The sequence below is a fragment of the Kluyvera sp. genome (assembly GCF_965301105.1).
In genome coordinates this window covers 1-41,229 of sequence record NZ_CBDKZX010000036.1, presented here as the reverse complement: position 1 = coordinate 41,229, position 41,229 = coordinate 1, and the positions used below count along the sequence as shown (strand labels likewise).

Annotated in this window: 41 protein-coding genes and 1 pseudogene; 8 read left to right on the top strand and 34 right to left on the bottom strand. The window is 56.8% G+C overall.

Features of this window, described 5'->3' with window-relative positions; translation table 11 throughout:
- From menB to ACW14G_RS13590, 5 genes are all read right to left on the bottom strand, one after another.
- Window positions 1-701, bottom strand: a 701-nt coding sequence (gene menB, locus ACW14G_RS13610; protein ID WP_455648621.1) for a 1,4-dihydroxy-2-naphthoyl-CoA synthase, incomplete at its 3' end; no start/stop codon positions are given.
- Window positions 702-709: 8 nt separating this feature from the next.
- Window positions 710-1,477: a 2-succinyl-6-hydroxy-2,4-cyclohexadiene-1-carboxylate synthase gene (gene menH, locus ACW14G_RS13605; RefSeq protein ID WP_249022985.1), complete on the bottom strand. Its 768-nt coding sequence runs from the start codon at window positions 1,475-1,477 to the stop codon at window positions 710-712.
- Entirely contained in the window at window positions 1,474-3,144 is a 1,671-nt protein-coding gene (gene menD / locus ACW14G_RS13600; RefSeq protein ID WP_455648620.1) for a 2-succinyl-5-enolpyruvyl-6-hydroxy-3-cyclohexene-1-carboxylic-acid synthase, read from the bottom strand. Before menD ends, menH begins: the two co-directional genes overlap by 4 nt.
- 79 nt (window positions 3,145-3,223) lie before the next feature.
- Complete coding sequence (gene menF / locus ACW14G_RS13595; RefSeq protein WP_249022983.1) at window positions 3,224-4,516, bottom strand: isochorismate synthase MenF; 1,293 nt, start codon at window positions 4,514-4,516, stop codon at window positions 3,224-3,226.
- 147 nt (window positions 4,517-4,663) lie between these two features.
- The gene (locus ACW14G_RS13590) at window positions 4,664-5,125 is read right to left on the bottom strand and encodes a GNAT family N-acetyltransferase (protein ID WP_223803030.1); all 462 of its coding nucleotides are present in this window, start codon (window positions 5,123-5,125) and stop codon (window positions 4,664-4,666) included.
- A gap of 45 nt (window positions 5,126-5,170) precedes the next feature.
- Between ACW14G_RS13590 and rnz the strand changes: the two genes are divergently transcribed.
- The 3 genes from rnz (at window position 5,171) to tcuC (ending at window position 8,736) form a co-directional block, all read left to right on the top strand.
- Window positions 5,171-6,091 carry a ribonuclease Z gene (gene rnz / locus ACW14G_RS13585; protein WP_419058220.1) on the top strand — a complete coding sequence of 307 codons (921 nt, stop codon included), beginning with the start codon at window positions 5,171-5,173 and terminating at the stop codon, window positions 6,089-6,091.
- A gap of 64 nt (window positions 6,092-6,155) precedes the next feature.
- The gene (locus ACW14G_RS13580; RefSeq protein ID WP_064544072.1) at window positions 6,156-7,151 is read left to right on the top strand and encodes a chemotaxis protein; all 996 of its coding nucleotides are present in this window, start codon (window positions 6,156-6,158) and stop codon (window positions 7,149-7,151) included.
- Between the two features lie 289 nt (window positions 7,152-7,440).
- On the top strand, window positions 7,441-8,736 hold the full coding sequence (tcuC, locus tag ACW14G_RS13575; protein ID WP_249022981.1) for an MFS transporter: 1,296 nt from the start codon (window positions 7,441-7,443) through the stop codon (window positions 8,734-8,736).
- 13 nt (window positions 8,737-8,749) lie between these two features.
- Here tcuC and ACW14G_RS13570 read toward each other — a convergent pair whose 3' ends face one another.
- From ACW14G_RS13570 to ACW14G_RS13555, 4 genes are all read right to left on the bottom strand, one after another.
- Window positions 8,750-9,664 carry a LysR family transcriptional regulator gene (locus ACW14G_RS13570; RefSeq protein ID WP_163449052.1) on the bottom strand — a complete coding sequence of 305 codons (915 nt, stop codon included), beginning with the start codon at window positions 9,662-9,664 and terminating at the stop codon, window positions 8,750-8,752.
- A gap of 174 nt (window positions 9,665-9,838) precedes the next feature.
- Window positions 9,839-10,330, bottom strand: a complete 492-nt coding sequence (locus tag ACW14G_RS13565; RefSeq protein ID WP_249022980.1) for a hypothetical protein — start codon at window positions 10,328-10,330, stop codon at window positions 9,839-9,841.
- Between the two features lie 10 nt (window positions 10,331-10,340).
- Window positions 10,341-11,783: an alpha/beta hydrolase gene (locus ACW14G_RS13560; protein WP_249022979.1), complete on the bottom strand. Its 1,443-nt coding sequence runs from the start codon at window positions 11,781-11,783 to the stop codon at window positions 10,341-10,343.
- 547 nt (window positions 11,784-12,330) lie between these two features.
- Window positions 12,331-12,864 carry a GNAT family N-acetyltransferase gene (locus ACW14G_RS13555; protein ID WP_249023302.1) on the bottom strand — a complete coding sequence of 178 codons (534 nt, stop codon included), beginning with the start codon at window positions 12,862-12,864 and terminating at the stop codon, window positions 12,331-12,333.
- 373 nt (window positions 12,865-13,237) lie between these two features.
- On the opposite strand from ACW14G_RS13555, the gene ACW14G_RS13550 reads away from it, so the two are divergent.
- Window positions 13,238-14,119: a hypothetical protein gene (locus ACW14G_RS13550; protein WP_249022978.1), complete on the top strand. Its 882-nt coding sequence runs from the start codon at window positions 13,238-13,240 to the stop codon at window positions 14,117-14,119.
- Window positions 14,120-14,198: 79 nt separating this feature from the next.
- Window positions 14,199-14,639 (top strand): GNAT family N-acetyltransferase, encoded by a 441-nt coding sequence (locus ACW14G_RS13545; RefSeq protein WP_249023301.1) that lies wholly within the window; start codon window positions 14,199-14,201, stop codon window positions 14,637-14,639.
- A 197-nt stretch (window positions 14,640-14,836) separates the two neighbouring features.
- On the opposite strand, the gene ACW14G_RS13540 is transcribed toward ACW14G_RS13545, so the two are convergent.
- The 20 genes and pseudogenes from ACW14G_RS13540 to ACW14G_RS13445 form a co-directional block, all read right to left on the bottom strand.
- A complete protein-coding gene (locus tag ACW14G_RS13540; RefSeq protein WP_163449055.1) occupies window positions 14,837-15,202 on the bottom strand; it encodes a VOC family protein in 366 nt (121 codons plus the stop codon).
- Window positions 15,203-15,386: 184 nt separating this feature from the next.
- Window positions 15,387-15,869, bottom strand: a complete 483-nt coding sequence (locus ACW14G_RS13535) for a glutathione peroxidase (protein ID WP_163449056.1) — start codon at window positions 15,867-15,869, stop codon at window positions 15,387-15,389.
- Window positions 15,870-15,973: 104 nt separating this feature from the next.
- The gene (locus ACW14G_RS13530) at window positions 15,974-17,218 is read right to left on the bottom strand and encodes an MDR family MFS transporter (protein ID WP_249022977.1); all 1,245 of its coding nucleotides are present in this window, start codon (window positions 17,216-17,218) and stop codon (window positions 15,974-15,976) included.
- Window positions 17,219-17,232: 14 nt separating this feature from the next.
- Window positions 17,233-17,994 carry a siderophore ABC transporter ATP-binding protein EitC gene (gene eitC / locus ACW14G_RS13525; RefSeq protein WP_249022976.1) on the bottom strand — a complete coding sequence of 254 codons (762 nt, stop codon included), beginning with the start codon at window positions 17,992-17,994 and terminating at the stop codon, window positions 17,233-17,235.
- Window positions 17,994-19,031: a FecCD family ABC transporter permease gene (locus ACW14G_RS13520; RefSeq protein WP_249022975.1), complete on the bottom strand. Its 1,038-nt coding sequence runs from the start codon at window positions 19,029-19,031 to the stop codon at window positions 17,994-17,996. The genes eitC and ACW14G_RS13520 overlap by 1 nt, the downstream gene beginning before the upstream one ends.
- On the bottom strand, window positions 19,031-20,029 hold the full coding sequence (gene eitA / locus ACW14G_RS13515; RefSeq protein ID WP_163449060.1) for a siderophore ABC transporter substrate-binding protein EitA: 999 nt from the start codon (window positions 20,027-20,029) through the stop codon (window positions 19,031-19,033). The genes ACW14G_RS13520 and eitA overlap by 1 nt, the downstream gene beginning before the upstream one ends.
- A 166-nt stretch (window positions 20,030-20,195) precedes the next feature.
- The gene (locus tag ACW14G_RS13510) at window positions 20,196-20,540 is read right to left on the bottom strand and encodes a DUF1294 domain-containing protein (RefSeq protein ID WP_167575363.1); all 345 of its coding nucleotides are present in this window, start codon (window positions 20,538-20,540) and stop codon (window positions 20,196-20,198) included.
- A gap of 91 nt (window positions 20,541-20,631) precedes the next feature.
- The gene (locus ACW14G_RS13505) at window positions 20,632-21,591 is read right to left on the bottom strand and encodes a YbgA family protein (RefSeq protein WP_249022974.1); all 960 of its coding nucleotides are present in this window, start codon (window positions 21,589-21,591) and stop codon (window positions 20,632-20,634) included.
- A 13-nt stretch (window positions 21,592-21,604) separates the two neighbouring features.
- Window positions 21,605-22,135, bottom strand: coding sequence for a DUF3833 domain-containing protein (locus tag ACW14G_RS13500; RefSeq protein WP_249022973.1), 531 nt, complete (start codon window positions 22,133-22,135; stop codon window positions 21,605-21,607).
- Window positions 22,132-22,659, bottom strand: coding sequence for a hypothetical protein (locus ACW14G_RS13495; protein ID WP_223803040.1), 528 nt, complete (start codon window positions 22,657-22,659; stop codon window positions 22,132-22,134). Before ACW14G_RS13495 ends, ACW14G_RS13500 begins: the two co-directional genes overlap by 4 nt.
- Window positions 22,656-23,141, bottom strand: a complete 486-nt coding sequence (locus ACW14G_RS13490) for a DUF2878 domain-containing protein (RefSeq protein WP_249022972.1) — start codon at window positions 23,139-23,141, stop codon at window positions 22,656-22,658. The genes ACW14G_RS13495 and ACW14G_RS13490 overlap by 4 nt, the downstream gene beginning before the upstream one ends.
- On the bottom strand, window positions 23,138-24,358 hold the full coding sequence (locus ACW14G_RS13485) for an SAM-dependent methyltransferase (protein WP_163449065.1): 1,221 nt from the start codon (window positions 24,356-24,358) through the stop codon (window positions 23,138-23,140). Before ACW14G_RS13485 ends, ACW14G_RS13490 begins: the two co-directional genes overlap by 4 nt.
- Window positions 24,355-25,076, bottom strand: a pseudogene (locus tag ACW14G_RS13480) (DUF1365 domain-containing protein). Before ACW14G_RS13480 ends, ACW14G_RS13485 begins: the two are co-directional and overlap by 4 nt.
- Window positions 25,073-26,323, bottom strand: a complete 1,251-nt coding sequence (locus ACW14G_RS13475) for an NAD(P)/FAD-dependent oxidoreductase (protein WP_163449067.1) — start codon at window positions 26,321-26,323, stop codon at window positions 25,073-25,075. The pseudogene ACW14G_RS13480 and the gene ACW14G_RS13475 overlap by 4 nt, the downstream one beginning before the upstream one ends.
- Complete coding sequence (locus tag ACW14G_RS13470; protein WP_163449068.1) at window positions 26,320-27,039, bottom strand: SDR family NAD(P)-dependent oxidoreductase; 720 nt, start codon at window positions 27,037-27,039, stop codon at window positions 26,320-26,322. Before ACW14G_RS13470 ends, ACW14G_RS13475 begins: the two co-directional genes overlap by 4 nt.
- Complete coding sequence (locus ACW14G_RS13465) at window positions 27,036-27,470, bottom strand: nuclear transport factor 2 family protein (protein ID WP_163449069.1); 435 nt, start codon at window positions 27,468-27,470, stop codon at window positions 27,036-27,038. Before ACW14G_RS13465 ends, ACW14G_RS13470 begins: the two co-directional genes overlap by 4 nt.
- A 216-nt stretch (window positions 27,471-27,686) precedes the next feature.
- A complete protein-coding gene (locus ACW14G_RS13460) occupies window positions 27,687-28,415 on the bottom strand; it encodes a MerR family transcriptional regulator (protein ID WP_163449070.1) in 729 nt (242 codons plus the stop codon).
- A gap of 193 nt (window positions 28,416-28,608) precedes the next feature.
- Window positions 28,609-30,396 (bottom strand): aryl-sulfate sulfotransferase, encoded by a 1,788-nt coding sequence (locus ACW14G_RS13455; RefSeq protein WP_249022971.1) that lies wholly within the window; start codon window positions 30,394-30,396, stop codon window positions 28,609-28,611.
- A 24-nt stretch (window positions 30,397-30,420) separates the two neighbouring features.
- The gene (locus ACW14G_RS13450; protein WP_167575355.1) at window positions 30,421-31,164 is read right to left on the bottom strand and encodes an ABC transporter ATP-binding protein; all 744 of its coding nucleotides are present in this window, start codon (window positions 31,162-31,164) and stop codon (window positions 30,421-30,423) included.
- The gene (locus ACW14G_RS13445; protein ID WP_249022970.1) at window positions 31,161-32,729 is read right to left on the bottom strand and encodes an ABC transporter permease; all 1,569 of its coding nucleotides are present in this window, start codon (window positions 32,727-32,729) and stop codon (window positions 31,161-31,163) included. Before ACW14G_RS13445 ends, ACW14G_RS13450 begins: the two co-directional genes overlap by 4 nt.
- 223 nt (window positions 32,730-32,952) lie before the next feature.
- On the opposite strand from ACW14G_RS13445, the gene ACW14G_RS13440 reads away from it, so the two are divergent.
- On the top strand, window positions 32,953-34,020 hold the full coding sequence (locus ACW14G_RS13440) for an ABC transporter substrate-binding protein (RefSeq protein ID WP_223803046.1): 1,068 nt from the start codon (window positions 32,953-32,955) through the stop codon (window positions 34,018-34,020).
- Here ACW14G_RS13440 and ACW14G_RS13435 read toward each other — a convergent pair.
- The 3 genes from ACW14G_RS13435 to ACW14G_RS13425 all read right to left on the bottom strand — a co-directional run bounded on the left by ACW14G_RS13435 (window position 34,017) and on the right by ACW14G_RS13425 (window position 38,035).
- Entirely contained in the window at window positions 34,017-34,955 is a 939-nt protein-coding gene (locus ACW14G_RS13435) for a LysR family transcriptional regulator (RefSeq protein ID WP_163449075.1), read from the bottom strand. The two genes, ACW14G_RS13440 and ACW14G_RS13435, sit on opposite strands and share 4 nt — an antisense overlap.
- A 68-nt stretch (window positions 34,956-35,023) precedes the next feature.
- Window positions 35,024-36,808, bottom strand: coding sequence for a diguanylate cyclase (locus tag ACW14G_RS13430; RefSeq protein ID WP_163449076.1), 1,785 nt, complete (start codon window positions 36,806-36,808; stop codon window positions 35,024-35,026).
- A 117-nt stretch (window positions 36,809-36,925) separates the two neighbouring features.
- The gene (locus tag ACW14G_RS13425) at window positions 36,926-38,035 is read right to left on the bottom strand and encodes an AI-2E family transporter (RefSeq protein WP_064543904.1); all 1,110 of its coding nucleotides are present in this window, start codon (window positions 38,033-38,035) and stop codon (window positions 36,926-36,928) included.
- A gap of 310 nt (window positions 38,036-38,345) precedes the next feature.
- Between ACW14G_RS13425 and ACW14G_RS13420 the strand changes: the two genes are divergently transcribed.
- Both ACW14G_RS13420 and ACW14G_RS13415 read left to right on the top strand, forming a co-directional pair.
- A complete protein-coding gene (locus ACW14G_RS13420; RefSeq protein ID WP_249022969.1) occupies window positions 38,346-39,317 on the top strand; it encodes a DUF1852 domain-containing protein in 972 nt (323 codons plus the stop codon).
- A gap of 27 nt (window positions 39,318-39,344) precedes the next feature.
- A complete protein-coding gene (locus tag ACW14G_RS13415) occupies window positions 39,345-40,376 on the top strand; it encodes a methionine synthase (RefSeq protein WP_163449078.1) in 1,032 nt (343 codons plus the stop codon).
- 47 nt (window positions 40,377-40,423) lie between these two features.
- Here the strand turns inward: ACW14G_RS13415 and ACW14G_RS13410 are convergent, their stop codons facing one another.
- Both ACW14G_RS13410 and ACW14G_RS13405 read right to left on the bottom strand, forming a co-directional pair.
- Window positions 40,424-40,819, bottom strand: coding sequence for a VOC family protein (locus tag ACW14G_RS13410; RefSeq protein WP_249022968.1), 396 nt, complete (start codon window positions 40,817-40,819; stop codon window positions 40,424-40,426).
- Window positions 40,820-40,917: 98 nt separating this feature from the next.
- On the bottom strand, window positions 40,918-41,229 hold a 312-nt coding region (locus ACW14G_RS13405), incomplete at its 5' end, for a proton-conducting transporter transmembrane domain-containing protein (RefSeq protein ID WP_455648619.1).

The window sequence follows — 41,229 nt, the reverse complement described above, 5'->3', positions numbered from 1 at the left end:
GCTTTCAGGCAGCGCAGCGCCATCGGGCTGTTTTGCAGCATTTCGCGGCACCAGCGCACGGTCTCTTTTTCCAGATCCGCCAGCGGAACCACGGTGTTCACCAGGCCCATATCCAGCGCCGCTTTGGCATCGTACTGACGGCACAGGAACCAGATTTCACGCGCTTTTTTCTGACCCACGATGCGCGCCATGTAAGACGCGCCCCAGCCGCCGTCGAAGGAGCCGACTTTCGGGCCGGTCTGGCCGAAGATGGCGTTTTCCGCCGCAATGGTCAGGTCGCACATCATGTGCAGCACGTGGCCGCCGCCGATGGAGTAGCCAGCCACCATCGCCACCACCGGTTTCGGGCAGGTGCGAATCTGACGCTGGAAGTCGAGAACGTTCAGGTGATGTACGCCGCTGTCGTCCTGGTAGCCGCCGTAGTCACCGCGTACTTTCTGGTCGCCGCCGGCGCAGAAGGCTTTATCACCTTCGCCGGTTAAAATGATCACGCCGACATTGTCGTCATAGCGCGCGTCCGCCAGCGCCTGGATCATTTCTTTGACCGTCAGCGGACGAAACGCGTTGCGTACCTGCGGGCGATTGATGGTGATTTTAGCGATGCCGTCAGCCGATTTTTCATAACGAATGTCGGTAAAGCCTTCGGAACAGTCGTGCCACTCGGCAGGGGCGTACAGCATAGCTTCATCAGGATAAATCATAGCGATTCCTATAAGTTAGCAGGCAAAATCTGCGCCAGACACGCGACGACGCCTGCGGGATTTTCCCGGTGCGCGTTGTGTCCGGCATCACGAATAATATGGCAAGGCAGAACCAGCGTTTCGGCAATCGCCTGAAACTTGCGGTCGTGCTCGCCACAGAGATACCAGAAAGGGAAAGTACGGGCTTGCAGCGCCGGACGCAGATCGTCCTGCACCGCGAGAGAGGTGGCCAGCAGCATCGCCGCCAGCCCAACGCCGTGGTTCTGCTGGCGTAGCGCCACCAACGCATCGCGCTGTTCGGCGGTCAGGCTGGCGAACACCGGCTGCTGATACCAGTCGGCAAAGACCTCAGCCAGCGGCTGCTGGGCAAAACGCTGCGCCCACTGTCGGTCGTTGCGCCAGCGCTGCGCGCGTTCGGCGTCGTCCATCAGGCCGGGATGACCGCCTTCGACGATAACGCCTGCCACGCCGTCTGCCCGCGAGCCACAGGCGTAGTGCATCGCCACCCGGCCGCCCAGCGAGTATCCCACCAGCCAGTAATTAAGTATGTTGTAACTAAGCAACGTCGCCGTGAGCAACGCATCCACGTCGGCGAAGCCGTCTACCTGCACGTTCGCCGAGCTACCATGCCCAGGAAGATCAATATACAGCCGGTTAGCGCGCGTAAAGCGTTCGCCCACCGGCCGCCATTCCCGATGGTCGCCGGAAAATCCGTGCAGGAACACCAGCCACGGCTGCGTTGGGTCGCCCCGCTCGGCGACGGCGTGGAGAATCATAGATGACTCACCTGCGCCAGCAGTTGTTGCAGCGTTTGCGCGCCGTCGGTGTCGTTAACCACCAGTTCAATCACCGTGGTTGCCGGCGCACGCCAGGCGGCAGCGAGCGCGGACTCCAGCGCTGCCCAATCCTGCGGCTGATGGTAGTTCAGGCCAAACATTTTCGCCGCATGTTCAAAGTGCACGTTCTGCGGCATGGCGTAGAAACGCTCGCGCTCTTCCACCGGCGTCGGCAGCAGCGAAAATATCTGCCCGCCGTTATTGTTGACCACAATCAGCACCAGCGGCGCGGAGACCTGGCGCAGCAGCGCCAGCGCGTTAAGGTCGTAGAGCGCCGAAAGATCGCCGACGATTGCCAGCGTTGGCCGCGCGCTGCCGCGCTGTACGCCAGCCGCCGTCGAAATCAGCCCGTCAATCCCGCTGGCGCCGCGATTGCTGTAGACCGGGTAGCCCGCAGGCAGCTGGCCTAAAGCATCAATCAGGCGCACCACGAGACTGTTACCGACAAACAGCTGCCCTTGATCCGGCAGATAGTGGCGAATACGGTGCGCCAGCTGCGCCTCGCCGAAACGCTCGCTCTGGGCAGCCACCGCCTGCCAGGCCTGCGCGGAGAGCGCCGGAATAACCGTGGCCCACGGCGCGCGTTTTTCAGCAGGATGCTTCTCCAGCCACTGCTCGATATTGCTGACCAGTCGACGCCCGCGATGGTGTGCCGGGTCCAGGCGGCCGGGGAGCGAGTCTACCAGCCAGTATTCGTCCGGCTCGCAGGCAAGCTGCCATTGCTGCACCCGTTTGCCGGTCAGGCTGCTGCCGATTTGCACCACAAGCTGCGCCTGTTGCAGCTCGCTGACCGCCGCCGGATTGCCCAGCCACAGATCGGCGCAGGGCAGCGGTTGCCCGGTTTGCGACAGCACGTCGCCAATCAGCGGCCAGCCCAGCGTTTTGGCCCATTCGGCGACGCGTTTGCCCTCTTCCGCGCTCATGCGCCCCGCCACCACTACGCCACGTTTCTGCCGCCAGAAGAACCAGTCGCGCTGGACCGCGCTCTCCTGATGCAGCGCTTCGCGCAGCCAGGGTTTATCTCCCTGCCACCAGTCGCCCAGCGCCTGCTGCCAGACCAGCCCGGTGTCATCCATATCGCCGTACAGCGGTTCCGCGAACGGGCAATTAATGTGAACGCCGCCAGAATGCAGCGCACCCAGCGCATCATCCACCACCGATACCAGCCAGCGAGCTGGAATATCCTGGCTCGGGCGCGGTAGCGATACGGTCTGCGAAGGGTGCGAAGCAAACATTCCCGGCTGGCGAATCGCCTGATTCGCGCCGCAGTCAATCAGCTCCGGCGGACGGTCGGCGGTGAGGAGAATAATTTTTTCACCGGTCAGCCCGGCTTCAATCAGCGCAGGATAGAGGTTCGCCACCGCGGTACCGGAGGTGACGATAACGGCCACCGGCTGGCGGCTCACTTTCGCCAGGCCCAGCGCCAGATGACCAAGGCCGCGTTCATCAAAATGGGTATGATGAATAAAGGCGCGGTTTTCCGCCGCCGCAAGAGTGAGCGGCGTTGAACGCGACCCGGGGGCAATGCAAACGTGGCGCACGCCATGACGGGTTAAAGCTTCCAGAATCACCGCCGCCCAGCGTCGGTTAAATGCGCTTACTGACATGAATTTGTCCGGTATCAAATATTGCGACTCAGTATAAAGACTACGACAGCGTAGGATTTTGATATGAGTCGATAATGTTCTATTCAGAGAATAGCAATGAGCGCAGCCCCGCCGCTTTATTTTCGATTTCCTGCCACTCCTGCTCGGGGTCGGAGCCTTCGACAATCCCGGCCCCCGCATACAGCCGCACGGTCTTGTCCTCCACCCTGGCTGAACGCAGCGCGACGCAAAACTCACTCTGCTGCCGCGAAAGATAGCCCGCGGACCCCGCGTACTCTTCACGGGTAAACGGTTCAAAATGGTCAATAAACGCCAACGCCGCCGCTCTGGGTAACCCGGCGACCGCCGCCGTCGGCTGAAGCTGGAGCAGGCACAGCGTGTCGTCCGGTTGCGTGAGTTCTGCCTGAATGCGGCGGCGCAGATGCTGCACCTTACGCAGGCGGACGATTTCCGCAGGCAGCACATCCAGCGCGTGCGTGACGTCCTGCAACCGCTGACAGATATCATCAACCACCAGACCGTTTTCCCGCTGGTTCTTATCGTCGTGCATCAGCCAATCGCCCAACCGCTGCGCGATGACCGGATCGTCATGCGCGGCCACCGTTCCGGCAAGCGCCTCGGTCAGCAGCTGCACGCCACGTCGCCGCCATAAACGTTCCGGCGATGACCCCAGAAACGCCCGGCGAGCGTCAAAGGCCATGTAGAAATGATAGCAAGAGAAATTGACCCGGCGACTGGCGGCCATCAGCGCACCGGCGTCCGGCGCATGGCTGAAAGTGAGGTCCGTCGCGCGCGCCAGCACCACTTTCGTGAACTCACCGTCGCGGATCGCCTGGGTCGCCTGCTGAATCAGCCGACACCAGCCCTCTTTGCCTAGACGATGGGTTTCGCTCTCCTGATGCAGCGAGAGTTCAGCAGAGGAATGATGGGCGCTGAGCGCCGCCAGACAGGCCCGCGCCCGCTCGGCGTCCTGTGCCAGCGAAGTCTCGCTCCACAGATTCAACCGCAGGGTGGCCCGGCCTGCTTCACGTCGCCATTCCAGACGCGGCAAAAACAGCGTGCCGCGTGTCGGTTCAAAGGCATTAACGCCACACACGCGGATGTCATCACGCGGCAGCGTAGCAAGAAAGGCATTCGCCTGCGCCAACGAGGAGAACGTGCACACGGTGTCCAGCGCGGCAATCTCTTCCTTGCCGCTGCGCTGCTGCCAGTAAAATTGTGGCCAGACCGCCTGACCGTTCAGCCAGGCGAGCGGGTCAAAGGCATCATTCAGAGGGAAAGCTGCTTCAAGGATTCGCATGCCGGGCAACGCGGGAAAATCGTCTGCCAGAAGCGCTGACAGGCGCTGCAACGCCGCTAAAATCGAACGCACGCCAACCTCCCTATCATAAAAACCACATAGTATAAGGGGTACTACCCGTAAATTGCAGTACCCACGATTAGGGAGTAAATAAGCGCGAAGGCAATATCGCACTGAAAATCAACGGACTTTGTCTTTTACTATAGCCAGAATTCGCGGTTATGCGCGCACCGCTTCGCGCGCCATACCCACGTGCGGAATGCCGTCCTCGTCATAAACGTCAGTGACGGTAATAAAGCCATATTGGGCATAAAAATCGCGCAGATGCGCCTGTGCGCCGAGGTAGAGCGCCCGCTGCGGCCAGCGCTGCTGGCACGCGTCGACGGCCCGCGTCATAAGCTGATGGCCTAAACGTTCGCCGCGCACATCGGCGCTGACGATGACCCGGCCAATCACCACCGGCTCAATCTCTTCCTCGCTCACCAGAATACGCGCGTAAGCCACCAGCCGGTCATCCTTCCAGCCCAGCAGATGACGGTTCTCGCCCAGCAGATCGTCACCGTCCACATCGAGGTACGGACAGGTTTGCTCCACCACAAACACTTCGCAGCGCAATTTCAGCAGCGCGTACAGCGCCGGGACGGTGAGTTCAGAATGGTGCAAATCTTGCCAGCGAATCATGGTAGGCTCCTTAGACCTTATTTTTACCGCCAGGGGCGCGGCACTATGCAATTGACTTTTTTAGGCACATCCGCGGGCGTGCCAACCCGTACCCGCAACGTAACAGCAATGCTGCTGAACCTGCAACATCCGACCCAACCCGGGCTGTGGCTTTTTGACTGCGGTGAAGGCACTCAGCACCAGTTGCTGCATACGCCGTTTAACCCAGGCAAGATTGAGCGTATTTTTATCAGCCACCTGCACGGCGACCATCTGTTTGGCCTGCCGGGGCTGATTTGCAGCCGCTCAATGGCCGGTAGCGCTCAGCCACTGACGCTGTACGGCCCAACGGGGCTGAAAGCGTTTGTTGAAACGACGCTGCGCCTGAGTGGTTCATGGACCGACTTCCCGCTGACGATAGTGGAGATCAGCGCCGGCGAGATCTTTGATGACGGGCTGCGCAAAGTGACCGCCTACCCGCTAAATCATCCGGTAGAGTGCTATGGTTTTCGCGTTGAAGAACACGACAAACCCGGTGCGCTGGACGCAAAACGGCTGATTGCCGACGGCGTCCCCTTCGGCCCGCTGTTCCAGAAGCTCAAAGCAGGCGAGCGCATTACGCTGGCGGATGGGCGTATCATCGACGGCGCTGACTATCTCGCCCCGGCGACCCCCGGCAAAAAAATCGCCATTTTTGGCGATACCGCCCCCTGCGAAGCGGCGTTGGCGCTGGCCCGTGACGTTGATCTGATGGTCCACGAGGCCACGCTGGAAGCGGCGATGGCGGAGAAAGCCAATAGCCGCGGTCACTCCTCAAGCGAGCAGACCGCTAAACTGGCGCTGGCGGCCAACGCCAGGCGGCTGATTATCACTCACGTGAGTTCGCGCTACGATGCCGAAGGCTGTCGCCGTCTGCTGGCCGAGTGCCAGAGCCACTTTGCGAACTGCGAGCTGGCGGAGGATTTCGCCACCTTCACGCCAGAATAACGTTTTGCCTCAGCGTGCCGATAACTCAGCTAATAAGTTCACGCTGTATCATACTGAGGGCACCATGGATAACTTCCAGAAAGAGATCGACGACAGGGCTAACCTGACCCTGTCCAACCGTTTTGAGCTGCTGCTGTTCCGCCTGGGCAAAGCCTCGCAGAGCGAGGCTTCAGAGCTGTACGGCATCAACGTCTTTAAGCTGCGCGAAATTGTCCCGATGCCGAGCTTCACCCGTCCCGCGGGTATCAAGCCGCCGCTGATGGGGATGGTGAATATTCGCGATCAGATCATCCCGGTTATCGATCTCGCCGCCGTCACGGGGTGCACCCCGAGCAACGGACTGAATATTCTGCTGATTACCGAATACGCCCGCAGCGTGCAGGCGTTCGCCGTGGAATCGGTTGAGAACATCACCCGCCTCGACTGGACGCAGATCCACACCGCCGAGAAAGCGGTCAATGGTAAGTACATCACCAGCATCGCCTGCCTCGACGACCATCAGGAGAGCAACAACCTGGCCATGGTTATCGACGTGGAGCAAATTCTGTATGACATCACCCCGTCAAACCACGATCTGCACGCCAAAGCGCTCAATCCGCGTAAGTTCAACATTAAGCCGGGGGCAACGGCCATAGTCGCTGAAGACTCGAAAGTGGCGCGCGCGATGCTGGAAAAAGGGCTCAAGGCCATGGATATTCCCGCGCAGCTGCACGTCACCGGCAAAGAAGCGTGGGAGAAAATTGAGCTGATTGCCCAGCAGGCTGCGCAGGAAGGGGTACCGGTGAGCGACAAAATCGCCCTGGTGCTGACCGACCTCGAGATGCCGGAGATGGACGGTTTTACCCTCACCCGCAAGATCAAAACTGACCCGCGTCTGCGAAATATCCCGGTGGTGATCCACTCTTCGCTATCGGGCAACGCTAACGAAGATCACATCCGCAAGGTTAACGCCGATGGCTACGTCGCCAAGTTTGAGATTAACGAGCTGGCCTCGGTGATTGAGCAAGTGCTCAATAAATATGGCAATAAGAGCGACGCCGCGCTGCATTCAGTAAGGTGATCCTCCCTGTGGCTACGCGCTCTGTCGCGTAGCCAGCCCTCACCGGGCTATCTGCCGAAATGATCCCGGTCACAAAACGCAGTCATCATTTTTGGCATGCGATCAATCCCCTTCGCACAACAGATACTTGTTAAAGCCATGTTGCAACTGACTGCATAAAATTGTTAACGCTGATTAATGCGTAATACGCATCAGTCGATGATTTTAATGCGCTTATCTCCTTCATTGTCCTGATCCAGTCTGCTGAAACAGGCGCACTATAAGCGTCACGAACAGACTGGAGATAAAAATGCATCTACCTGCTACAACAATGACCATTCAGGCAAGGGCTGGCGCAATTTTGCGCGTCACTTCAGGTAACTTTCTGGAGCAGTTCGATTTTTTCCTGTTCGGTTTTTACGCCACCTACATCGCGCATACCTTTTTCCCCGCCAGCAGCGAATTCGCCTCGCTGATGATGACTTTTGCCGTCTTTGGCGCCGGTTTTCTGATGCGGCCAATCGGCGCGATTGTGCTGGGCGCTTACATCGATAAAGTGGGACGCCGTAAAGGGCTGATTGTCACGCTCTCTATCATGGCTGCCGGCACGTTTCTGATCGTCCTAATCCCCTCTTATCAGGCCATCGGCCTGTGGGCGCCGCTGCTGGTACTTTGTGGCCGTCTGTTGCAGGGCTTTTCCGCGGGTGCGGAGCTGGGCGGTGTATCGGTGTATCTGGCAGAGATTGCCACGCCGGGCAATAAGGGCTTTTATACCAGCTGGCAGTCAGGTAGCCAGCAGGTGGCGATTATGGTGGCCGCGGCGATGGGCTTTGCGCTGAATATGGCGCTGGAAGAGAGTACGATCCACGACTGGGCCTGGCGAATTCCGTTCCTGTTCGGCTGCCTGATCGTACCGTTTATCTTTTTGCTGCGCCGCAAGCTGGAAGAGACGCAGGAGTTCCAGACCCGTCGCCATCATCTGGCGATGCGGGAAGTTTTCAAAACCCTGCTGGCCAACTGGCAGGTTGTTGTAGCGGGCATGCTGATGGTCGCTATGACGACAACCGCCTTCTATCTGATTACCGTCTATGCCCCGACTTTCGGTAAAAAAGTGCTGATGCTCAGTGCATCCGACAGTCTTCTGGTCACCCTGCTGGTCGCCATCTCTAACTTTATCTGGCTGCCGATTGGCGGCGCGTTGTCGGATCGTTTTGGCCGCAAAACGGTGCTGGTGACGATGGCGCTGCTGGCGCTCATCACCGCCTACCCCGCACTCAGCATGCTGGCTCACGCCCCGAGCTTCAGCATGATGCTGACAGTGCTGCTGTGGCTTTCTTTTATCTACGGCTTGTATAACGGCGCAATGATCCCCGCGTTAACGGAGATTATGCCGGTAGAAGTACGGGTGGCGGGGTTTTCACTGGCGTATAGCCTGGCGACCGCGGTATTTGGCGGATTCACGCCGGTGATATCAACCGCATTAATTGAATATACCGGCGATAAAGCGTCACCGGGCTACTGGATGAGCTTTGCCGCCGTCTGCGCGTTGTTAGCGACGCTGTATCTGTATCGCCGCCGGGCGCTCTCGCTGCAAACCAGTCATTGAAGCCGCCAGCGCCTTAAGCTCCGTGGCGGTGTCCAACATGATACTGTTCGGTGATGAGCTTTTCTAACTCGGCAGCGACATAGGACTGCATCCGCCCGTTACGTCTGATAAGCCCCACCGTCCGTTTCACCTCCGGGTGAGTCAGCGGACGGTGGGTTAAGACCGAGTGTTCTGCGGCGGGCATCGACATGGCGGGCACCGCAGCGATGCCAATCCCCGCTTCAACCATCCCCAGCATCGTCGTCACATGCCGCGTTTCACAGATGCTGGGCCGCTCTGGCGTCACGTCCCCCAGCATTTGATCGAGCAAATTACGGTTGCCGGAAGTTTTATCGAGGCTGATATAGTCGTATTGATAAAATGCCTGCCACGTCAGGCTTTTTTGACGGGCGATGGGATGATCGCGTCGGCAGGCCGCCACGTAGACGTCCGCCACCAACGGCAAAAACTCGATATCCGGCTGTAAATTGCACGCAAAGCAGATGCCGAAGTCGGCCTGTCCGCTGGCGACCGCGGCAATGACGTTTCCCGCGCTGCTATCGATTATCTTAACCCGCACGCGAGGATAACGCAGTTGGAAGCGACGAATCACATCCGGCATAAAGTAATATGCCGCAGAGGGCACCGTCGCTACCGTCACTAACCCAACGCGATCCTGGCTCGCTTTATTGACGTCGGCCAGCACCGACTCGACGTTCATCAGCAACTGACCGGAACGTTCCGCAAAAGTCTGCCCGTAGAGCGTCAACGTCACGTGGCGGGTGGTTCTGTCGAACAGCTTAACCCCCAGCGCCGACTCCAGCTTTTCAATCCGGCGACTTAATGCCGACTGCGAAAGACAAATTGATTCTGCTGCAAGGCGAAAGTTGCTGTATTCCACCAACGCGCGAAACGCATAGAGATCGTTAAGATCAAAATTGACGGCCATCGCTGCGCGCCCTCTGTTCTGATGATGATCGCGGAGAAACACGGTTAACACATCTTTCGACGACGTCAATCCAGCCTGGGAATTTGAAGCGTGTTGCTGTCGAGTCGGCGTTCATGCACTGCCCCTGTTGTTCACATAAAAGCATCATATCAGCAACAAACGCATCGCGTCCCCCTATTCCAGCCGCCAGGGAAAGAGGTGAATCAGGTTACTGGCCAGCGGGTACAGGCCCAGGCTCTCGGTTCTGGCTTTCACTTCGTCCATAGGCAGACCGGGAATGGGCTCACGCCCTCCCCAGATAAGCAGGCCACGGCGGGCGTAATCCTCCATCACTTCGACGGTTTTACCATTATTCAGCCTGATCAATACCTTGTTGCCTTTGACTGTCTGCAGACAGCGCGCCGCATCGGCAATATGCATCGTTATACCAACGCTATTTTTCTGACCCAGGGCCACGACAATGCCGTTTGCCGCCACGGGCGTGATATTCAATGGCACCGGAGGCTGACAATCGCTACGAATAGACAGACCGTGAGGAATGGTCGGCGGTAAAGGTGTGGGGCTTTCAGAGAGCTCAAGCCGCATGCCGTTTGCAAACTCAACAATCAGCTGGCTGCCCTTTTGCAAAACCAGCTCGCCTTGTTCACTGACAAGAAAAATATTCATACGCGATGCTCTAAGGGGTCATGGTGTGGTCAACACGATTAATCATATAGGGGAAGAATGGGTTAGATGACATTCGCATCAAGAAATCCAGTTCCACGACCAGCGTCGAACGCTCACCGCGTGCGGCGAAAGTGCCCAGGCTAATCCCATATTCATTTCGCGGTTCGGGGTAACATCCATAGAGGGAATCACTCATCGGGAAGGGTAGCGCAATGTGGGACAGCGAATAAATATCGCGCGGATACTCAATGCCCAACGGTTCAACCATGTCATTCACTTCACCCGCAGGAAGAGTGCGCGCTTCGCTATCGGTGGAGGTTGTCGAGGCGGTCGACACGATGGTGACGCCGTATTTTCGCGGTGGCGAGGGCAGCATCCGGGAGAGCGCCGTCGTCGACGAGGCCCGCAGCAATGGCGTCACGCTCGCCGCCGGATTCAGGTCAAACAGCACCACTTCGCTGCCGTTTGCCGGCAGCCTTTCGTATAAGCCGGAAATGACGGCGGCGGTGCTGACCGTCGAATCCACTACCGACTGGAAGGTCAGTATCGGCGGCAGCGCATTCAGCGTGTGATGTCGGGAAGCGGCAAGCAGCTGCGTTTGCAGCGCCTGGGTTAGCCCGTAAGACTGACGCGCGGCATTGACCGGGAACGAGTTGTATTTAAAAGGATTATATTCGGGGACAATGCCAAGCCACGCGGCTTTAGCAAATGCCGGAAACACCGCCGGCCAGCCCGCAACCCCGGCAAAACGGGCAAAAGCGGTAATACCGATCATCGGTGAGATCAGAATCACCTGCTGCGGTTTCGCCAGCATGGGGTCATCCAGCGCATCCAACGCGTATTTCAACGCCAGCGCCCCACCGCTTGAATATCCCACCAGATGCAATGGCAGCTGTTTTGCCGTCAGCGCTTTTGCCTCTCGTACCGCCAGCCGGGTGGCAGCAGCCCAGTCTTGCCAGTCCACATCCGTGAGAGCTCCGGGTACCGTGCCGTGCGCGGGTAAACGAATGCCAATCGCCACGTAGCCGTGCTGCTGATAGTTTATCGCGATGTGCCGCATGCTGTAGGGCGAGTCGGTGAGCCCATGCAGTAACACCACCGCCCCTTTCGGCTGGCCCTGCGGTTTCAGGATAAAGGAGCGATTCCAGTCGACAGCAAAATGGCCAGGATAATTCGCGCTTTTGGCGTAATAGCGATTGAAGGGGATCTGCTCATCAGGGGCTAACTTGTCGGTGACATTGACGCGAACTGCCTCAAAAAGACGGTTTTCCGCATTGATGTAATCCTGCCAGCTGGCTTTATCTATCTCTTTCGCGCGCATCTCGTGCGGCACAAAGGTATGCCAGCGCTGCAATGCAGGCTGGCTCTGGATGTCGTAAACACGCGTACCCAGCACGCCAAGCAGTACGAAAACCACCAGCAAAACAAAGCGTTTAGTCCATTTTATTAGCATGATGGTGATGCAGTTCCTTATGTCAGGCTCGCGGGGAATTATTCTTATTATGAATAATTTATAGCGTCTGTCCTAACTGATTCAGCATTCGAATTTTTGCCCGGCCAGTTGTCGGCGGCTTTAACCAGATAACCTTTGTACTGACTATCTGATGTAAAAGTATGTTACGCCCTTATTCATAATGAGTGCTGGTAACCCGTATTCTTGCTCTGCTGCCCGGTAAATAAATACCCATTCTGGCAGCTCTTTACTTAGTTTCTGCAAAACGCGCAGATCTTTTCGGGCAAGCTCTGGCGTATTAATGACATCTCCGCGGGAAAGCGTACCGACATGCAGCGAGCTAGCCCCCATTACACCACTGAACAGGTAACTTTTTCCGTCTGAATTACGTGTCAGGAAAGTTGTGATAGGGGTGTCAGCGAGGAGTGGACATTCTGTCAGGAATCACAGGATTGCTGTTTCTCCATAACCGGTGATCCATTTGAATCATATGAACACTCCTGATTTTCATTTTTTTGACAATGGCAAAGTTGACACTTAATTGAAACTAAACAGAGGACAGTGGACGGATTAACAGGCGTACATTTCTATTATGGTATTTAACATGATTCTGGTATTGAAAACCAAATCGCTCAGCCAAATAATTTGAACGCTGGTTTTCTTCCGCAATAATACAGCATACCGGGGAGGTAAATGTCTGGTCGGCCCAGCCTAAGATCGCTGCCAATGCCTCATTGGCGTAACCCTTTCCGCGCATTTCTGCGATAATTGTCCATCCGGCTTCTGGATAGGTTAATGCTGGCTCAATATTACGATGCGCATCCTGAAACCCAAATGCGCCAATATAAAGATGGGTCGCTTTCTCAAAAACGGCCCAGTAACCATAGCCTAACGCTTGCCAGTGGCCTATATAACGTAACAAGCGGGCCCATACTGCTTCTGACGTGGGAACTTCCCCGCCATTTATCTTAACCATTTCTGGATCAGCCCAGCATGCCTGAAGAGCAGAAAAATCTTCCAACGTGAAATGTTTTAGAATTAAGCGCTCAGTCTCTAGCTGAGGAGCCTGCTGCAAAATCATCATATCTCCTTGAATAGTCAGGTTACATTGGCTGTTTTTTTTAATATAAATTGCAATCAGACTAAAACATTAACATAAAATTAACAATAAATTCTTCCCACAAAAATCATCTGTACGCATCATTATCGGCAATCAGTCAATAAACATGATGCTCCAAAACAAAACGGTTCGCTTTTGGCACTGAGCAGACAAGCTAACAGAACTGAAGGTTCCTATGAGCGAGGAGCAGACCTGATTGTACAAAGCATGTAGCCAGATTACGGTGAATTCACTGATTGACAAGTGAGTCAAATCTGACGAGCATCCAAGGAAACAAAACTGCGCTAACGTAACCAAATCTGAATAACTGATCGGTTCACGAGGACAACAAATAGTGTCATTTAATAATAAAAACCTGTTTATTACTTTCTTATCCCTCTGCACATTTCAGGCTTATGCAGCACAATGCACTGGGGAAACCTTCGCTAAAAACAAACTGAACAACTTCATCCTTCTGAGCCAGCAGACAAGAACTGAAATTCCCAAATCTGTATCAATGACTATTGATAGTCCTGATGGGTATCTCCGCACATCGGTTCAAAGCAACTTCAGTCAATGCGGTGAGCTAATTGGCGGCCATATGAAAGAGGTCAAAACCTCAACAGGCCAGGAAACCGTTTTCACGGCAACCTCTGAAATTCAGTTGAATAAAACAGAATTTGGCTGGAGCATCCAGGGAGACTCAAACGGGGTCATAACCGATAAGAAAAGCCAGAAAACCACACAGGTATATCAGCAGACTCTTGAGGGAATGTACCAGCTTAACAATAAAGGAATTATCAGCCGCGCGATTAATCGATCAATTATCGCGGCCACAAAACCGGAAGATAAAGACAAAACCACAGTGAGCACAATCGACTACGTCTTCAATTCGTCAGGATTACTGGCAAGCGCAACAAGCAAAGGAAGTATGGCGATAGATAATAATACGATTGTATACAGTTATGATGACCATCATCGCCTGATCAAAACCCAGTCACCCTCAACCATAGAAGAGTATGGCTATGATAACCAGGGCCGCGAGTTGACCCTGAGCAAGACCCAAACCTATTTCACCATCGAAAAAAATCTGACCACCTGCGAGGAGTGGAACACACATGGAGAGTGCACTCATGCCAATATGGATATTACGATCACCCCAACCGATCGGACAGGTAAACAATATGTCGACAAACATAACGCCGTAATGACGGCGAAATATGAATACTGGAACTGACCATTTCACCTACTACTGTAAGTATCCCTACAAAAGAACCACCAACTTTTCACTAAACGATTATGAAGGAGGTTATGGCATGGTCTTAATCAGGACGCCAAAGTTAAAAGATATACCCTCTCTAAGTAAGTTGTTTCTGCAACTGGGATATCAAACAGAGGGAGTACGCTTAGAAAAGCACATTGCGCAGGAGCATACCGGTCTTAGCATATTGGTTGCCGAATCAGAAAAAGAACTTTGCGGGGTTATTGTGATGAATTTTATCACGCCTCTGCATGAAAATAGCTTATGGGCATTAATTTCAGCTCTGGTCATAGATGAATCATTGCGAGGGGCAGGGATCGGGCGGAAGCTCCTCATCGCCGCTGAGCAAATCGCCCTGGAGAAAGGATGTTCTCAAATTGAGCTTTCAAGCAGTGAAAGAAGAGTCAGAGCACACAAGTTTTATGAAGATAATGGTTATCAGGAAGTGAGGAAGCGTTTTGTTAAACACCTCGACGACGTTCCCGTTGTAAATTAACGCCCTCGCAAGGTTTGCATTGTTCGCTCCTGGCGCAAACTGCGAAGCATGGTATCCCGTAGCATCCGCCGTTTCCCGGATGCACAGTTTCTTTACCTGCCGGTATGAGGTAAACAGCCAGACGACGTTTACCCAACATTTATCACAGTCAAAAAATGCCCCTCCCCGTCCCAATCCCTCGGATAGCTGGCCTTTAATCATCCCGGCGCATGGCAGACCGCCTCAATATTATGACCATCAGGGGCAATGACAAATGCCGCATAGTAGTTTTCACCGTAGGAACGTAAGCCTGGCGCTCCGTTATCCTGGGCGCCCGCACGCAAAGCGGCATTGTAAAACTCATCAACTTGCTGCCGGGTTTTGGCGACAAACGCCAGATGCAGAGGAGCCGGTTTGTCATTCGTGTGGAACAGGCAAAGTGAAACATTGTCGGAACTCATTTCAACACCGTAATCCGGTGTGCCTTCATCGATAAGCTTCACGCCAAGCGGCTGAAGCGCGTTGAGGAAGAACGTTTTACTTTTTTCGTAATCACTTACGCCGAATTTCACATGATCGAACATTATTTATTCCTCGGAAAAGATGAACAAATAAAGAGTATAGAAAGAGATTTAAGTTAAATTCATTTAAGAACGCGTCAATGTGATGAGCATCAATTTTAAAGATCGCGATATCGACAGCATCAGTCCTGTTTGTTTTTTTAAGCTCCGCCCGAGCATCCTGAAATAAAATCAAATAACAGGAAACTCAGATATCAAGCGCGGCCTTAATTGCAGCTTCCATTTTCTCCGGGGTCGTCAACGGCGCAAAACGTTTAAGCGGTTTGCCGTCGCGGCCAATCAGAAACTTGGTGAAGTTCCACTTGATTCGCCCACCCAGCACGCCAGGCAACGCATCCTTCAGATAACAAAACACCGGGTGCGCCGCCGCACCGTTGACTTCCACTTTCTCGAACATCGGGAAGCTCACACCGTAGTTGATGTGGCAGGTCTGCGCGATGTCATCTGCATTTCCGGGTTCCTGCTGACCAAACTGGTTGCAGGGAAAACCCAGCACCACCAGCCCCTGGTCGGCATACTTCTTGTAGAGCGCTTCAAGACCTGCGTATTGCGGCGTGAAGCCACAATGGCTGGCAGTATTGACTACCAGAACCAGCTTACCGGCGTAGTCTGCCATCGGGATAAGCTGACCATCCAGACTCGTCGCGGTGAGTTGATAAAAACGATTCATATCGGGATCCTTATGGCAAAACATTGTCGTCATCGAAGCAATTCCGATTTCCCACCACGCAGCCGGTTAACAGCAATACACCTGCGAAGGCCTGGGCAGCTTCCTTAACCAAATCGGGTTTTGGTGAGCAACGGGCGGCAAATCAGCACCATCGCCACGGCGCTGCACAAGGGAAACAGCGCCAGCAAAAGCCAGGGATAGATGGCCTGCGTTGAAGGGGTCAGCGCCTCGTCAAGCAGCCCGCCAAACGCTAAATTCCCCGCCAGCACCGCGACGCCGCCGGCAGTGGCGAGCGCGCCATAGTGCGCGCCAAGCGTCGACTCCTCAGCAAAACGGGGGATCAGATCCTTAGCCGACGGCACCAGCAGCATTTGCCCTAAGGTCAGCAGCGTCACAAAACATATCGACGGAATCAATCGCTGCCAGCCTTCTGCCGGCGGCGTCGAGGCGAACAGCGCCACGCTGGCGAAAGCGGCGGAGAGCAGCAAAAAGCCCACCGGCAGGATCCGGACGGCCCCCACGCGATGAGCAACACGCGCCAGCGGCAGCTGCAACGCCACAATCAGCAGCGAGGCGAGCATAAACAGCGGTCCGAGATCTTTTTCACTGCCGCCCGCGCGCTGGATCTCAACGGGCAGCGCCAGATAGAGTTGGTTATAGCTTAGCAGCCACGAACTGTAGGCGATAATAAACGCCACGAAACGCGGCTGACGAAATGTCGTCCACCACGGCAGGATGTTGATCTTCTGCGTGCGTCGCGGCGCGGCGGGCAAAGCGAAGGAGAGCAGGATCAGCGCAACGATAAAAACCCCTGCCCCCGCCAGCGCAACCTGACGAAAACCAAAGCCCGTCAGTAGCGCGCCCAACGCGGGCCCCAGCACGGCACCAAGCTCACCGCAGACCGCAAACAGCGCGAACCACTCCGCGCGGCTGCGTTTGCCGCTCGCCTCACTTTGTGTTCCCGCTTTGGCCAGCAAGGCTTCAATGGAGGGTGAAAACAGCGCCCCGCCGATCCCCGTCAGGCAGGCTCCCAGAATAATCGGCCACAGCGATTGGCCCAGCGCCAACAGCAGATATCCCACAACCCGGATAACACAGCCAATCAGGATAATCGCACGCGCGCCAAACCGGTCGGAGAGCGCGCCGCCGATAATAAACATCCCCTGCTGTGAGAAAGTACGCAGCCCCAGAATCAGGCCAATCAGCCCACCGGAAAGCAGCATGTCGTCGCGCAGAAATATCGCGAGAAACGGCACTACCGCATAGAAGCCGATATTAAAGACAAACTGGCTACCCAGTAATACCGGCGGCCAGAGCGTCGTAGCGGGGCGCAGGGGAAAACGCAGCATGCAATTATCCGGCCTTAAACAATAAAGTGGATATGTTTTTTACCATGGAAGCGGGAAATCTCAATTTTGGTCTTCACGCGAAAAACATCCCACAGCAGTTCCTCACTGAGAATATCCTGCGGCGTTCCGCTGGCGATAATTTGCCCTTTTTGCATCACAATCAGCGAATCGCAGAACATGGCGGCATGGTTAAGATCGTGAATAGCCACAATGCTGGTCACCGGCAGTTCGCTAATCAGCTGCATTAACTGCATCTGGTGATGAATATCGAGGTGGTTGGTCGGTTCATCAAGCAAAATCTCCGTCGGCGTCTGCGCCAAAGCACGGGCGATATGCACCCGCTGACGCTCCCCGCCGGACAAACTCAGCCACCCCTGCTCACTTTTATCCAGCATATCGACGCGTTGCAGCGCCGCGGTGACGGTTTCGTCATCGTGCGTGCTCCAGTTAGAAAATGGCGTATGATGCGGAATTCGCCCCAGTTTGACCACGTCGCGAACGCGCATATTGGCGTCAGTCATACCGTGCTGCTCAACAAACGCCACCCGGCGAGCAAGCTGCTTTTTCGCCATCTTCGCAATGTCTTTACCATCGAGCGTCACGCAGCCCGCATCCGGGCGACGCAGGCCTGCAAGAATGCGCAGCAGCGACGATTTGCCGCAGCCGTTAGGGCCAAGCAGCCCCACGGTTTCACCGCGCGCAACCTGTAGCGAAACGTCGTTGACGATGACCTTTTTACCGACCTTCCAGGTAATATGTTCAGCGCAGATACTCATCACTTATTCCTTGAACGGTAGATAATGATCGCAAAGAATGGCACGCCGACCAGCGCCGTCACCACGCCTACCGGCAGGCTTTGCGGCGCAATCAGCAGGCGAGAGGCGATATCCGCCAGCACCATTAAAATCGCTCCGGCTAGCGCGCAGGCAATCAGCAGCGTGCGGTGTAGCGGGCCAAAGAAGAAGCGCATCACGTGGGGGACCACCAGCCCCACAAAGCCAATCGAGCCGGCCATGCTGACGATGGTCGCAGTGATTAGCGCGGTGGTGGTAAAGAGGATGAGGCGCACCCAGGGGACCGCGATCCCCAGCGAGGCGGCGGCATCATCGCCAAAGGTAAAGGCATCCAGCGCCCGGGAATAATACAAACAAACGACCAGGCCAATCACCACCACCACCAGCACCAGCTGGAATTCCGGCCAGCGCACGCCGCTAAAACTGCCCAGCAGCCAGAACATCACGTCACGCGCCTGCTGCGCGCTGGCGGAGGTGCTGATGGTGTAGGCAGTAATGGCGTTGAACAGCTGAGAAGCGGCAACGCCCGCCAGAATAGTGCGTTCGTTCCCCCCACGGGCGCCGTTGGTCAGAAAAGCCACGAAGGCAAAAGCGGCAAAGGCCCCGGCAAACGCCCCGGCGGACAGCGATACCGCGCCGGTGCCGATCCCCAGCACGACCACGGAAACCGCCCCCGTCGACGCCCCGGCAGAGACGCCGAGGACATAGGGTTCCGCCAGCGCATTCTTCAGCAGGCTCTGTAACACCGCGCCGCAGATAGCCAGCCCCGCGCCACAGCAAGCCGCCACCAGCGCGCGGCTCAGGCGAAAGTCCCAAATCACGCTTTCATAGATACGATTAAGCGGAACGTCGGTCAGCCCCATCTTATTACCGATGGCGTAAAAGACGTTTTGCAGCGGGATGGCAAGCTCTCCCACGCTGACGCCTACCGCAATCACCAGCAATAACAAGATGATAGATAACAGGCACGAGGTGGTCAGAAACAGCCCCTGACGTGACGCAATAGCGGCAGCCGTCATCAGTTGAGCCCCAGTTTTCTGAGCTGTTCGCCCACCTGTTCAGCGCCGTAAAGAGTGCGGATGGTCGGGTTCATCGCCTGCCCGTCCATCACCACGATATGGCCTTTTTTCACCGCGTCCAGCTGGCTGACTGCCGGATCGGTTTTCAGGAATTTGATTTTTTCTTCTGCGTTATCCAGCGCCCAGCGGTTACGGTCGAGGCTGGAGACCACAATCACATCCGGGTTCGCCGCGATAATGCTTTCCCAGCTTACCGTCGGCCATTCGGTTTCAGACGTAATGGCGTTATGGCCGCCCAGCACGTTGGCAATAAAGCCCGAGGCGCTATTTTTCCCCCCAACGTAGGCATCAGCTGAAGGCGATGCGCTGGAGAACCAGAAAACGAAGGAGAGATCTTTTTTATTCTTGCTGAACTCCGCGCGCAGCGCATTTTCACGCTTTTTGAAATCCGCCACCAGCGCGGTGCCCCGGTCCTGCACATTAAAAATGGTGGCGAAGTCTTCAATCTCTTTATATAGCCAGGTCATGTCCCAGAGCTGCTGACGGCTGCCGTACATATCGCCCGTGCCTTTTTTGGTGGCGCACATGCCGGGTGAAACATAGCTGTTTACGCCGAGAGTCGCGAAGTCTTCTCGTTTAGCCACTTTACTTTCCGGGCCTAATAAGAGGGGGTTTTGTGACGGAACAAAATCAGGGTTTTGCGCCAGAATAGATTCAAGCGTAGGAATCTCCACCGTCAGCAGTTTGATTTTTTCATTCTGCTTTGCCAACTGCGGCAGCACCTTCGTTGGCCAGAAGGCGCTGGCGACCACGTTATTTTGCAGGCCGAGCAGCAGCAAAATCTCAACCGTATTTTGTCCCAGCGCCACAACGCGCTCCGGCGGTTTGCTGAATGTCTCTTGATAGCCGCAGTTTTCAATGGTCAGAGGATAGGTCGTTGCCATAGCCGAGCTGACCGACGCCAACACCAGGCCCAACGCGCAGAGGGTCTTTTTCATTTAAACGCTATCCTTCATCAAAAGGGTTATCGAAAACCGGGTGGTCTTTTTTTAATGTAAATGAAACTCATTACTGAGGCGGAGTTTTATACAATGACCCATTTAGGGTGTCAATGAGAGATAACGCCCGCGGGTTAGCATGACCGCGGGCAGAATGCGTTGAGGGTCAGAAAGCGCGAAACGGCGAGAAATAATAGATGGCGATGGTGGCAGAGATACTGACGATGACGCTGATCATAAAGTAGGTTTTAAAGGGCTGCTTTTGGGTTTTATGGCGAAAAACTTGCTGCCCGATCATCGCGCCAACCCATCCCCCTACCACGCCAAAGAACAGCAACGTCGCTTCAGGCACTCTTCGCCAGTCCTTGCGTGCCGCCATCTTATCGACCCCGTAAATCACCAGCGTCAGCAGGTTCGCCAACAGCAGCCACATCATCACAGGATGCGCGGTAAACAGGCTCGCGATCGCCGCGAGGGCCAGCAGCAAATAACACCAGCGGTTGAGATTCATAGAATTAACGGCAGTCCTGTTTAAACGATTTCGACGCCGCATTATACGCAGTGTCGGCGGCGGGAAGATACCGACGCCGACTCTCCCAACGCTAATTCACCGCCAGACGCAGCGCCAGGTCTTGCGGATAGGGGTCGAAATAATTCTGCGTCAACAGATAGCCATCCGGGTATTCCGCAAGATAGTGTTTCAGTAGCGTCATCGGCGCAAGAATGGGCAGCACCCCCGCACGATAATGAAGAATCACATCCCGCAGCTCCGTACGCTGCCGCGTGTTGAGCTGATTACGAAAGTAGCCCTGAATATGCATCAACACGTTGGTATGGTTTTTACGCGAAGCCGGTTTCTTGAGAATAGCCATCAGCTTATCGCGATACGCCTCAAAGAATGCGTCCAGATCCTCCCACGTATGCAGTGAGGCGACAAACGGCCCGATCTCCCGATACCCGGCCTGGTGATGCGCCAGCAGCTGCAGTTTATAGCGACTATGAAAATCAAGCAGCGCCCGCCGCGTCAGGCCATTTTTACGCAGTTGCTGCAGCTCATGCAGCGCAAAGACCCGTTCGACAAAGTTCTCGCGCAGCAGCGGATCGTGCAGCCGCCCGTCTTCTTCCACCGGCAGCCACGGGTACTTCGCCATCAGCGCGGCGGTAAACAGCCCCGTCCCTTCTTTTCGCCCGCGATTGCCCTTCTCGTCATACAGCCGCACCCGCTCCATACCACAGCTGGGTGATTTGGCGCAGACAATAAAACCGGAGAGCTCGCCTAATCCGGCCAGATACCCGGCGCTAAAGTCGGCCATTTTTTCACTGACGTCTTCGTGAGGCGCGTGGCTGAACCGCATACGGATATCACCTGCGGTGGTTTGCACCAGCCGCAGCGCCGGGCGGGGGGTCGGCAGGCCAATCGCCATCTCCGGGCAAATGGGCCGGAATGTGACCCACTGCGCCAACCGGTCCATTACAAAGTCCGTCCGTTTATGGCCGCCGTCGAAGCGCACGGCCGCGCCGGTTAAACAGCTGCTGATCCCAATCACCGGTTGCATTTTCATGGCATCCTCCTCGTTATGGCGCTTTACGGGAGAAGAACAGCGTCACCGTACCGACGGTGAAACCGAATTTCTTCATCTCGGTTTTGTTAAACAGATGGTTGCCATCCTGCAGATACATCCAGTCGTCAAAATGCAGTAGCCAGGTTTTGCCGCTGGCTTTCACATTCATGCTGTAATGCCAGTTGAACGCGTTTCCGGCCGCCTGCCCTTTGGCGACCCCTTCGATGTCTCCGGCGGTTCCCTCATAACGATCGTCGCCAAGCCGTCTGATGTGCCACACCCGCTGCTGCTTCTCGCCATCGTCATAAACAAACCGTTCATTCAGGGTTAAGGTATTGCCCACCACGTCGCCATTGATAGCCACGTGGAAACGTCGCAGCTGTTTGCCGCTGCGATCCTGAACCATCCCCCATGCCTGAGTTTCCCCTTGGAAATACTGGAAAATATCCAGCCGAGGTTGCTGCTGGCGGTAGTCGGCGATGTCGGCGCTACAGCCCGTCAGTTGCATCATTAAGGGCAGACTTAAAGCCAGTAAACGTTTCATTTTTGACCTCCAGTGAGCTGCTGGCGCAGCTCCGGGTATTGCGTACGCGGATCGAGCCAGATGGCGAGAAAGTTTTGGCTGAAATCCGCCGACTGCCGTGGCCCCAGCGGCATAAAGCGCGTTTGCGCCGCCGAGGCGCGGTACCAGAATTGCCCCTGTTTATCGTTCAGCACGAAGGCCAGCTGCGTACCCGGTTCGACGTCCGGCCATAATTCCGCCAGCATGCGCAGCCAGGCCTGGCTCTGTGCCTCACGCGCCAGAATCCCCTGCGCCTGCCACTGCTCGCGGGTGGCGTTAACCAGATCCTCCCGCTCAATATGCCGGGCGTAGGTGATGATCAGCGCCTGATCCTGGGTTAAACCATGATATTGCCCGTCCGGCGCGCGGAGCTGAGAGGTATAGACCGTGAACGGCCCCCAGGTCAGCGTCGCGTCGCCGACTTTCCGCCAGCTTAACCAGTCCGCAGCAACGGCCGATGGCGCAGCGACCGCCAGACACAACAGCATCAGTAGCGCAGATTTCATTGCCGTCTCCCCAACAGAATGTGAAATAACAGCATTAACACCAGCCAGCCTGTCGTCAGCGCGCCGACAACGACAATCGTCGGTTGCAAAAAGGTGATAGCGCCCAGACGTTGTCCCAGCCAGTAGGCGACCGGTCCGCCGCAAACCGCCATCAGCGCCAGTATCCATCCCGGCAGCGTGGTTGAACTGGCGAGCTGCGTCCAGACCGTCGCGAACATCAGCCATAGCGCAATCATCCAGAGCGGCAGTACGCCTTCGCCATGAAAATCAATCAGCCCCGTCAGCGCCCAGAGCGCATCCAGACAGCTGCCCGCCACCGCCAGCAGTAACGCGTATAAACGGCGCGCGGTGGGCAGCAGCATCAGGGCCAGAATGGCTATCCCGAGCCACAACACCAGCCCTTGCTCCCGAAAGAACACCACCAGAAACCAGTAAAGGTCGAAGCCGACGGCTAACAGAAAAATCTGCAGATAGCGTTTCATACGCGCTCTGCCGTCAGTTGCACCACGCTTATCGTGCGGGCGTTGAAACCGGCCTCGCAGTAGCCGAAGTAGTACAGCCACATCCGGCGAAAGCGTTCGTCGAAGCCCAGTTTCTCGATATCCTGCCAGGCGTGGGTAAAACGCTGCCGCCAGTGCGCCAGCGTGCGGGCATAGTCCGGCCCCATATCAAACAGGTTGCGCACCACGAAATCGGTATGCCGCGTCATCAGTTCACTCATCACCGTGATGCTGGGCAAAAAACCGCCGGGGAAGATATAACGCTGAATAAAATCAACGCTTTTGCTGTAGTCGCGATAGCGCTGATCCTGAATGGTGATCGCCTGAATCGCCATTTTTCCCCCCGGACGCAGGCGCGCCTGGCAGGTGCGGAAGAAAGTGGGAAGATAGCGCTGGCCGACGGCCTCAATCATCTCCACCGAGACCAGTTTGTCGAACTCCCCGGTGAGATCGCGATAGTCACACAGCAACACCTGCACCCGATCCTCAAGCCCGGCGCGGGCAATGCGCGCTTTCGCCCACAGGAACTGCTCCTGCGAAAGCGTGGTGGTGGTGACGCGGCAGCCATAATGCCGCGCGGCGAATTCCGCCATCGCGCCCCACCCCGTACCAATCTCCAGAAGATGATCGCTGGCGGTCAGCGCCAGCTGCTCGCAAAGACGCGCCATTTTGGCCTGCTGAGCCTGCGTCAACGCCTGCTCTTCGTCCGTAAACAGCGCGCTGGAATAGAGCAGCTCTTCATCGAGAAAGTGCGCATAAAATTCATTACCGAGGTCGTAATGCGCGGCGATATTTTCTCGCGCCTGCTGGCGATGGTTGCGACGCGTCCAGTGGCGCAGGCGTTCGATGGGCCTGCCCAGCAGACGAAAGCCGTTCTCCAGCTTTCCTAGCGTGCTGCCGTTGAGCGCAAAGATCTCCAGCAATGACGTTAAGTCATGCGTTTGCCACTCGCCGTCAATCCAGGCTTCCGCCGCCGCCAGGCTTCCTCCGGTCAGCGCCCGCCAGTACACCCGGGGGGAGAGAATATGCACTTCGGCGCGCAATGCGGCAGACGCGTCGCCAAACTGAAAGGCTTGCGCCCCTTCCCGCACCGTCAGCGAGCCGTGGCGAATGCCGCTCAGCAGCCGGAAAAGCAACCAGCGCGCGATGCGGACGTTGCGCGGAATATCGGGTTCAAGCGCAAAGACGGGATCGGTCATGATCGTTTACTCCTGCTCACGGATGGGTGTATAGCGGCACGCGCTTGAGCCACAGCTTCAGCGCCTGCCAGTAAATAGCGAGTACGGTTTTCAGCGTCATCAACGGGATGCGCAGCAGCAGTGAACGCAGGTTTGTTCGCGTCAGCGGCTCGCGTTTCAGCGTCAAGGTGGCATCAAATATCTTCGCCGTCTGATGATTTTCGATGTGCATATGCAGCGTTTTGCCCGGCGGGTTAAAGCGCCAGTGATAGATCATGTCCATCGGGTTAAACGGCGAGACATGGAAGGCTTTTTCCACCGGCCGCAGCGCCTGGGCGTCGACGGCATAGTAGTGGCGCTCATTCCACGGCGTATTACGGACTTCGGCCAGCACCCACCGCAGGCTGTCTGAACGGTCATAGCAGTAGTAAAAATTGACCGGATTAAAATGGAAGCCGAGGTAGCGCAACTGCGTCAGCAGCATAACGCGGCCATCAGGCTGCTCGCCGGTCAGCAGGGCAAGCTGCTCCAGCGCACGCGCTTTTAACGGCGTTCCCAGCGGATAATCCGCATCATAGAACGCCGCCGCCGCGAAGCGATTGCGCTTCACCCCCACGCCGGGAAGCTGTGGCAGTTCATCCAGATCGAGCCAGGCCATAAACACGTGGTAGCAAAACTGGTGCGCCTTGGGCTGAAAACGGCGATGGCGTAACACGCCCTGGTAAAGGCAGCTGTTCATTTGAGCGCCCCTATTCCGTGCACGACATCCAGCGCGCTGCGAACCCCGTCCTCGTGAAAACCGTTATACCAGTAAGCGCCGCAGAACCAGCTGCGATGTAACCCGTTGATCTCGCTGCGACGCGCCTGCGCGCGCCAGCTTTCCGGGTTAAACAACGGGTGCTCGTAAACAAAGCGTCGCCAGATGTAGCGGTCGTCAATCGGGGCGTCGGGATTGAGCGTGACGCAGAACAGCGGGCTGCCTGCGGGCAACCCCTGCAGAATATTCATGTTGTAGGTGACACAGGCGCTGTCCCGCTCCTGTTCGCTCAGCCGATAGTTCCAGCTTGCCCAGGCGCGTTCACGCACCGGCAGCCAGCGGCGGTCGCCGTGTAACACCACTTCATTGCGTTGCCAGCCGATAGCGCCCAGAACGTCTCGCTCGGCAGGCGTGGGTTCCTCCAGCATCGCCAGCGCCTGTCGGGAGTGGCAGGCGAAAATCACCTGATCGAAGCCGTGGACGGCGTCTTCAAGCTGGATTTTCACCCCTCCCTCGTAGCGAATCACCTGCTGTACCGGCGCGTTAAGGCGCAGCGTCAGGCGATCGCCTAGCTGTTCCAGCATCGCGCGAATGTACTCCCGCGAGCCGCCGGGTACCACATACCACTGTGGGCGGTCGCGGATATCCAGCAGGCCGTGATGCTCAAAGAAGCGTAAAAACAGCGGCAGCGGAAAACGGCGCATTTCGTGTAGCGATGATGACCAGATTGCCGCGCCCATCGGCAGGATGTAATGACGGGCAAAAAAGGCGTCAAAACGGTGCTCTTCGAGGAACATCTGCAAAGTGGCGCACGGGTCGGCATCGTTTAACGCCTGTTTGGCCAGACGATTAAAGCGGACAATCTCCTTCAGCAGCCCCCAGAATGCCGGGTTCACGAGGTTACGTCGCTGGGCGAACAGCGAGGTGAGCGTGTGGCCGTTATATTCAAGGCCGCTTTGCGGGTTATGCACCGAGAAACTCATCTGCGTTTTCTGGCCGTGGATACCCAGTTCGCTCAGCAGCCCCATAAAACGCGGATAGGTGCGGTCGTTGTACACAATAAAGCCGGTATCAATGGCGTAGTGTCCCTGCGGCGTAGCGACATCCACCGTCGCGGTATGGCCGCCCGGCGTCGCTTCCGCTTCAAAAACGGTGACCTGATGATGGCCGGCGAGCCGCCAGGCGCAGGTCAGCCCGGCGATGCCGCTGCCAATAATCGCGATCTTCATGAGCGCACCATCCTGCGTAACAATACGCGTTGCAGACATGCGGGAAGCCCGGCTAACGCGCGTAGCGCGATGCCAAAAGCGGTTGGGAAGGCGATATGGTTTTTCCCTTTCGCAATCCCGCGGCGAATGGCTTTCACCGCATATTCCACGCTCACCTGAGCGGGCATGGGGAAGTCGTTTTTGCGGGTTAGCGGCGTATCGACAAATCCCGGAGAAACCACGGTAACGGCAACGCCTTTCGGCTCCCAGTCCAGACGCAGACAGTCGGCAAACCAGCTTAACGCCGCTTTCGACGCGCCATAGGCTTCCGCCCGAGGGAAGTGCAGCCAGTGCGCCATTGAACTCACCAGCACCACGCGGCTGCCGCTAATCAGCTGCGACTGCAAGGCTTCCAGACAATTGACCGGCCCCATGAAGTTGGTGGTCATCACCCGCGCGACCCGCTCAGCGTCGATGACGCCGCGTTCGAGATACTCGCAGGTTCCGGCACAGAGAATGACCAGATCGGCGTAGCACCCCTGAAGCGCCTGGCGACAGGCATCCAGGTCGGTCATGTCGAACTGCAGCGCGGTGATATTGGGGCTGTACAGGCGCAGCGTTTCCAGGCGCAGGGCATCGCGGCCGCAGGCAATGACGTGATAACCGTCATCGGCCCACGATTTTGCCAGCCCGGCGCCAATACCGGAGGTTGCGCCGGTGATGAGGACAGTCATCATGAGCGCACCCTCCGTTTGACGCCACGCACCGCCCAGCCCAGCACCGGCAGGTGTTCGTAGAGCATCTCGCCGGCATCGTAGTAATCGCGCTGGTGAACGATCCGGTCATCCTGAATCTTAACCATCGAGCACCCTTTCAGGGCCAGCGATGCGCCTGCGGCAATGCGGGGATGCGACCAGTGCATGGTCCATGCCACGGCACAACGCGGCGCGTCATACAGCGGCGTCTCAATGGCAAAGCGGCAGGCGTTGACGTTAGCCAGCAGGTGCGTGAAATAACGCTGGATCGTCAGCAACCCGCGATGGGTGCCGAAAGGATCGACAAGCGTGGCATCCGCATCATAGATCGCGGCAAGCGCCGAAGCGGGCTGGCTGTCCAGCCCGGAGTAGTAATCAACAAACCTGTCGATGACGGATGGCAATGCGCTCATAGATCCTACCTTGTCGTGCAACAACATCGTGTGATGGCATACTTAAAACTTACACAATTAATAATATTTGTCCAAGTTTTGGATGAAATAAATTTTTAATCCTTTTAAATTCAATTTGATAAAAAGCATTCTGTGATGGGTTTAAAATGACAAAAATCAGCCCTGCCACCTGAACAGCGGCAAGGAAAAAACGTCGGGATGGCTGAGAGGGAGGTGTTACAGCGGGATCACATCAAGAGAATCGACCTGCTGCTGCCAGAGGTCTATCTGTTTTTTTCGCGCGACGGTGAGTTTGCCGGAAGTGACCAGCAGCCATTTGCGCTGCGGGAAAATCTCCGGGGCCAGCGCGGCGGGCGCCGCGGGAAGTACATCAATGCGATGCCCCTGCCCGGTACGTTTCAGCGCTTCAAGCCAGATTTCGCAAGGGTCGCTAAGGTGCCAGCCGGTAATCAGGTAATTATCACCCGGCGCGCGTTTATCCCCTTCCAGACAAAACGAGGTGTAGGAGATGATGATGCCGTCGAGAATTTCCCGCAGCGTCATCATTGCCGCGACGTTGGCCGAGACTTTACTGCGCAGCGGGCGCAGCACTTCCGTCACCAGTTCAGGACGGGGATATTCGCGACCGGCGTCGTAAATCAGCTGGCGCAGGGACTCAATTTTGCCTTCTTTCAGGCGTTGCAGCATGCTCTCCTGCAAGGTGAGCCAGTTATTGGTTTGCCGTGCCCCCGGGCGGGACAGCAACGGTTTCACCTGGCTGACCGGCACGCCCTTTTTCACCCAGTCGAGAATTTTGAGCGCCTGCTGGATATCATCATCGCTGTACTGACGGTGCCCGCCATCGGTGCGCTCTGGCTTGAGCAGGCCGTAGCGACGCTGCCAGGCGCGAAGCGTCGTGGCATTAATGCCGCAAAGCCGGGAAAATTCACCAATGGAGTAGGACATAAAGCGCACCTGATAACCAACAATACACTCAATATACTACGAATCACGGCGGGTTGAAGGAAGTGCGAAATTTAGGGTAAGGCTTTCAGGATGTGCGCGCCTGTTGTTGATGGCTATCAGAACGTCATTTACGTCGCCCTGCTGAGATAAAAACCACTCAGCGGAAAAACGGGCTTCCCTGCCCTTATTCAACTCACGCCGCGTTCTCATCCAGCCATGCCAGCAGCCCTTCCAGAGAGAGCTGCGCAGGCCCACGCGCCGTGGGCTGGCCCTGTTTCAGCACCAGTAACGTCGGCAAACCGCGTACGCCGAGGGCCGCGGCGAGTTGCTGATGCTGGTCCGCATCAAGATAGCGGCTGTCGAGCGCGGCAACCCGCTGGCTGAGTTTTTCATGCGCCAGCAGCTGCCAGAGTTTGCGGCAATGTACGCAGCGCTCCGCGCCCACGAACAGCAGAATCGGTCGTTCACTCTCCAGCTCGCTTGCCGTCGCGATGGGTCTGAAGGCGCTTTCCGCGACGCGGAACAGCTTCGGACTGCGGCGCAGCGTGTCATTATCCGTCGCCACGCACAGCGCGTCGGCGCTTTTGCTGTAGGGCTGCACGCCCGCCACCCGCACCACGCTCTGCGCGGGGCCTGCCGCTGCCGCGCCGGGCTGGCGCAAGGTGCGAACATCGACGGCGGCAATCGGCGTCTCCTGCGGCTGCGCCAGCTGTGGGATCCAGCCATACGGTATACGGTAAGCGCGGTAAACCATATTGTTATTCAGCGTCTTACCCCAGAACGGCGAAATGTATTCCCAGACGATTTCATGGTCACGGGTGACCTCGAAAATACGCCCGTTTGAGCCTTCGTTAATCAAGGTGTTGCCGTTTTCCAGACGCTGCATATTGCTGATATACGGGCTGTAGAAACGGTAAGAATCGGTCGGCTGCGGCAGGTCCGCCTCATACGGCGAGTAGCGCCACTCGATATCAAGGGTAATCGGGTTAATCTCGAGGATCCGCGAATGATCGCGCCAGGCGTTTTTCACGCCGTCCGCCGACGCGGGGTTCGGTGCGCCATATCCGGCCCAGCCGCCGTTATCGAAAATCAGGATATTGCCCGCTCCCGGTAGCCCCTGCGGAATCATATGCGCGTGGTGCTGGCCGATAATCCAGCCGATATGCTTCAGCTCCGGCTTGCTGTAATCAGGCCCAAGCTGCCAGACAATCTTGCCGCTCTGTTTATCGATAATGGCGATAATATTCGATTCGCGGGCATCCCAGATAATATTGTCCGGATGGAAGCGTTGATCGCCCGCGTCATACCATTTGTTCGGCCCCAGCGCCGACATAGAGTTGATATGCATCCAGTCGCCCATGCCGCCGCCGCTGGCGCGCATGTTCGGATTGTTATACAGCGCCGTACGCGCCGCGTCGTCAAACCCAAGCTCCTCAAAATGGTCGCTGCAGCGCCATTCCCATACCACGTTGCCCTGCCAGTCGACCTCAATAATGGTGTCGTCCAGCAGCAGCTTGTCGGAAATAGCCTCATTCACCAGGTTGGTATGGGCCAGAATCAGCGTGTTGCCCCCTTCCACCTGCGGCTCCAGCCCCGGCGCATAGTAGCCTACCGGGTTACCCGCTCGCTGATAATCATGGTGCGCGCGCGCCATCCAGCGGGTTTCATTGCCCGGATCGCTCACCTGTTCGTAGCGGTCGAATTTCCAGGTAACGTTACCTTCCCAGTCCACCTGAATCAGGTCGAGCATATCCTGCATGCCGTAGCGCGGGTCGCGCTCGCCGCTGTGGCCAAGAATCGCGCCGCCGGGCAGGATTTTATTGGGAAACCCGTGTAGTTCAGGCCATTCACGCACCACGTGGCCGTTCATATCCACCAGCACCGCACCGTGTTCGGTGGCCTGGAAAAGGGTGTAACCGCTCCACGCCCGCTGTGGATCGTAGAGGGTGGCGCCGGTTGGGTAGACGGAAGGATGTCCCATATATTTGCTCCTTAAAGAAAAGAATCAGGCTGAAGTAATCAATTGGCGAATGTGCCGGCAGGCGGCGGTAAACGACGCGTCGTCGCGTAGACGCGGGTGCGGCAGCGCGAGGCTCACCACTTCGCGAATCCGTCCCGGGCGCGGTGAAAGCACCACCACCCGGTCGGCAAGCGCCACCGCCTCTTCCACATCGTGTGTCACCAGCAGCGTGGTGGTGCCGGTGCTTTGGTGAATCTGTAACAGTTCCTGCTGGAGCGTGTGGCGCGTCAGGGCATCCAGCGCGCCGAACGGTTCGTCGAGCATCAGGATCTGCGGACGGGCGACCAGACCGCGGGCAATCGCTACGCGCTGCGCCATACCGCCGGAAAGCTGTGCGGGCAGCGCGCTGGCGAACTCGGTCAACTGCACGCGCGCCAGCATCGCCTGCGCCCGCTGGCGCTTCTCGGCCCGGCTAAGTTTTTCATCCGCGAGGCCAAGCATCACGTTGTCGATCACGCTCAGCCACGGGAACAGGCGGGGTTCCTGAAAGACGATGCCGCGCTCTTTACCCACGCCGGTCACCCGCTCGCCGTTGATCCGAATCTCGCCCTGAGTGGTCGGCTCCAGGCCCACCAGCATTCGCAGCAGCGTCGATTTCCCGCAGCCGCTGCTGCCCACCAGCGCCACCAGCTCGCCGGCGGCAATATCCAGGCTAAAGTTCTGTAGGGCCGTCACCTGTTGCCAGGATTTACGCACATGCTGAAAAGAGACCAGCGTCGAAGAGGTCATAGTTGCTCCTGTTGGCGCCAACGGGTGGCGCGAATTTCCAGTAAACGCCCGACTTTATCCAGCGCCGCGCCGGTAACACCGACCAGCACCATGCCGCACAGAATGGTCGGCATATCCAGCAACTGCTGGGCGTTGATCATCAGACTGCCGATACCCACGCCGGAGGACATGAAATACTCCGCGCCGATATTGCCAAGCCAGGCATAAATCAGCGCCAATCGCAGACCGGCGAAGATACCCGGCGCCGCGCCGGGGAGAATCAGAGAGCGCAAACGTGCGAAGCCACTTAAACGCAGGACGTCAGCGACCTCATCCAGCTGCGGGCTGCGCTGGGTGACGGCCTGTAAGGTGCTGAAGAACATCGGGAAGAAGGAGGCCAGGGCGATAAAGACAATTTTGCCGCCGTTATCGTTACCCACCCATGCGGTCAGCAGCGGCAGCCAGGCGAACAGCGCAATATGGCGTAGAACGTTGAGCGTTGGCGTGAAGATGTGCCCCGCGCGCGGTCGTAGCGCTAACAGCAGCCCGCAAAGCAGGCCGCTCGCGATCCCCAGCGCGCCGCCGATCAGCGCGCGCCCAAGGCTTGCCAGCATCGCCGCGGTTAGCTCACCGTTCACCATCCCCAACACAAAGCGATCGGCCACCGCCAGCGGCGAGGAGAACAACGCGCCGTCGATCCAGCCCCACTGGCTCGCCAGTTGCCACAACACCAGCAGCAGCGCCGGCAGCTGCAACGCGCGCCAGCTGGCCTGCGGTTTCCAGGCCAGGCGACCTGTCGCGGGCTGCGGCCAGAACACCAGCCGCGAGTAGGCGCGATTCGCCGCCCACTCCATCAGCATGCCGCTAATCCCCACCACGGCGATGGTGACGAAGACGATATCCAGTTGAAACAGCTGGCGTCCCCAGACCATCAGGTAGCCAATGCCTTCCGAAGAAGCCAGCAGTTCGACAACAATCAGCGACACCCAGGCCTGTGAAAGCGCCAGCCGCAGGCCGGTAAACCAACCCGGCAGGCTCGCCGGGATCACCAGCCAGCGCAGGCGCTGCCAGCGGGAAAAATTCATCACCCTGCCCGCTTCACTCAGCGTCAGCGGCACGCTGGTCACCGCCTGCTGGGTATTCAGCGTCATCGGCACGACGGTGGTTTTCACAATCACCGCCAGCTTCAGACCGTTATCAATGCCGAACAGCACCATAAACAGCGGGATCCAGCCCAGCGTGGGAATCTGCGCCAGCGCGTAAAACAGCGGCTCCACCCGCTGCGCCGCCGTAGGGACTAAACCAAACAGCGCGCCAAGCAGCGTTCCGGCCAGGGTGCCTAACAGCAGCCCCAGCGCCAGATGCTGGAGGCTGAACCCCCACTGCGCCAGCAGGTCGCCGCCGAATAACGACAGTGCGGTATCGGCAACCACCGACGGTGGCGGCAGGATCTGCTCCGGCATCCAGCCTTCGCGAGCGGCGATGAACCACAGGACAAACAGCAGCGCGGGCAACAGCCACGGCCAGCCGTTCAACCGGAATATGGGCCTTCCGGGAAGGCGGGTTCTGATGAGTATCTGCGACATAGCGGTCCACTTTTCGTGAAGTTATGCCGCTATAAAAACGTGACTTTTCTCACGCTGCCATTGCGTTACGTGAATAATCCCGATGCAACAAATGCATTTCAGCCTGGCGGGTACGCGGCCTTTGCTTTAGCTTTTTTTTGCCTTTGCTTTGCCAATAAAAGTATTTAACAGCGGGGTGGGCGGCTCTTTAGGGTGAGAAAAAAACTCAGGGGAGCAAGACGTTATGATGAAAGCACTTTTTCGCCGCACCTTACTGGCGCTAACGGCAACGGTCGGTCTGATGACCAGCCTTCACGCCGAAGAGCTGCGTACCATCCGTATCGGCGTACCGGACCAAAGCGCGGGTAGTCAGCCGTTTATCGAGGGGCCGGTGGGGATGGCGTATATTCGCCATCAGCTTGAAGACGTGTTCAAGCCGCAGGGCGTCGAGGTTCAATGGCAGTTCTTTAAAGGCGCGGGCCCGGCGGTGAATGAAGCGCTGGCCAACCGACAGCTTGATTTCGTTTACCTTGGCGACCTGGCCGCCATTATTGGCAAGGCCAACGGTCTGCCGACGCGCCTGCTGTTAGGCAGCCGCGGTTCAGAATCGTACCTGGCCGCCACCAAAGCCTCGGGCATCAAAACGCTGGCCGACCTGAAGGGTAAGCGCGTGGCGGTCTATCGTGGCACGGCTGACCAGTTGGCCTTTGACCGCGCATTACAGAGCGCCGGTTTGACCGAGCGTCAACTGCAGGTGATCAACCTCGACTGGAACGCGGGCAAAGCGGCGCTGGCCGCCGGACGCGTCGATGCGGTGTGGGGCGGCGTCTCGCTGCTGGCGCTGCGCGGCGATAAGATAGACGTGGTGGTGAAAAGCGGCGATTCCGGCCGTCAGAACACCACCCAGGCGGGCTTCCTGGGCACCCAGAGCTTTATCGAAGCCTGGCCGCAGGCCACCCAGCAGATTATCGACGTGCTGGTAAAAAATGCGGCGGAAATCAGCAACGAGGCCAATCGTGAAGCCTGGTCAGCGGAAATGGCCAGACAGAGCCAGATTCCGCAAGCCCTGTTCCTCGAAGAGCTCCAGCCGCAGGAGCTGAACTTTAGCACCTCGCCGCGTATCGATCCGTTCCTGACCGAGAGCTTCAGCAGCAGCGTCGAACAGGCCAAAAATGGTCGACTGATTCGCAGCGCATTTGACGCGAAGCAATGGGTAGACGGCCAGTTTGTTGAACAGGCGTTGAAAAGTCAGAAGCTGGAGAAACACTGGCCGCAGTACAATCCTCAGGGCCAGCCGCTCAACGCCGGTTAAACGCTCACTCCCTGCGTCAACGGCTGAAGCTGACGGTCGGCATGCAGAATAATCTCCATCAGCTTTTCTGCAAGTGGCGGCTGGGCTGCATGAACCGGGGAGATAATCGCAAACCGGGTCTGCATCAGCCGCCACTCGTCCGGTAGGTCGCTCAACTCCAGCTTAACCAACTGATGACTGTGCTGGCACAGCGCAAAACCATCTTCACTGGCGAAGCTTATCGCCTCGGTATGTGCCAGCGTCGACCACAGTGCATAGATATGGTCGCACTGGATCGCCGGGGTAAAGTCTTGCCGCTGGCTCAGCGTCGCTAACACTTTACGCACACCCGGCGGTAAATAGGGGGCGGCAAACGGATAGCGCAACATCTGTTGAATAGAAACAGGCCCCTGCTTTGCCAACGGATGGCTGGCGTGGCAGACGAAGAAACAGCGTTGCGGGCTGAGCGGCTGAACCCGCAGCTGTGGATCCAGCTCGGCCTGCCAGCTGTCGGCCACCACAAACGGGTATTGCTGCGAGGTCAGCGCATGGTGCAAGGCATACCAGTTGTCGATATGAAAACGCACCCTCGCCTGCGGCAGACGACGATGAAATTCACCGACCGCCGCCGGAATCAACCGCGCGCCGGGCGCCGGGCCGCAACCGAACGCCACTTCGCCGTTTTGCGCATCGTCCGCTTCGCGCAGATGGCTGCTTAACTCGACGTTCAGCTCCTGAAAGCGACGCGCGTAGGGCAGCAAGGTTTGCCCATGCAGCGTCAGAGTCGGAAGCTTGCTCTGACGGTCAAAAAGCGGGTGGCCGACGCTCTGCTCCAGCGCCTGAATGCTGCGGCTGAACGCCGATTGCGACAGGCAGACCGCCTCCGCCGCGCGATTAAAACTGCCATATTCAACCAGCGCGACAAAGTTGCGCAGTTGGCGAAAATCGAGATGCATAGGCCCGCTTCACTTTCTGTTTACATTTAATCACAGTACTGGAAAGCGGCGGTCCAGCGCAATGCCGGTCATCCGGCCTCCAGCATGCCAAAGCTGACAATTCGCGCCCGCCCCAGCTCTTTCGCGCGATAGAGCGCCACGTCGGCAGCGCGCAGCAGGTTGTCACTTTGGACATGTTCCGGGTAGCTGGCGACGCCGATCGAGACGTCCACGTGGCCAATATCCGTCCCGGCAAAACGCAGCGCCATCTCGCGCACGCCGTTATAAATATCGGTGGCAACGCGGCTGGCGGCCTCTTCATCCATGCCGTTAAGCAGCACCAGGAACTCTTCACCGCCGTAGCGGAAAGCCGTGCCCTGATCGCGCACCACGCGCTGAATAATCGCGGCGACGCTTTTAATCACCCCATCCCCCGCCTCGTGGCCAAACCGGTCGTTAATGTGTTTAAAGTGATCGATATCGATCATCAGGCAACTGAGCGGTTCTTTGCTGCGCATGGCCAGGTTCAACTGAGTGCCCAGCATATCTTCGAGGTGGTGGCGATTACGCAGCCCGGTCAGCGGGTCGTACAGCGCTTTTTCCAGCAGCGCGTCGCGCAGCCGCTGGTTGGCCAGGGCCAGACCCAGCGCTTCCGCCATCAGCTCCAGATAGGCGCGTGTCGAGGCGGTTTGCTCATTAAGATTCTGGAATGAGAGCAGCCCAATCGCCTCGCCCTGGGCAATCAGCGGTACGCACAGGGAATGGCTGTGGCACGTCTCCGGCAGATGGTAGCAGCCGATATCCGGCTCGCCGTGCACCGGCGGATGGCTTTGGCCGCGACGTACCGCCCAACATTCATCCGGGTGAAAAGGACTCGCTTTCCCCTCCGGCGATAGCCACTCGGCAACACAGCGCATCTGCCAGGGATCGCGGTCGAGAACAAACAGCCGTCCGGCCACGCCGGGCGCAATGTTCGGCGCGAACAGCTCCGCGACGTTAATGACGTCGTCAAAATTCTCGCAGCCTTGTAGGCGCTGAGTCATCCGCGCCAGCAGTTCGCGTATTGCCCAGTTGGCATCGCGCTCTTTCTCCAGCTGCTGCCGCGCCAAGCCGTTTTCGCGGAAAATACGCACCGCCTGCGCCATATCGCCAATTTCATCAATCTGCTTGAAGTCGGGCGTCTCCACGGCATAATCCTGCGATGCCAGCCGGTGAACCACGTCGCTCAAACGCACGACCGGGCGCAGTACGCGGTGCTGTAAAATAAAGCCCAGCACGAATAAAAACAGCAGCGCCGTCAGCCCCACCATCACTTCCGACAGCGTGCGCAGCGTGCGGGACGCCCGCGTCGCATCGTCAATGGCATCGCGCGCGCGGTTATCCAGAAGCTGGCGGAAGTGATCGAGTCGTTCCTGCGCGCGGTCCAACTCCTGCTCATAAATTTTGCCGTAAAGCAGCGCCATCGCCTGTGCGGTTTCACCGCGCGCCATATTGGCCAGCGCCGCTTGCTGCTCGTCCTGTAGCGCATCGACAATCTGCACGCCCTCGTGCAACAGCGCCAGCTCCTCGCCCGTCGCCCCGGCGTCGTTCAGTTTTGATAATCGGTGTTCAATCGATTTCAGCGCGGTTTCTTTCTGCCGGTATTCCTTCAGCACATCCGGGTCTTTGCCGACGACGTACAAGCGCGCCAGATCGGATAGCGCCCAGGCGTCGTTGTCGATCTCCTCAGTGAGCTGGTCGAACACCTGTCGCTGCGCCACCGCCTGACGTTCGGTATTGTCCGCGCTGGAGGCCATCAACATGACGATACCGGAGGCGATAGTCAGACAGACCGTCGCGCCGTAGGCCCAGTTTGTTATGGTCGCTATTCTCACCGATGGCTTCCTTCTGCGACGAATATTCAATAAGCATCATGGAAATTATAGGAAATGCCCATTTCCGCGTGACAATAAAAAAAGCGGCCGTAGCCGCCTTTTGTTATCGTCATGGCATTACGCATCTGGAGGATTTTTTCCTTCCGCCATAAACTCTTCGTCCAACCCTTCAACGTTCCCCGCGTGGTCACGCCCGGAGAACAGGTTCCAGCAGGCGAGGAACAGCGCCGCAATCAGCGGACCGATGACAAAGCCGTTGATGCCGTAAATTTCCATACCGCCAATGGTGGTAATCAGGATCAGGTAGTCAGGCATTTTGGTGTCTTTCCCCACCAGCAGCGGGCGCAGAATGTTGTCCACCAGCCCGACAATCACGATAAAGAAACCGACGATAAAGAGCCCTTGCCACAGCTGGTCGGTGGCGAAGAGAAATATCGCCGCCGGAACCCAGATAATCGCCGAACCCACGGCGGGTACCAGCGACAGAAACGCCATCAACGCCCCCCACAGCACGCTCCCGTCAATACCGACAATGGCAAACGCAATGCCGCCCAGCGTCCCCTGAACCACCGCCACCACCGCCGTGCCTTTGACCGTCGCCCGGGTGACGCCGACAAATTTGGCAAACAGATGCTGTTTCACAAAATCGGTCAGCGGCAGCGAGTCCAGAATCTGATTCACCAGATACGGGCCATCTTTTAGCAGGAAGAACAGCAGATACAGCATGATGCCGAAGCTAATGGCGAAACCGAAAGTGCCCTTACCTATCAGGAACGCGCTGCCGGCCAGGTACTGCCCCCCCGCCAGCGCGACATCAGAGAGTTTTTTCTGAATTTGCGCGACGTTATCCAGGTCGTGCTCTATCAGAAAACCGCGTGCCCAGTGCGGCAGATGCGAAAAAATGCTGGCAATGACCTGCGGAAAACGCGTGTTGTTCTCCTGCAGCTTGGTGTAAATCACGTTCAGCTCAAGCGCCAGCGATGACAGGATCGCCATCAGCGGAATAAACACAATCAGGCAAATAATGACAATCGTGATGAGCGATGCCAGCTCGTTGCGCTCGCCCAACGCGCTACGCAGCTTATTTTTCACCGGGTTGAACACCACGGTGAGGATAGCCGCCCACAGAATGGCGGAAAAATAGGGAGAAAGAACGTCGAAAAATGCCCAGGTGACGAGGGCGAGAATGAAAATAAAGAAACCTTTGGTCAGTCCGTTAAAGCGCATTGCTGAGTCCTGTTGCGGGAAATCTGTCACGACTATAGGTGCGTTTGGCGGGATTTACCAGGTCAGGGCGTTATGCGCCTCGTCGAGTGGCGCCGGGTGATGTTGAGAAAAACCGCCGTAGCGCTAGCGCATCATGAAGATGTCTCATGTTGCAATGAAATTAAGTCGCTTTCACTCCTCCAGAGGCTCTGGCATAAAATACACATCATTAACTTATTGGCAACATGAAGCCGCCGAATGCGTGAAGCAAAACACGCTGAATCATCAACAGGCTCGGTTTTCATTTCCCGACTCAGGAGGCAAGACTGCCATGAATAACGATTTTACTTTTACTATTAAGCACAGCCTTTTCGACGAAAATTATAATCCTTCTGAGAATACCCGCATCACGACTAATTTTGCCAATCTCGCCCGTGGTGAAAACCGTCAGCAGAACTTACGCAATACGCTCAAGATGATTGATAATCGCTTCAATACTTTAGCGTACTGGGATAATCCGCAAGGCGATCGTTATTCCGTTGAGCTGGATATTATTTCCGTTGAAATGAATATTGCGGGCACCGCCTTTCCGGCCATTGAAATTCTGAAAACCAATATTATTGATAAAAAAACCAACGAACGAATTGAAGGGATTGTTGGCAATAACTTCTCATCTTACGTTCGCGATTATGACTTTAGCGTCCTGCTATTGGAGCATAATAAGCATCGTACTGAATTTACGATCCCGGAAAACTTTGGCGATTTGCATGGCAACATCTTTAAGCATTTCGTTAATTCAGCAGAATACAAAGCACAGTTTAAAAAACCGCCGGTCATCTGTCTTAGCGTATCCAATAAGAACGCCTATCAGCAGACGGGCAATCAGCATCCGGTTCTGGGGATTGAATACCAGCAGCACGGCACCTCGTTAACCGAACATTATTTCAGCAAGATGGGCCTGAAGGTGCGCTATTTCATGCCGAAAAACAGCGTCGCGCCGCTGGCCTTCTTCTTTACCGGCGATTTGCTGAGCGACTACAGCGACCTGGAACTGATCGGCACCATCAGCACGATGGAGACCTTCCAGAAAATTTATCGTCCGGAAATTTATAACGCTAACTCCGCGGCAGGTTTGCACTATCAGCCGAATCTGAGTCAGCAGGATCATTCATTAACCAAAATTGTTTACGACCGGGAAGAACGCAGCCGGCTCGCCATTGAGCAAGGCAAATTCACCGAAGAACACTTTATCAAACCGTACAAACATATTCTTGAGCAATGGTCAGCCGACTACGCGCTTTAATGAATTCACATTAAAAGGTTATCTATTATGAAAACATTGCTCCCGACATCAACGGCTGGCAGCTTACCAAAACCGTCCTGGCTCGCGCAGCCGGAAACGCTGTGGTCGCCGTGGAAATTGCAGAATGAAGAGTTAATTCTGGGCAAACAGGATGCGCTGCGTTTGTCACTGGACGATCAGCTCCGGGCCGGAATTGATATTGTCAGCGACGGTGAGCAAACCCGTCAGCATTTTGTCACCACCTTTATTGAACACCTCAGCGGCGTCGATTTTGAAAAACGCGAAGTGGTGAAAATTCGTAATCGCTACGATGCCAGCGTGCCAACCGTGGTCGGTGCCGTCGAGCGTAAAAAACCGGTATTTGTTGATGACGCGCGTTATTTGCGCCAGCTCACCACACAGCCGATAAAATGGGCGCTGCCGGGGCCGATGACCATGATCGATACGCTGTACGATGCCCACTACAAAAGCCGCGAAAAGCTGGCCTGGGAATTTGCCAAAATCCTCAACCAGGAAGCGCGTGAACTGGAAGCGGCGGGCGTGGACATTATCCAGTTTGACGAGCCGGCCTTTAACGTCTTCTTCGATGAAGTCAACGACTGGGGCATCGCCACGCTGGAGCGCGCGATTGAGGGGCTGAAATGCGAAACGGCCGTACATATCTGTTATGGGTACGGTATTAAAGCCAATACCGACTGGAAAAAGACGCTGGGCAACGAGTGGCGTCAATATGAAGAAGCGTTTCCGAAGCTGCAGGCGTCGAATATCGATATCATCTCGCTGGAGTGCCATAACTCCCGCGTACCGATGGACCTGCTGGAACTGATTCGCGGTAAAAAGGTGATGGTCGGGGCCATTGACGTCGCCAACCATACCGTCGAGACGGCGGAAGAGGTTGCCGATACGCTGCGCAAAGCCCTGCAGTTTGTGGATGCCGACAAACTGTATCCATCAACCAACTGCGGAATGGCCCCGCTGCCGCGCCACGTAGCCCAGGGCAAGCTCAACGCGCTGAGCGCGGGGGCGGAAATCATTCGTCGCGAGCTGGCGGCGAAGTAACCTCATAAGACACAGGCGATCGCCGGGATCGCCTGTCATCACGCGGTCTACGCGTCCTGATAAAGATCCCAGCGGTTGCCGTACAGATCTTCAAACACCACCACCGTACCGTACTCCTCCTCGCGCGGCGCTTCGCAGAAATGCACGCCTTTCGCCTTCATAGCATGGTAATCGCGCCAGAAATCATCGGTCTGTAGGAACAGAAAGACTCTTCCGCCGCATTGGTTACCGATAAAACCTTCCTGCCGTTCGTTGGACGCGCGCGCCAGCAGAAGATTGCAGTCGCTTTCCGGGTTGGGTGATACCACCACCCAGCGTTTGCCCGGCTGTGGCGTATCTTCAATAAGCGTGAACCCCAGTTTGTCCGTGTAGTACTCAATCGCGCGGTCGTAGTCGTCGACCACAATGGCCACGTGTCCCAGACATCTTTTTTGCGTTCTCATTAGCGGCTCCATTCAGATTTATATGCGACTACCCTACACGCTTTCACGCATAAAAAAACCGCCGATAAATCGGCGGTTATTGACATCATCACGCTGGATTACATCAGCGGCATCGCCAGCTGAACGATGTTAATCAGCGGCTGCGGGTAGATACCCAGCACCAGCACCAGCAGCGCGGAGATCAGCACCACGATACCGCCCGCGCTGTACTGCCAGTTAGACGGCGCATCGCGGCCCGGCTGCTGAGGTGCGCTGAGGTACAGGCTCACGGCAACGCGCAGGTAGTAGTAGAGGCCAATCGCGGAGCCAACCACCACCGCGCCAACCAGCCACCACAGGTGCGCCTGGACGCCGACGGCCAGCACGTAGAACTTACCGATAAAGCCGAGGGTCATCGGGATACCGGCCAG

Coding starts and splice junctions, on each gene's coding strand:
- ACW14G_RS13460 (WP_163449070.1), bottom strand. CDS start 28,415: ATGTCCTACTCCATTGGTGAATTTTCCCGGCTTTGCGGCATTAATGCC.
- ACW14G_RS13455 (WP_249022971.1), bottom strand. CDS start 30,396: ATGGGACATCCTTCCGTCTACCCAACCGGCGCCACCCTCTACGATCCA.
- tcuC (WP_249022981.1), top strand. CDS start 7,441: ATGCATCTACCTGCTACAACAATGACCATTCAGGCAAGGGCTGGCGCA.
- ACW14G_RS13540 (WP_163449055.1), bottom strand. CDS start 15,202: ATGTTCGATCATGTGAAATTCGGCGTAAGTGATTACGAAAAAAGTAAA.
- rnz (WP_419058220.1), top strand. CDS start 5,171: ATGCAATTGACTTTTTTAGGCACATCCGCGGGCGTGCCAACCCGTACC.
- ACW14G_RS13425 (WP_064543904.1), bottom strand. CDS start 38,035: ATGCGCTTTAACGGACTGACCAAAGGTTTCTTTATTTTCATTCTCGCC.
- ACW14G_RS13500 (WP_249022973.1), bottom strand. CDS start 22,135: ATGAAACGTTTACTGGCTTTAAGTCTGCCCTTAATGATGCAACTGACG.
- ACW14G_RS13520 (WP_249022975.1), bottom strand. CDS start 19,031: ATGACGGCTGCCGCTATTGCGTCACGTCAGGGGCTGTTTCTGACCACC.
- ACW14G_RS13560 (WP_249022979.1), bottom strand. CDS start 11,783: ATGCTAATAAAATGGACTAAACGCTTTGTTTTGCTGGTGGTTTTCGTA.
- ACW14G_RS13510 (WP_167575363.1), bottom strand. CDS start 20,540: ATGAATCTCAACCGCTGGTGTTATTTGCTGCTGGCCCTCGCGGCGATC.
- menD (WP_455648620.1), bottom strand. CDS start 3,144: ATGTCAGTAAGCGCATTTAACCGACGCTGGGCGGCGGTGATTCTGGAA.
- ACW14G_RS13590 (WP_223803030.1), bottom strand. CDS start 5,125: ATGATTCGCTGGCAAGATTTGCACCATTCTGAACTCACCGTCCCGGCG.
- ACW14G_RS13545 (WP_249023301.1), top strand. CDS start 14,199: ATGGTCTTAATCAGGACGCCAAAGTTAAAAGATATACCCTCTCTAAGT.
- ACW14G_RS13535 (WP_163449056.1), bottom strand. CDS start 15,869: ATGAATCGTTTTTATCAACTCACCGCGACGAGTCTGGATGGTCAGCTT.
- eitA (WP_163449060.1), bottom strand. CDS start 20,029: ATGAAAAAGACCCTCTGCGCGTTGGGCCTGGTGTTGGCGTCGGTCAGC.
- menH (WP_249022985.1), bottom strand. CDS start 1,477: ATGATTCTCCACGCCGTCGCCGAGCGGGGCGACCCAACGCAGCCGTGG.
- ACW14G_RS13505 (WP_249022974.1), bottom strand. CDS start 21,591: ATGAAAATGCAACCGGTGATTGGGATCAGCAGCTGTTTAACCGGCGCG.
- ACW14G_RS13475 (WP_163449067.1), bottom strand. CDS start 26,323: ATGAAGATCGCGATTATTGGCAGCGGCATCGCCGGGCTGACCTGCGCC.
- ACW14G_RS13580 (WP_064544072.1), top strand. CDS start 6,156: ATGGATAACTTCCAGAAAGAGATCGACGACAGGGCTAACCTGACCCTG.
- ACW14G_RS13470 (WP_163449068.1), bottom strand. CDS start 27,039: ATGATGACTGTCCTCATCACCGGCGCAACCTCCGGTATTGGCGCCGGG.
- ACW14G_RS13440 (WP_223803046.1), top strand. CDS start 32,953: ATGATGAAAGCACTTTTTCGCCGCACCTTACTGGCGCTAACGGCAACG.
- ACW14G_RS13570 (WP_163449052.1), bottom strand. CDS start 9,664: ATGGCCGTCAATTTTGATCTTAACGATCTCTATGCGTTTCGCGCGTTG.
- ACW14G_RS13415 (WP_163449078.1), top strand. CDS start 39,345: ATGAAAACATTGCTCCCGACATCAACGGCTGGCAGCTTACCAAAACCG.
- ACW14G_RS13435 (WP_163449075.1), bottom strand. CDS start 34,955: ATGCATCTCGATTTTCGCCAACTGCGCAACTTTGTCGCGCTGGTTGAA.
- ACW14G_RS13530 (WP_249022977.1), bottom strand. CDS start 17,218: ATGCTGCGTTTTCCCCTGCGCCCCGCTACGACGCTCTGGCCGCCGGTA.
- ACW14G_RS13490 (WP_249022972.1), bottom strand. CDS start 23,141: ATGAAACGCTATCTGCAGATTTTTCTGTTAGCCGTCGGCTTCGACCTT.
- ACW14G_RS13410 (WP_249022968.1), bottom strand. CDS start 40,819: ATGAGAACGCAAAAAAGATGTCTGGGACACGTGGCCATTGTGGTCGAC.
- ACW14G_RS13565 (WP_249022980.1), bottom strand. CDS start 10,330: ATGAATATTTTTCTTGTCAGTGAACAAGGCGAGCTGGTTTTGCAAAAG.
- ACW14G_RS13450 (WP_167575355.1), bottom strand. CDS start 31,164: ATGACCTCTTCGACGCTGGTCTCTTTTCAGCATGTGCGTAAATCCTGG.
- eitC (WP_249022976.1), bottom strand. CDS start 17,994: ATGAGTATCTGCGCTGAACATATTACCTGGAAGGTCGGTAAAAAGGTC.
- ACW14G_RS13495 (WP_223803040.1), bottom strand. CDS start 22,659: ATGAAATCTGCGCTACTGATGCTGTTGTGTCTGGCGGTCGCTGCGCCA.
- ACW14G_RS13555 (WP_249023302.1), bottom strand. CDS start 12,864: ATGATTTTGCAGCAGGCTCCTCAGCTAGAGACTGAGCGCTTAATTCTA.
- ACW14G_RS13485 (WP_163449065.1), bottom strand. CDS start 24,358: ATGACCGATCCCGTCTTTGCGCTTGAACCCGATATTCCGCGCAACGTC.
- ACW14G_RS13445 (WP_249022970.1), bottom strand. CDS start 32,729: ATGTCGCAGATACTCATCAGAACCCGCCTTCCCGGAAGGCCCATATTC.
- ACW14G_RS13420 (WP_249022969.1), top strand. CDS start 38,346: ATGAATAACGATTTTACTTTTACTATTAAGCACAGCCTTTTCGACGAA.
- ACW14G_RS13465 (WP_163449069.1), bottom strand. CDS start 27,470: ATGAGCGCATTGCCATCCGTCATCGACAGGTTTGTTGATTACTACTCC.